At 60.9% G+C, this 56,022-nt stretch carries 53 protein-coding genes and 1 pseudogene (1 of these 54 only partly in view); 28 read left to right on the top strand and 26 right to left on the bottom strand.

Annotation, left to right across the window (positions count from 1 at the left end):
• The 4 genes in view from WF331_RS09290 to WF331_RS09275 are tightly spaced (at most 8 nt apart) and all read right to left on the bottom strand, a layout consistent with a single transcriptional unit that may run on beyond the window.
• Positions 1-2,181: the 5' portion of an ATP-binding protein gene (locus WF331_RS09290; RefSeq protein WP_340622834.1), read on the bottom strand. The gene continues 162 nt to the left of window position 1, outside the view; 2,181 of the gene's 2,343 nt are visible here — the first part of the coding sequence; its start codon is at positions 2,179-2,181; its stop codon lies beyond the left edge, outside the window.
• Complete coding sequence (locus WF331_RS09285) at positions 2,165-2,860, bottom strand: ABC-three component system middle component 1 (RefSeq protein ID WP_340622833.1); 696 nt, start codon at positions 2,858-2,860, stop codon at positions 2,165-2,167. The genes WF331_RS09290 and WF331_RS09285 overlap by 17 nt, the downstream gene beginning before the upstream one ends.
• Entirely contained in the window at positions 2,857-3,465 is a 609-nt protein-coding gene (locus WF331_RS09280; RefSeq protein WP_340622864.1) for an ABC-three component system protein, read from the bottom strand. Before WF331_RS09280 ends, WF331_RS09285 begins: the two co-directional genes overlap by 4 nt.
• Positions 3,466-3,473: 8 nt before the next feature.
• The gene (locus tag WF331_RS09275; RefSeq protein ID WP_340622832.1) at positions 3,474-4,139 is read right to left on the bottom strand and encodes an ABC-three component system protein; all 666 of its coding nucleotides are present in this window, start codon (positions 4,137-4,139) and stop codon (positions 3,474-3,476) included.
• 926 nt (positions 4,140-5,065) lie between these two features.
• Between WF331_RS09275 and WF331_RS09270 the strand changes: the two genes are divergently transcribed.
• Positions 5,066-5,389, top strand: a complete 324-nt coding sequence (locus WF331_RS09270) for a helix-turn-helix domain-containing protein (protein WP_241801377.1) — start codon at positions 5,066-5,068, stop codon at positions 5,387-5,389.
• Here the strand turns inward: WF331_RS09270 and WF331_RS09265 are convergent.
• Complete coding sequence (locus WF331_RS09265; RefSeq protein ID WP_284362186.1) at positions 5,386-5,736, bottom strand: type II toxin-antitoxin system RelE/ParE family toxin; 351 nt, start codon at positions 5,734-5,736, stop codon at positions 5,386-5,388. The genes WF331_RS09270 and WF331_RS09265 overlap by 4 nt on opposite strands.
• 191 nt (positions 5,737-5,927) lie before the next feature.
• Between WF331_RS09265 and WF331_RS09260 the strand changes: the two are divergent.
• Both WF331_RS09260 and WF331_RS09255 read left to right on the top strand, forming a co-directional pair.
• Positions 5,928-6,095: pseudogene (locus WF331_RS09260) on the top strand (tyrosine-type recombinase/integrase); the annotation flags it as partial.
• A gap of 92 nt (positions 6,096-6,187) precedes the next feature.
• Positions 6,188-6,394, top strand: coding sequence for a DUF3079 domain-containing protein (locus WF331_RS09255; RefSeq protein WP_080889198.1), 207 nt, complete (start codon positions 6,188-6,190; stop codon positions 6,392-6,394).
• A gap of 291 nt (positions 6,395-6,685) precedes the next feature.
• Here the strand turns inward: WF331_RS09255 and WF331_RS09250 are convergent, their stop codons facing one another.
• Positions 6,686-8,983, bottom strand: a complete 2,298-nt coding sequence (locus WF331_RS09250; protein ID WP_340622831.1) for a TonB-dependent siderophore receptor — start codon at positions 8,981-8,983, stop codon at positions 6,686-6,688.
• A gap of 140 nt (positions 8,984-9,123) precedes the next feature.
• On the opposite strand from WF331_RS09250, the gene WF331_RS09245 reads away from it, so the two are divergent.
• The 3 genes from WF331_RS09245 to WF331_RS09235 all read left to right on the top strand — a co-directional run bounded on the left by WF331_RS09245 (position 9,124) and on the right by WF331_RS09235 (position 13,017).
• Entirely contained in the window at positions 9,124-9,846 is a 723-nt protein-coding gene (locus WF331_RS09245) for a response regulator (RefSeq protein WP_284362042.1), read from the top strand.
• Position 9,847: 1 nt separating this feature from the next.
• Complete coding sequence (locus WF331_RS09240; RefSeq protein WP_340622830.1) at positions 9,848-11,215, top strand: ATP-binding protein; 1,368 nt, start codon at positions 9,848-9,850, stop codon at positions 11,213-11,215.
• A 131-nt stretch (positions 11,216-11,346) separates the two neighbouring features.
• Positions 11,347-13,017 (top strand): FMN-binding glutamate synthase family protein, encoded by a 1,671-nt coding sequence (locus WF331_RS09235; RefSeq protein WP_016497578.1) that lies wholly within the window; start codon positions 11,347-11,349, stop codon positions 13,015-13,017.
• Positions 13,018-13,170: 153 nt separating this feature from the next.
• Here WF331_RS09235 and WF331_RS09230 read toward each other — a convergent pair whose 3' ends face one another.
• A complete protein-coding gene (locus WF331_RS09230) occupies positions 13,171-14,490 on the bottom strand; it encodes an OprD family porin (RefSeq protein ID WP_340622829.1) in 1,320 nt (439 codons plus the stop codon).
• Positions 14,491-14,965: 475 nt separating this feature from the next.
• Here WF331_RS09230 and WF331_RS09225 point away from each other — a divergent pair, with 475 nt between their 5' ends.
• The gene (locus tag WF331_RS09225) at positions 14,966-17,041 is read left to right on the top strand and encodes a TonB-dependent receptor (protein WP_340622828.1); all 2,076 of its coding nucleotides are present in this window, start codon (positions 14,966-14,968) and stop codon (positions 17,039-17,041) included.
• A 133-nt stretch (positions 17,042-17,174) separates the two neighbouring features.
• On the opposite strand, the gene WF331_RS09220 is transcribed toward WF331_RS09225, so the two are convergent.
• Positions 17,175-17,372, bottom strand: coding sequence for a hypothetical protein (locus WF331_RS09220; protein WP_026034717.1), 198 nt, complete (start codon positions 17,370-17,372; stop codon positions 17,175-17,177).
• A gap of 184 nt (positions 17,373-17,556) precedes the next feature.
• Positions 17,557-18,663, bottom strand: a complete 1,107-nt coding sequence (aguA, locus tag WF331_RS09215; RefSeq protein WP_016497575.1) for an agmatine deiminase — start codon at positions 18,661-18,663, stop codon at positions 17,557-17,559.
• 278 nt (positions 18,664-18,941) lie between these two features.
• Here aguA and rfbC point away from each other — a divergent pair, with 278 nt between their 5' ends.
• Genes rfbC through WF331_RS09195 form a run of 4 tightly spaced genes read left to right on the top strand, consistent with a single transcriptional unit; the run spans position 18,942 to position 23,202 of the window.
• Positions 18,942-19,487: a dTDP-4-dehydrorhamnose 3,5-epimerase gene (gene rfbC, locus WF331_RS09210; protein WP_016497574.1), complete on the top strand. Its 546-nt coding sequence runs from the start codon at positions 18,942-18,944 to the stop codon at positions 19,485-19,487.
• Positions 19,488-19,529: 42 nt separating this feature from the next.
• A complete protein-coding gene (locus WF331_RS09205; protein WP_016497573.1) occupies positions 19,530-21,344 on the top strand; it encodes a sensor histidine kinase in 1,815 nt (604 codons plus the stop codon).
• Positions 21,341-22,747 carry a sigma-54-dependent transcriptional regulator gene (locus WF331_RS09200; protein ID WP_340622827.1) on the top strand — a complete coding sequence of 469 codons (1,407 nt, stop codon included), beginning with the start codon at positions 21,341-21,343 and terminating at the stop codon, positions 22,745-22,747. The genes WF331_RS09205 and WF331_RS09200 overlap by 4 nt, the downstream gene beginning before the upstream one ends.
• Positions 22,747-23,202, top strand: coding sequence for a thioesterase domain-containing protein (locus WF331_RS09195; RefSeq protein WP_340622826.1), 456 nt, complete (start codon positions 22,747-22,749; stop codon positions 23,200-23,202). Before WF331_RS09200 ends, WF331_RS09195 begins: the two co-directional genes overlap by 1 nt.
• A 159-nt stretch (positions 23,203-23,361) precedes the next feature.
• Here WF331_RS09195 and cysQ read toward each other — a convergent pair whose 3' ends face one another.
• On the bottom strand, positions 23,362-24,180 hold the full coding sequence (gene cysQ, locus WF331_RS09190; RefSeq protein ID WP_016497570.1) for a 3'(2'),5'-bisphosphate nucleotidase CysQ: 819 nt from the start codon (positions 24,178-24,180) through the stop codon (positions 23,362-23,364).
• The gene (nudE, locus tag WF331_RS09185; protein WP_043200325.1) at positions 24,177-24,743 is read right to left on the bottom strand and encodes an ADP compounds hydrolase NudE; all 567 of its coding nucleotides are present in this window, start codon (positions 24,741-24,743) and stop codon (positions 24,177-24,179) included. Before nudE ends, cysQ begins: the two co-directional genes overlap by 4 nt.
• Before the next feature lie 64 nt (positions 24,744-24,807).
• Here nudE and yrfG point away from each other — a divergent pair, with 64 nt between their 5' ends.
• Positions 24,808-25,470 carry a GMP/IMP nucleotidase gene (yrfG, locus tag WF331_RS09180; RefSeq protein ID WP_340622825.1) on the top strand — a complete coding sequence of 221 codons (663 nt, stop codon included), beginning with the start codon at positions 24,808-24,810 and terminating at the stop codon, positions 25,468-25,470.
• 111 nt (positions 25,471-25,581) lie between these two features.
• Here the strand turns inward: yrfG and lysM are convergent, their stop codons facing one another.
• Complete coding sequence (gene lysM, locus WF331_RS09175) at positions 25,582-26,022, bottom strand: peptidoglycan-binding protein LysM (protein ID WP_016497567.1); 441 nt, start codon at positions 26,020-26,022, stop codon at positions 25,582-25,584.
• Positions 26,023-26,244: 222 nt separating this feature from the next.
• Here lysM and fdhD point away from each other — a divergent pair, with 222 nt between their 5' ends.
• The 3 genes from fdhD (at position 26,245) to WF331_RS09160 (ending at position 30,056) form a co-directional block, all read left to right on the top strand.
• Entirely contained in the window at positions 26,245-27,030 is a 786-nt protein-coding gene (fdhD, locus tag WF331_RS09170) for a formate dehydrogenase accessory sulfurtransferase FdhD (protein WP_340622824.1), read from the top strand.
• A 5-nt stretch (positions 27,031-27,035) separates the two neighbouring features.
• Positions 27,036-29,381: an FdhF/YdeP family oxidoreductase gene (locus WF331_RS09165; protein ID WP_340622823.1), complete on the top strand. Its 2,346-nt coding sequence runs from the start codon at positions 27,036-27,038 to the stop codon at positions 29,379-29,381.
• 195 nt (positions 29,382-29,576) lie between these two features.
• Entirely contained in the window at positions 29,577-30,056 is a 480-nt protein-coding gene (locus WF331_RS09160; protein WP_016497564.1) for a glycine zipper domain-containing protein, read from the top strand.
• Between the two features lie 55 nt (positions 30,057-30,111).
• Here WF331_RS09160 and WF331_RS09155 read toward each other — a convergent pair whose 3' ends face one another.
• Positions 30,112-30,552 carry an acyl-CoA thioesterase gene (locus WF331_RS09155; RefSeq protein WP_016497563.1) on the bottom strand — a complete coding sequence of 147 codons (441 nt, stop codon included), beginning with the start codon at positions 30,550-30,552 and terminating at the stop codon, positions 30,112-30,114.
• A 125-nt stretch (positions 30,553-30,677) separates the two neighbouring features.
• On the opposite strand from WF331_RS09155, the gene WF331_RS09150 reads away from it, so the two are divergent.
• Together WF331_RS09150 and WF331_RS09145 are read left to right on the top strand one after the other, a co-directional pair.
• Entirely contained in the window at positions 30,678-31,121 is a 444-nt protein-coding gene (locus WF331_RS09150) for a hypothetical protein (protein WP_340622822.1), read from the top strand.
• Entirely contained in the window at positions 31,121-31,393 is a 273-nt protein-coding gene (locus tag WF331_RS09145) for a type II toxin-antitoxin system RelE/ParE family toxin (RefSeq protein WP_174371282.1), read from the top strand. Before WF331_RS09150 ends, WF331_RS09145 begins: the two co-directional genes overlap by 1 nt.
• Positions 31,394-31,451: 58 nt before the next feature.
• Here WF331_RS09145 and WF331_RS09140 read toward each other — a convergent pair whose 3' ends face one another.
• A complete protein-coding gene (locus WF331_RS09140) occupies positions 31,452-32,993 on the bottom strand; it encodes a phosphoenolpyruvate carboxykinase (protein ID WP_340622821.1) in 1,542 nt (513 codons plus the stop codon).
• A 179-nt stretch (positions 32,994-33,172) separates the two neighbouring features.
• Positions 33,173-34,072: an Hsp33 family molecular chaperone HslO gene (hslO, locus tag WF331_RS09135; protein WP_049276053.1), complete on the bottom strand. Its 900-nt coding sequence runs from the start codon at positions 34,070-34,072 to the stop codon at positions 33,173-33,175.
• A gap of 120 nt (positions 34,073-34,192) precedes the next feature.
• On the opposite strand from hslO, the gene WF331_RS09130 reads away from it, so the two are divergent.
• Positions 34,193-34,987, top strand: a complete 795-nt coding sequence (locus tag WF331_RS09130; RefSeq protein WP_041167487.1) for a phosphatase PAP2 family protein — start codon at positions 34,193-34,195, stop codon at positions 34,985-34,987.
• A gap of 106 nt (positions 34,988-35,093) precedes the next feature.
• Here WF331_RS09130 and WF331_RS09125 read toward each other — a convergent pair whose 3' ends face one another.
• Positions 35,094-35,495 carry an RNA-binding S4 domain-containing protein gene (locus WF331_RS09125; protein WP_016497557.1) on the bottom strand — a complete coding sequence of 134 codons (402 nt, stop codon included), beginning with the start codon at positions 35,493-35,495 and terminating at the stop codon, positions 35,094-35,096.
• A gap of 109 nt (positions 35,496-35,604) precedes the next feature.
• On the opposite strand from WF331_RS09125, the gene rimB reads away from it, so the two are divergent.
• Together rimB and rimK are read left to right on the top strand one after the other, a co-directional pair.
• Positions 35,605-36,087 carry a retropepsin-like aspartic endopeptidase RimB gene (rimB, locus tag WF331_RS09120; protein WP_016497556.1) on the top strand — a complete coding sequence of 161 codons (483 nt, stop codon included), beginning with the start codon at positions 35,605-35,607 and terminating at the stop codon, positions 36,085-36,087.
• Positions 36,084-36,989, top strand: coding sequence for a 30S ribosomal protein S6--L-glutamate ligase (rimK, locus tag WF331_RS09115; protein WP_012316721.1), 906 nt, complete (start codon positions 36,084-36,086; stop codon positions 36,987-36,989). Before rimB ends, rimK begins: the two co-directional genes overlap by 4 nt.
• A 125-nt stretch (positions 36,990-37,114) precedes the next feature.
• On the opposite strand, the gene WF331_RS09110 is transcribed toward rimK, so the two are convergent.
• Both WF331_RS09110 and ompR read right to left on the bottom strand, forming a co-directional pair.
• Positions 37,115-38,428, bottom strand: a complete 1,314-nt coding sequence (locus WF331_RS09110) for an ATP-binding protein (RefSeq protein ID WP_059394994.1) — start codon at positions 38,426-38,428, stop codon at positions 37,115-37,117.
• A gap of 13 nt (positions 38,429-38,441) precedes the next feature.
• Positions 38,442-39,182: an osmolarity response regulator transcription factor OmpR gene (gene ompR / locus WF331_RS09105; RefSeq protein ID WP_016484407.1), complete on the bottom strand. Its 741-nt coding sequence runs from the start codon at positions 39,180-39,182 to the stop codon at positions 38,442-38,444.
• 217 nt (positions 39,183-39,399) lie between these two features.
• Between ompR and WF331_RS09100 the strand changes: the two genes are divergently transcribed.
• The 4 genes from WF331_RS09100 (at position 39,400) to WF331_RS09085 (ending at position 44,470) form a co-directional block, all read left to right on the top strand.
• The gene (locus WF331_RS09100) at positions 39,400-41,724 is read left to right on the top strand and encodes a Tex family protein (RefSeq protein ID WP_340622820.1); all 2,325 of its coding nucleotides are present in this window, start codon (positions 39,400-39,402) and stop codon (positions 41,722-41,724) included.
• A complete protein-coding gene (locus tag WF331_RS09095) occupies positions 41,724-42,107 on the top strand; it encodes a PaaI family thioesterase (protein WP_012270050.1) in 384 nt (127 codons plus the stop codon). Before WF331_RS09100 ends, WF331_RS09095 begins: the two co-directional genes overlap by 1 nt.
• A gap of 153 nt (positions 42,108-42,260) precedes the next feature.
• Positions 42,261-43,838 carry a glutamate--cysteine ligase gene (gene gshA, locus WF331_RS09090; protein WP_016497552.1) on the top strand — a complete coding sequence of 526 codons (1,578 nt, stop codon included), beginning with the start codon at positions 42,261-42,263 and terminating at the stop codon, positions 43,836-43,838.
• Positions 43,838-44,470, top strand: a complete 633-nt coding sequence (locus tag WF331_RS09085) for a TetR/AcrR family transcriptional regulator (protein ID WP_340622819.1) — start codon at positions 43,838-43,840, stop codon at positions 44,468-44,470. The genes gshA and WF331_RS09085 overlap by 1 nt, the downstream gene beginning before the upstream one ends.
• A gap of 122 nt (positions 44,471-44,592) precedes the next feature.
• Here the strand turns inward: WF331_RS09085 and WF331_RS09080 are convergent, their stop codons facing one another.
• The 8 genes from WF331_RS09080 to WF331_RS09045 form a co-directional block, all read right to left on the bottom strand.
• The gene (locus WF331_RS09080; protein WP_008095172.1) at positions 44,593-44,808 is read right to left on the bottom strand and encodes a TOBE domain-containing protein; all 216 of its coding nucleotides are present in this window, start codon (positions 44,806-44,808) and stop codon (positions 44,593-44,595) included.
• A 44-nt stretch (positions 44,809-44,852) separates the two neighbouring features.
• Positions 44,853-45,665 carry an aliphatic sulfonates ABC transporter ATP-binding protein gene (gene ssuB, locus WF331_RS09075; RefSeq protein ID WP_049277447.1) on the bottom strand — a complete coding sequence of 271 codons (813 nt, stop codon included), beginning with the start codon at positions 45,663-45,665 and terminating at the stop codon, positions 44,853-44,855.
• Positions 45,662-46,459, bottom strand: coding sequence for an aliphatic sulfonate ABC transporter permease SsuC (gene ssuC, locus WF331_RS09070; RefSeq protein WP_016497549.1), 798 nt, complete (start codon positions 46,457-46,459; stop codon positions 45,662-45,664). The genes ssuB and ssuC overlap by 4 nt, the downstream gene beginning before the upstream one ends.
• 10 nt (positions 46,460-46,469) lie before the next feature.
• Positions 46,470-47,618 carry an FMNH2-dependent alkanesulfonate monooxygenase gene (gene ssuD / locus WF331_RS09065; protein WP_016484400.1) on the bottom strand — a complete coding sequence of 383 codons (1,149 nt, stop codon included), beginning with the start codon at positions 47,616-47,618 and terminating at the stop codon, positions 46,470-46,472.
• A 59-nt stretch (positions 47,619-47,677) separates the two neighbouring features.
• Positions 47,678-48,643, bottom strand: a complete 966-nt coding sequence (locus WF331_RS09060; protein ID WP_016497548.1) for a sulfonate ABC transporter substrate-binding protein — start codon at positions 48,641-48,643, stop codon at positions 47,678-47,680.
• An 85-nt stretch (positions 48,644-48,728) separates the two neighbouring features.
• Positions 48,729-49,322: an NADPH-dependent FMN reductase gene (gene ssuE / locus WF331_RS09055; protein ID WP_016497547.1), complete on the bottom strand. Its 594-nt coding sequence runs from the start codon at positions 49,320-49,322 to the stop codon at positions 48,729-48,731.
• 286 nt (positions 49,323-49,608) lie between these two features.
• On the bottom strand, positions 49,609-50,247 hold the full coding sequence (locus WF331_RS09050; protein WP_016497546.1) for a peroxiredoxin: 639 nt from the start codon (positions 50,245-50,247) through the stop codon (positions 49,609-49,611).
• A 165-nt stretch (positions 50,248-50,412) separates the two neighbouring features.
• The gene (locus WF331_RS09045) at positions 50,413-51,741 is read right to left on the bottom strand and encodes an OprD family porin (RefSeq protein ID WP_016497545.1); all 1,329 of its coding nucleotides are present in this window, start codon (positions 51,739-51,741) and stop codon (positions 50,413-50,415) included.
• A 652-nt stretch (positions 51,742-52,393) separates the two neighbouring features.
• Here WF331_RS09045 and tauA point away from each other — a divergent pair.
• Genes tauA through tauD form a run of 4 tightly spaced genes read left to right on the top strand, consistent with a single transcriptional unit; the run spans position 52,394 to position 55,885 of the window.
• Complete coding sequence (gene tauA / locus WF331_RS09040) at positions 52,394-53,365, top strand: taurine ABC transporter substrate-binding protein (protein WP_016497544.1); 972 nt, start codon at positions 52,394-52,396, stop codon at positions 53,363-53,365.
• Between the two features lie 13 nt (positions 53,366-53,378).
• A complete protein-coding gene (tauB, locus tag WF331_RS09035) occupies positions 53,379-54,167 on the top strand; it encodes a taurine ABC transporter ATP-binding subunit (protein ID WP_016497543.1) in 789 nt (262 codons plus the stop codon).
• Positions 54,164-55,003 carry a taurine ABC transporter permease TauC gene (gene tauC / locus WF331_RS09030; protein WP_340622818.1) on the top strand — a complete coding sequence of 280 codons (840 nt, stop codon included), beginning with the start codon at positions 54,164-54,166 and terminating at the stop codon, positions 55,001-55,003. The genes tauB and tauC overlap by 4 nt, the downstream gene beginning before the upstream one ends.
• A gap of 48 nt (positions 55,004-55,051) precedes the next feature.
• Complete coding sequence (gene tauD / locus WF331_RS09025; protein WP_016497541.1) at positions 55,052-55,885, top strand: taurine dioxygenase; 834 nt, start codon at positions 55,052-55,054, stop codon at positions 55,883-55,885.
• Positions 55,886-56,022: the final 137 nt, after the last annotated feature.

Raw genomic sequence — 56,022 nt, 5'->3', positions numbered from 1 at the left:
ATTTATATCGTCTAGCGTTTGAACAGGGTCATCAATTAATAAAATAGCGTTCCTTGCGTACCTCTTATTTAAAGCAAGCGTAAACGAAAGCACCAATGAAGAAAGCTGCCCTGAACTCATAGAGAATATTACATCATGCAATTTTTTCGGATTCTCTCGAAATGACAGATTTTTACCATCTGTTTCAATAAAAATCCCAAGCCCACTTTGAAAGTTCTGCAAAAGCCGCCCTGAATATATATGAAATAGCACCTCGATGCCTTTAGCAATTGACGCCACATAAGAATTTAAATTCTCATTATAAATATCCCTGAGCTTACTTAGAGCTTTATCCAGGTAAATGGCTTTCTTGTAAGTATCTTCGGCCACACTATAGGATCTTTCTTTGTCCTTAATGTCGCCGTAAATACTTCTAGTATAAGCAGCCTTTACATAGGAGATTTTTCTATCAATCGAATCCAACTCTAGGCTTAAAGCCGAGTTATCATCCTCCAAAAATACTTGCTCAAAAATCTCTTGGAAATCTTCATCAATAGCATCATGATCGACAACGCGATACAAAGCACTAACAGCCTCACCAAGTTTGTTAATACTCAAAGACTCTTGCAAGTCAAAGCTCGTACAGTAGAAAGGTCTTACATCAATACCATAAGATAAGTATGCACGTACCAGCTTACGCAAATACGAGACCTGCTCCTCGCGAAGCTCGGCGATTTTTTTCTTGTAATCTATAGACTCTTCCTGAGCAGCAGCGTGCTCTCCTATAACTTGACGAATAGGACCTAAGACTTTACTTTCAAATCGCTCTATATTTCGCTTAAGTGCTTCGCCATTAGAATCGACAAGGGTCTCTAGAACTAACTTTTGGGATTCCATGTGGCGCAGCAATTCATCGTACGACTCCCAGTCATAACCACATGCAGGACAGTTGCCATCGTCATGAATAATATGTTCAGATGAGTACTTGGATACAAATAGATCTCGAGCAGCCTTCAATTCATTGTAAGCAAGCTCGACGGAATTTGAGTTTTCAACAACCAACTTTATTTCAGCAACAGCCTGTGAAAAATCATTATAGCTCAACTCAAAACCAAAACCATCAAACACATCAGGTTCAAATCTCAAATCTTCTTTTAACGACGAGGGGATCCCGCTTTCAAATTTACTTAAAAAATCCACACCAAAGTCATAAAGAGCGACATCATTTTTATATACTGCAATCGAATCCAGGCGACCACCAAACCTCAGTAGACTCTCAAGCGCCTCCTGCTTCGGCTTCAGGGTTTTATCAATCCTAGAGTTATATTTGAAACTGATAAAATTATCTACTCTTTCTGTAAATTTCCTAAGCCTATTCAATGCCCCTTCATCACCTAACCATGTAGCTATGATTGAAGATTTGACTGCGATATCTTCATGGTCCCACGGTTGATGGGTAGTAAAGATTAATCTTTGATAAGGTTCAATTACATTTTCATCCCCAACATTAACAGAGCGATGCAATTGCTCAATCTCTGCTTTACGCGAAATTAAGTCCTCCTTTTTCGCAGCTGTCTTTAGGCTGGCGATCAACTCTTTCGCAGTGTCAATTTTCTTAATTTTTTCTCTGTAGTCTCCCACATCAAACAAATGGTCAATTTTCTGCTGCTTAGTCGACGCTTTACTTTTTAAAATTGCCGTATTATCTTCTTGCTCAACATAATGAAAAAGCTTGAAATCTCGAAGATAACCGGCCCCAAGTATTGCTCCTAAGAAGGACTCCTCGTCCTGAACCAACCGCTCCTCGCCATCGATACTAGTCAACTCAAATAGCTTAAACAGCTTTAATCCAAGCCCCTTCCCTCTATCCAGCTTATCTTTACTCGCGCTTCTTTTTAAATAGAACAGTCCATGACTGGTTTCAATCTCCGCCACAATTGAAATCTCAGCCCCTGCGACTGCTTGATCATGGACTATTGGGCTTCCTAAAGCTATCGAGCGTTTATCAACTACGGAGCTCTCCAAATTATTGTAGCGACTAATATCGCCGGTCAGAAGAAACTCTACAGCATCAAAAAAAGAGGTTTTCCCAAACCCATTAGGCCCATCCAAGACTGCCAGATTAGAACTACCAATCTCAAACTTATGACCCACAAATGCTTTGAAATTCTTTAGAATAAGTTTTTTAATATTTAACTTCATGGCCGGCCTCAGCTATCTTATCAACCAAATCTTTCAATAGAGACTCGGCGCTATCATACCCATCAACATTTGAAGTAAGTACGCTGGACTCAATAAACGATAAGAGTTCTGGCTGCTTTGTGATTCTAATTTTTTCGCGATGTCGAGTATAAAGCCCTTCTATATCAGCCGGTTCACCTTCTCCGATATCTATAAATCCAAGCTTTATAACTATTCTATAAATTAATTCCTCCCAGCTTTCACTGCCCAAAGATTTTTTATAACTGGAGAAAACATCAGGATTATTCACCGAATTCAAAATTAAATCTGCAACATTATCCTCTCCGAGCTTTTCATTGAGGCTAACTATTTCGGTAGCTGTATGGTAAAGCACATGTTTCTTGAAAAAAAATAAATCTTCTTCCGTAGCATGAACCTCAGAGATAATTTTATCGGTGATTTTTTCGACAGGCCAAATGCAAATTAGGCTCGTATTCTTCTCGACCGCAGGGTTTCGGTTTATCTCTTGGCATTTAGTCAACCAGGAATGCTGATTCTCAATTACAGCTCGCGGCGAGGACTCTACAACCAGCCAGTAGGCTTCCTTACTAACATCGTCAGGCACGAACAGGCTAAACTCTTCAGTCAACGTCTCTGAGTAACTATGTCTAGAGAATAATTCAGTTAAGAGTTGCTTCATTTCTTAATCCCACTTGGCAAATTAGCAATAGACACCAACGCCACATCTTTAAATTTATTAAATTTAGTATGATCGTGAAGGGCGCCACCTCGCGGCCCAACATTCGCGACCGAAAATATAGAGTCTGCATCTATATCTGTGGTAATCAATGTTCCACTTTCATAGAGAAATTCAACATCATGCTTTAGAGAGTTATCGACAATTTTTTTACAAATAGCACCGGCACTTTTCTTCCCCTGGTGAATCGCCGTCGGGTAATAACTGCACCCAGAAAACTCCCAGAAGAAACCTGCATTCCGCGTCCCATCATTAAAGTCAGGCTCAATTAAATCATCGAAAATTCTAAACAACCCATACTGAAGATCATCAGAGTTTACAGACTCATCCTTGTACTCCGCCAAGGAGTTAAACCGTCCTTTTTTACTAGGCAAAATTGAGCGCATGAAAACTTTTAGCTTTTCGACATCAAACTTATTAATCCTAGCAACACACTTTCCTAACTTGTCTAAGTCTTCACGCGCCAAGTCGTTTTCATCGCAAAAATCGGAATAGTAATTTCCAATATCTTTGATGATCACCGAAAAAAAATAACTTTCGCAAAGTATGGAAGAAGTTAACTCGACAGATAGAATATCGAAAAAAAATCCACAAAACTAATTTTCTCTCTACTAGCAACCTGACGCTGAACTGGCCCTTTGGAAAGTTGGATTTCAGCATGCATCGAGATTATCTTACTTACTATAATGTCTTCTAGAAGATTCCTAGACCATTGCAAATAGTCCGGCACAGTTTTATGCTTTGCACCCGATTCATACTTAATGTAAAACTCGCATATGAGATTTTCCAGCAGCGAGTCAATTTCTGATAGAGCACAATAACTTTCAATTAGCGCATCTTTTTTGTAACTATAAAAAATTGCAGGCGAGTAGACACTACTGAAATCAGCAGGGAGGACAACATCCTTGGAAACATGGAATAAAACCTTACACCCAGGATATGCCTTTGACTTTTTAACTTGTTCGCTTATCGCCCCAGAATAGGCTGAAAATTCATCGCTTTTATACGCTTTAACTTGATGCATGGACTGACATGCACCATCTAATAAAATGGCGAAATCATCGATACTATCAAGCTGCAGTACTAACTTTTTACTATCAACCAAATTCTCCAACATCAAACTAAGGCAGTGGTACAGCGCAATTTTTCCTTGATATATATACCCACCCCAGGTCGCAACCGCTGTATGAGGCAAGCTTGCTTCGACACTATTTTTCGCCATAGCTCTAAACCTTCAATTGCAGATTTAAATATCTGCGACTTCAAATTAGCATGTAATTATATTTCGGTCGGCGCAACTAAAACGAAATGACGTAGTAGTCATGTGATATTCCATAATTGCATTCTTGTATTTTTACCCAAGGCCTGACCTCAAAAACTGACCGTAGCACCGTCTGGCAACCCAATAACACTTATAGGACTGATCGAATATATCTTCGGAAAGGGCGATTTTACTTTGGCTATCCATGGCCAGGCTCCCACATGAATCGATGACGGCGCAATGCCACTACAGACACTACCGTTTAGTGCCTAAACCGTAAAGGACCGAAGAAGATAATGGGGACTGACGCGCTGAAAAAGGCTTATGAAGCGACTAAAGTCCCATTTGAAGCGATGCACAGGAGGCCTGGATCCAACCCTCTAGGCGAAAGAAGCCTCAGCGCGCAAATTCGCTGTGAACGGCCATGGGCGGGTTGATGTGTTATGGCGACACTAGAAGATGCAGAACGGAGAACAAATTTAGGGTATTCCAAGAGGTATAACTTAACGCAGCTACATAATAAATATAATTAAAACAATGCCTTACGAATCGATTCGACTCCTGGTGCCGCACCATACGCAGTATCAAAAAAGGCTCACCGAAAGGTGGGCCTTTTTTGTTTTCCCCCCTCGCAGTCCCGCCCTCCATTTCTGCCCCAGCCAGCGTCGAGTTCTTACAAATCCCCCGAAGCCACCACGATCAGTGTAGGAGCTGGCTTGCGTGCGATGGGCTGCGCAGCAGCCCCACCAACCCCAGGCAGATGCAATTCTCTGATCACCAACACAGCTCAAAAACAGACACACCCTCCCACAGAAACGCTTTGACTCACCAACCAATCACCGCTACGATTTATCGCAAATTTTAGATATTTCTGCCGAGGCAAGCCAATGGCGCTTCAATTCCACGAAAGCCCTTTCCACGCCACCCACGACGCAGAAACCGCCAGCAAAATGGCCTTGAAGATGGACTTGTCCATTTTCATCACTGACTGCATCAAAAAAATGGGCCTCAAGCAGCATGATGCCGCAGCCAAGCTCAACGTAACCCAATCCCGCATATCCGAGCTTGCAAATGGCAAGATCGAGAAATTCACCTTGGACGCCATGATGGACATGCTGGACAAGCTAGGCTTTCGCACAACCCTGACCCTGCCCTCGAACGATGCCGGTTCACCGCCCCAGATCGTGATCACCCAAACGCCTGGCAGCTAAACCCTGTACCCCATTTTTCTCAGTTCGTGCTTCAACTCCTTCATCCGCTCTTCAGCGACCTGCATCGCGTGCCGGTCGGACCTGTTGGTCGTTTTTACGAACGAATGCAACACGACGACCATGTCTGCAAATTTGGCCACATATACGCATCGGAATGCAGGGCTGCCGTTAATGATGAGCTCAATCGCACCCGCCCCTACCGACTCGGTCAACGACTTGATCGGCCGCTCCGGGTCCTGGCCATACTGGATGCGTCGCAGGTCTTTACCAAAATCGTCCTGAACGTCTTTGGGAAGGTCTTTGTATTCACGCTCAGCAGCTGCACTCACAAACGCAAACTTTTTCAACGGTCTACCCACGGCGAGATGCTGGATTGGTGGACGGCATGGATGCCAGGAGGGAGGGAATTTAGCGCAGTGGCTTGCAGTTGGCGGAATTAGAAATGTTTCGCGGTTTGACCCTGAAATATCGTGTTTCTCTCGCCCGCTGAAATCAGTTCGACCTCATTTGGGGCCGGCTTTATTCACGTTGCACCCAGCCTCCTGCACTGGCCTTGCTTGGGCAGATCCACACGATCACTGGCAAGTTCGACCTGGTGTTCGCGGGCGTTTCCGTACTCAGAATGATGGGCTACGACACCAATGTGGATATCTGCGGCCACGGGTTCCGAGCCATGGCGTGCAGTGCGCTGGTCGAGACCGGGCTGTAGTCGGGGACGGCTATCGAGCGGCAGATGAGCCACAAGGGGCTGGGCCAGGGGTTTACGTTCAGGCCAAGTAGCCCTGAGGGAGGATGAGCATGGCCAAGAGATTTCCCACAAACCCTCGCCACCCCGAGCGTATCTGCTGGGGTTGCGACCTGTACTGCCCGGCCAAGGCGCTAGCCTGTGGCAATGGCGCAGACCGGACCATGCATCCGGTGGAGCTGTTTGGCGAAGATTGGGATAGCTTCGAGGGCCATTTGGAGAAGCCAGCTGATGCAGGGCACGCGGCAGACCCCACCTGAGAAAGGGCCGCTTGGGAGCGGGCATACCCCGAAACCGACACCGTGGTGGATGGCACGGGCTTCGCCCGTGTTCGCGGGCGAGCCCGCTCCCACAGTGATCGCGCTCGCTTTCAGATGTTTTGCAATTCAGTTGCCCCGACAGATACTGCATAGACCTGAAGTCTGCGCGGTACCTGTGGGAGCGGGCGTGCCCGCGAAGAGTCCAACGCGGTGCATGGCACCGGCTTCGCCGGTGTTCGCGGCTAAAGCCGCTCCCACAGGGACCGCGCGCAGACCTGTGGGAACGGTTGGTCAGAACGCGGTACTTACCGTCAACGACAGGTTACGCGGGTCGCCGTAGATGGCCCCGGCATAGAACCCGTACTGGGTGTAGTAGTGCTTGTCGAACAGGTTGTTGGCGTTGAGGCTGACGCTGGTTTCATCGGTCAGCTGGTACTTGGCCATGGCATTCCAGATGGCATAACCGGACCAGTTAGCGTCAGTGGCACCATTGCTCACACCGTTTGTGGGCTGGCCAGCCGGGCTGGAGATGGCGCGGATGTTAGTTTGCGCGGTCACGCCGGCGCCCAGGGTCAGGCGGTCGAGCGGGCCGCTCAGGCGGTAGGTGGTGGAGGCCTTGAACAGGTGCGACGGGTCGCTGCGCCCGTCACTGTCGACGCGGCGGAAGTGCAGGTAGGTGTAGCCGGCGTAAACGTTCCAGTTGGGGGTCAGGGCGCCGGCAACTTCCAGGTCGATACCGTCGGTTTCCTGGCCGGAACCGGCCTTGTACGCGTTGCCGCCAGTCGGGGTGGTCAGGTCGCCGTCCAGCACGGCCTTGTTTTCTTGCTTGGTGCGAAAGTACGCCGCCGAGGCGTTCAGGCGGCCATCGAACCACTCACCCTTGATACCTGTTTCGTAGCTTTGCCCACGAATCGGCTCGACCTTGCTGCCGCTGCTGGTTTCAGAGGTTTGCGGGGTGAAGATATCGGTGTAGCTGGCATACAACGAGTAATTGTCGTTGAGGTCATACACCGCGCCCAGGTAGGGGGTGACAATGCCGTTTTCTTCCTGGCTGCTGCGCTCGCCGGCCACGCTGCGGGTCACCGAAGAATAGTTGCTGGTGCGCACGCCAACGATTACCGATAGCGGGTCGGTGATGCTCAGGCGGGTGGCGGCGTACATGCCCTGCAGGCGGGTGGTGGTCTTGCTGTGAAGGCCGGTGCGCGAGGCGATGAGGTCGTAGTCGTCATCCACGCCATTGTGCCAGTCCGTGACCGGGAAGCCGTTATTGGCGCGGAACTGGCAACCCAGTGCAGGCGCGCTGGCCATGCCGTCGCCGACCATGGTGCAGGTGTACTGGGGCGACCAGCCAACGGTGCGGCTGTCGTTGTAGCCGACCATGGCCTGGTGGGTGCGGCCAAACAGCTGGAAGGGGCCGGAGAGGTCGATCTGCGCCGACTGCTGGGTGGTGTCGCTGGAGCTGTGCAAACCGTTCAGCACCGCGCCGCTGCCGTCCTGGTCCCAATAGCCGCCGAAGCTGCCGCGCCCAGCCGAGTTCACCTTGGCAAGGCCCCGGTGGTTCAAGGCTTCGGTAGTCGCCTGGGCTGCTTTCAGGTCCAGTGTCCAGTCGTTGTCGAAGCGGTGCTTCAGAGAGCCGAACGCGGTACGGGTGGTGTACTCGCCAAAGCTCCAGCTGGGCACCACGTTGGTGCTGCGCGGCAAATCGGTCTTGCTACCGTCGCGGTACCAGATGGGGATGTTCGCGCCCCAGCCGCCGCCGACAACCTTGTTGTACTCATACTGGTAACCGGCGCCCAGGGTGGTGGCGTCGTCCAGATCGAACTCGAAATTGGCCAACGCGGCGCGGGAGCGATCGGACTGGTTGTCGCGGAAGGAGTTGGCGTCCTGCTGGGTCATCACGAAGCGCGAGCGCAGGCGGCCATCTTCGGACAGAGGCAGATTCAGGTCAGCACCCAGGCGACGTTTGTCCCAGCTGCCGTACGTGGCGTAGGCGCTGCCGCCGAATGTCTTGGTCGGTGCCTTGCGGATCAGGTTGACGGTGGCCGAGGGGTCGCCGGTGCCGCCCAGCAGGCCGTTGGCGCCGCGCACGATGTCGATGCGTTCGTACAGGTCCATATTCAGTGCGTTGCCACTGCCGCTGAAGTCCGAACCGCCCTGGGTCTGCAGGCCGTCGACCTTCCAGTTGCTGATCGAATAGCCCCGGGCACGGTAGTCGGTACGCCCACCTACCTCGGACTTGTTGGCCGTTACGCCTGGCGTGGTTTCCAGCGCCTGCTCGATGGTGTGGATGTCGCGGTCATCCATCTGCTGGCGGGTAATGGTGGTGACCGATTGCGGCGTCTGGCGTGGCGTCAGCGCCAGGCCCGTGGAGCTACGGGTGCTCTCGACCGTGTAGCCTAGCTGGCCAGCATCGTCGGCCGGCAGCAGAGCGCTGTCTTCGATCTGCGTGGCGTCCAGCTCCAGAGGTTTGCCATCGGCAGCCATGGCCCCGCCACTGATGGCGACGGCAACGAAGAACGCCAACGGCTTGAGGCGATTGCCACTTTGGCTGATGGGGGTGAACACTTTCGGGATGCGCTTGGGATTCATTTGGGAAGGCTTCGTATTTGCAGATGATTTTTTGTTAGGATTCTAGGGATCGGCCCTCCCGGCTCCAGACCCGACATGTACGGGGATGTAATTGAACGTAACGAGCGCCACCGGCCCTCACCGAACAGGTGTTTTTCCGCATGACCACGACCTTGCTGGTTGTCGACGATGACGACGAAATCCGCGAACTTCTTTGTGATTACCTGACCGATGCCGGCTACAACGTGCTAGCCGCAGCAGACGGTGAACAGATGCGCGAACAGCTGGCCCGGCACAAGGTGGACCTGGTGGTGCTCGACCTCATGCTGCCGGGTGAAGATGGCCTTAGCCTGTGCCGCCAGTTGCAAGCGACGCCGGGGTTGGCAGTAATCATGCTGTCGGCCAAGGGCAGCACGCTGGACCGCATCATCGGCCTGGAAGTGGGTGCCGACGACTACCTGGCCAAACCTTTCGAGCCGCGCGAGCTGATCGCCCGGATCAAGGCCGTGCTGCGTCGCCCGCAACGCCTGGACACTCCCGCCGATGAGCCCGCCGAGGCGGACGCCCAGCTGTTCGCAGGCTTTCGCCTTGAACACGTCAAGCGTCTGCTCACCCGCCCCGATGGCGAAACCCTGACCCTGCCACGCTCCGACTACCGCGTGCTGCGCGAACTGCTGGAAGCCAACAACCGCGTGGTCTCCCGCGACCAGCTGACCCGCAGCGCATTTGGCCGCGACCACCTGCCCGACGACCGTTCGGTGGACATGTGCGTCAGCCGCCTGCGCCAGCAACTACGCCGTGCGCCGGCGGGGGCTGCTCAAATTCTCACCATCCGCAACGAAGGCTACCTGCTGAGTATCGCCAACCTCGCGGCCGATGCCTGACATGCGCTGGCTTCGCCGGCTGTGGCCGCGCACCTTGTTTGGCCAACTGCTGCTGATCATGATCAGCGGCACGCTGGTGATCCAGTTGATGTCGAGCAGCATCTGGTTCGATGTGCGTTTCGCCCAGGTACTCGAGGCGCCCATTCGCCTGATCGCCGCGCGCAGTGCGCCCCTGATCGCCCAGGCCAGTTGCCACGCCGGCGCGCTGAAGGTGCCCGCCCACTATCAGTTGCGCTGCGCCGAAACGCTACCCACACCTGAACATGACGAGCGCCGAGGGCGCAGGCGCGTCGAGCTGTTGCTGCAGCAGGCCCTCAGGTACGAACTGGGGCATGCCCAGGACGTGCGCCTTCTGAAGGTGCGGCTGACCGATGAGCTGGGCCAGCCGATTGTCTGGCGTAGCCTGTTCGGCCTGCGCACGGCCCAGGCGCATGTGCAGTTCGCGGTGCCGTTGGCCGACGGCCACTGGCTGACCATCGAGGGCCAGGAACTGCAGGGCTGGAGTGGCGAATCGGCCTGGGTGCTGATCAGCGACTACCTGTTGCGGGTGTATGCGCTGCGGATTGTCGCGGTATTGCTGGTGTGCCTGATTGCCGTGCGCCTGTGCCTGCGCCCGTTGCGGCGCCTGGCCGACGCAGCGCGCGGCCTGGGCGGCAACCTCGAGCAGCCTCCCCTGGCGCTGGATGGCCCGGAAGAAGTGCGCCAGGCGGCCCAGGCGTTCAACGCCATGCAGCAGCGGCTGATTGCCATGGTCAATGACAAGGCCTACTTCCTGGCCGCCGTGTCCCACGACCTGCGCACCCCGCTGACCCGCATGCGCCTGCGCCTGGAGCGGCTACCGGACGACGAACATCGCCAGCGCCTGCGACAGAACATTACCCAGATGGACGACATGATCGGCCAGGTTCTGGACTACCTGCGTGCGGGGGAGCAGCAGAATTTGCAACAGGTGGACCTGGACCGACTGGTTGCACGCCAGTGTGCGGACCTGGCCACGGCCGAAGAACCACTGCCGCTGCACGGCCAGGCGGGCACCTTGCGGGCAGATGCCTTGCTGTTGCAGCGTTGCCTGCAGAACCTGCTGGTTAATGCACTGCGCTATGCCAGGGGCATCTCGGTGACACTGGAACGGTCCGTCACTGGGGTGTTCATCCATATCGACGACCGCGGGCCGGGGATCGCGCCGGAGCTGATGGCAACCATCACCGACCCGTTCGTGCGCGGGGAAGGCTCGCGCAACCAGGCCTCTGGCGGGTATGGGCTGGGGTTGAGCATTGCCCAGCGGATTGCCGCCAGCCATGGCGGTGAGCTGATGCTGTCGAACCGCGAAGGCGGTGGGTTGCGGGTCAGCATACTGCTGCCTGGCTAACGCTATTTTTCTGTGGGACTGCGCAAGGCTGGGACTGCGCAATCAGGTAACAGTCTTTTACCGATTACCCAGGTTTTCCCCTCCCCGCCTTTGCCTATCCTATGCCCGGTCATCCTGCCTGCGATGGACCCATGAATCACTCTCTGCCCAGCCGCTACGCCTGCCTCGTCATCTGCCTGTTGTTCACCTTTGCCAGCCTGCCGCTACTGCCCCAACATGCCTGGCTCTGGCCAATCACACTGATCACTGCCCTGCTCAGCCTCGTCGGGCTCAACGACCTGCGCCAGAGCCACCACGCCGTGCGCCGCAACTACCCGATCCTGGGCAATATCCGCTACCTGATCGAAACCATCCGCCCGGAAATCCGCCAGTACCTGATCGAGGGTGACGACGACAAGCTGCCGTTCTCCCGCTCGCAGCGCTCGCTCGTTTACGCACGCGCCAAGAACGAAAGCGCCGAGAAAGCCTTCGGTACCCTGAACGATGCCTACAAACCCGGTTTCGAATTCATCAGCCATTCGATGCTGCCAGTGGCCACGCCAGACCCGGCCTCGTTCCGCATCGCCATTGGCGGGCCGCAATGCCGCCTGCCCTACTCGGCCTCGATCTTCAACATCTCCGCCATGAGCTTTGGCGCCCTCAGCGCCAATGCCATCGCCGCGCTAAACCGCGGTGCGCGCATGGGCCGTTTTGCCCATGACACGGGTGAAGGCAGCATCAGCCCCTACCACCGCGAACATGGCGGTGACCTGATCTGGGAAATCGGCAGTGGCTACTTCGGCTGCCGTACCGAGGACGGTCGTTTCGACCCTCACCGCTTCGCCGAACAGGCCCGCTCGCCGCAGGTGAAGATGATCGAGATCAAGCTCAGCCAAGGCGCCAAGCCAGGCCACGGCGGTATCCTGCCAGGGCACAAGGTCAGCGCCGAAATTGCCGAGACCCGTGGCGTGCGCGCAGGTGAAGACTGCATCTCCCCGGCCGCGCACAGTGCCTTCCGCACGCCAGCCGGGTTGCTGCAATTCGTGGCCAGCCTGCGCGAGCTGTCGGGTGGCAAGCCCGTAGGCTTCAAGTTCTGCCTGGGCCACCCGTGGGAGTTCATGGGCATTGCCAAGGCCATGCTGGCCACCGGCATCACCCCGGACTTCATTGTTGTCGATGGCAAGGAAGGCGGTACCGGCGCGGCACCTCGCGAGTTCAGCGACAACATGGGTGTGCCCATGCGCGAAGGCCTGATGTTCGTGCACAACACCCTGGTCGGCCTGAACCTGCGCTCCAGCATTCGCATTGGCGCTGCGGGCAAGATCGTCAGTGCCTTCGACATCGCCAGCGTACTGGCCATCGGCGCTGACTGGGTCAACTCGGCACGCGGCTTCATGTTCGCCATTGGCTGCATCCAGTCGCAAAGCTGCCACACCAACAAATGCCCGACCGGCGTGGCCACGCAAGACCCACTGCGCCAGCGCGCCCTGGTGGTGCCAGACAAAGCCGAGCGGGTGGCCAGCTTCCACCGCAACACGCTGCACGCACTGGCCGAAATGCTGGCTGCTGCGGGCCTGGAGCACCCTTCGGAGCTTAAGCCCAAGCACCTGGCACGGCGTATCAGCCCCAGCGAAATCGGGCTGTTCTCGGACCTGCACACGTTCCTCAAGCCAGGCGAACTGCTCAGTGGCTCGATTGAAAGCGAGTTTTATGCGCGGATGTGGCGGATGGCGCGTAGCGACAGTTTTGCGCCGGAGACGGGGGACACTGCAACACGAGTTGTGGCATCAAGACTGCGCCACGAAGAGACTGAACCCGCGTGACAAACAAGACTGGGGCTGCGCTGCAGCCCTTCGCGGGCTTGCCCGCTCCCACAAGTGCAGCGCCAGACTCGAATACGGCGCGGTACCTGTGGGAGCGGGCAAGCCCGCGAAGGGCCGCAGCGCGGCCCCAGCTTTCAAGCAAACAACTGCGGATCAGAAGATGCTGATCGGGTACTCGACGAATACGCGGACTTCGTTGCCGTCGTCGTTGTAACCGTTCTGCTGCACGGCGTTGTTGGTACGCAGGAACGAGCTACGCAGCTTGATGGACAGGCCCTTGGCCGGGCCGTCCTGCACCACGTAACGGATCTGGTTGAAGATCTCGCGCTCTTTACCTTCGCCGAAGCCCTGCGGGTTGGCGACGTTGCGGGTGTTGATGTTGTCACCCACCACGTAGGCCAGCTTGTAGGTCAGGCCCGGAATGCCGTAGGCACCGAAGTCCAGGCCGTAGCCCAGCTGCCAGGAGCGCTCGTCTTCGGCGTTGAAGTCGGACCAGTACGAGTTGGCCAGGTAGATGGTCGAACCACCGTCACCCACGCCACCGGCGTTCTGGTAGAAGCCATAGTTGTAACCGGTGCTGCCGGTGCTGCGCTGATGCGCGAGGGTGAACGAGTGCGCACCGTACGCGTAAGTGGCTGCCAGGCTCCAGATGGTGTTGGAGTCGCCATTCAGGCCAGCGGCTTGTACGTACTTGTTGTCGATGTCCGACTTGTAGCCGTTGAAGTCCAGGGTCAGGGACTGGTCGCTGGCGATCGGGAAGACGTAGTTCAAGCCCAGGTAGTGCTTCTTCATCACGTCTTCGTTGTCTGCGGTGTACAGCGAAGCGGTGAAGTTGTCGGTGAACTTGTAGCTACCACCGAAGACGTTGATCGACTTCAGGCCGCCACCGTCACGGCGCTCGGCGCTTTTGCGCGCTTCCTGGGTGAAGCGGCCGGCGTTCAGTTCCAGGCCCTCGATCTCTTTCGAGGTGATCAGGGTACCGGTGAAACTTTCTGGCAGCAGACGCGCGTCGTCGTACTGCAGCACTGGCAGAGCTGGCATCTGGTCACCGTACTTCAGCACGGTGTTGGAAATGCGGAATTTTACTGCTGCGCCACCACGGGCCAGGTTGTGCGGCGAGCTGGCGTTGCCTTCGGCATTGGTGGTTTCGTGCGGCTTGAAGAAGTCGACGCCGCCGCCACCGTTGTGGCCTTTGCCGCCATCAAGGCGGACGGCGTACAGGCCGAATGCGTCGACGCCGACGCCCACGGTGCCCTGGGTGAAGCCGGAGGAGAAGTTGGCGATGAACGCCTGGCCCCATTCGATCTGGTCGTCGGTGCCGTGCTTCTTGTCACGGTTGATGTAGGCGTTGCGCAGAAGGACGTTGGCGTGGCTGTCCTCGATGAAGCCCTTGCTGTCGGCCTGGTCATTGGCCTGTGCCTGGGTCGCGGCGATCATCGCCAAGGCGACCAGGCTGATCCTGGTTTTCAACATGTTGTTTTCCTTATTTCTTAATCAAAAACGCTCTGCACTATGACGCCAGGAACCAACGCCCCTTCGTAGGTTCGACGCTATGCGGATCCCGCCTGGTGGGCCAGCCGGTAAGTCCACGGCAGCCCTCGGCAGCAGCATGGCCAAGATAATGGCCAGCAGGCGTTGGCCGAATCCTAGCCGTGTGCGATTACAAATGTCAAAAAGTCGTGAAATGCAGGTTGATATAACCAAAATTATCGGCAGAGCTGGTGCATTTCCATGCAGGTTTGCGCTATCAGCGGGCAATTTATCTCGTGTGGGAAATTACCTTTTGATCGAACGGACAATTTCCCGAGTGCAGGCAAACCGTGGCGGCAGAGGCTGTTACAAAGAGATACATATGTAAAGACAACCCTTTACAAATACCCAAGCAAGAGCAAATAGCAAGCATTACCATTCGCACCTTCTTTTTCACCTGCCCGGTCCGGATGTGTCCATGCTTGTACCTTGCCGCCTTTCCCCGTTGACGCTTGGCCTGTCGCTGCTGTTCAGCGCAGAGCTGGCCAGTGCCGCCACCACCACGCTGCCAGAGTCGTCGGTTACCGCCGACAGCGAGCGTGAGAAGGACAACCCGCGCGTCAAGGAGGTGAGCACCGCCACCCGCACCTCGACGCCGGTACGCTATGTGCCACAGGCCATCGACACGGTGAAAACCGCCAATGTGCTGGACTACGGCAACAACACCCTGGGCAAGGCGCTGGAGGGGATCCCCAACGTAAGCAGCGGCGCCGACACCCGCTTTGACAGCGTGCGCATCCGCGGCTTCGAGGCCAGCAACGACTTCTACCTGGACGGCATTCGCGACGACAGCCAGTACATCCGCGACCTGCACAACATCGAGCGGGTCGAGGTGCTGAAGGGGCCAGCGGCGGTGCTGTATGGCCGTGGCAGCCAGGGCGGCATCGTCAACCGGGTCAGCAAGGCTCCGGAGCAGGGGCGCCGCTCGAGCATCGAAGCACAGGCCGGCAGCGAAGACCTGCGCAGCCTGTATGCCGACCTCAGCGCCGACCCCAGCGACACTGTCAGCCTGCGCCTGAACATGGGCAACCAGGACAACAACAGCTTCCGCAAGGGTATCGACGGCAGCCGCCAGCTGTTCGCCCCGTCGGTCAGCTGGCAGATCACCCCCGACCTGAACTGGCTGGTGCAGTACGAATACAGCCGCTACAACCGCACGCCCGACCGGGGCATCCCCGGGGTGAATGGCCGCCCGGCCGACGTCAGCCGCGGCACCACCTACGGCGACCAGCGCGACTACATCGATGATCGCGCCCAGTCCCTGCGCTCACGCCTGAATTACCAGCTGAACGAAACCTGGCAGCTGCGCCATACCCTGGGCCTGTTCAAGCTCGACAGCGAGTTCGACAACACCTACGTCACGGGCTACAACGCCAGCACCAATGTCCTGACCCGCCAGCGCTGGCAGCAGGACCTGAACACCCGCAACCTGTTCAACAACCTGGAGGCCGAGGGCGACTTCGACACCCTGGGCCTGGAGCACAAGCTGCTGCTGGGCCTGGAGTTCGGCAACCAGAAGCGTGACCCTGTGCTGTATACCGCTGGTAGCCAGCCGCTCCCGGGCTTGGGCAAACCCGGTAGCAACCAGCAGCACAATGGCACACTGGCGCTGTCGAGTAACAACCACACTGTGGTCGATAGCCGCGGCCTTTACCTGCAAGACCAGATCCGCCTGAACGATCAATGGCAAATCCTGGCTGGCGTTCGCTTCGACCAGTTCGACGTGGAAACCACCAACAAGGATGGCGTGCGCGAACCGCAGGACAGTAACAGCACCAGCCCGCGCCTGGGCGTGGTCTACACGCCATGGCGGGATCATTCGTTCTACGCCTCGTGGAGCAAGACCTTCTCGCCGGTGGGCGGCGGCTTGATCGGCATCACCCCGGATGCACCGGGCAACGGCAACGACGCCAAGCCGGAAGAGACCCGGCAGAAAGAAATCGGGGTGAAAAGCGATTGGCTCGACCAGCGCCTGACCACCACCCTGGCCATCTACGAGCTGGAACTGTACAACCGCCGCACCCGTGATCCGGAAAACCCGAATAACATCTTGCTCAGCGGCTTGCAGCGTTCGCGCGGCATCGAGTTGACGGCCACCGGCAATATCGTCGGCAACTGGTATGTACGCGGCGGCATCGGCCTGCAGGATGCGATCATCGTCAAGGACAACAACGGCCAGGAAGGCAACCGCATCAACGATGTGGCCAAGCGCAACGCCAGCCTGTTCGTGACCTGGAAACCAGAGCTGGGCTGGTACGCCGAAACAGGCGTTACGCTGGTAGGTGAGCGTTATGCGGACAACCAGAACACCACGGTGTTGCCAGGGTATGGCCGTTGGGATGCGCTGGCGGGGTACCGCACCCATGACTGGGATGTGCGGGCGGCGTTGAGCAACATTGCCGACAAGACCTACTACAGCTCGGCGACCAGTGCGGCGCAGATTCAGGTGGGGGACCCGCGTAGCCTGGTGGTTACGGGTAGCTACAGCTTCTGATCGTTGTTGACTGTACTGGCCTCTTCGCGGGCGCGCCCGCTCCCACAGGTGTTTCACAGGTTTCGAGCCATGTGGTGACTCTGTGGGAGCGGGCATGCCCGCGAAGAGGCCGGTACAAGTAATACCGATCCGATCAGTGCCACACCGCCATCAGCGCCTGCATCTCTGCTTCGCTGATCAGCCCTTGAGGGTACCGCCCGGCAAGCAGACGTCGTGGGTCGGTCGTCCTGACCCTGATGCTTCCATGGTGTTTCAACCACTTCGCCACAACCTTGAGCGACTGGTGATTCACTGCCGATGGGCGCAAAGCCGACTCACTTGCTGCGTTCATGTCTACACGTACTCCCTGGCCCGTGAGCGGCTAATTTACGTAGGTAATGTTACAGATCCGAGAGCGCGGCCCGGCCGAGCTATCTGATTGAAAAACAATACAAAACCTATGCCAGCCTGGGCGCCGGGTGTCGCCAGAAAAAAAGCCCGTCAAATGACGGGCCTTTTTTTAATTCACGCTGGGCTCAACGCTTGACCGGCGCCGGCTGCTGCTGAGTCAGGCAGTGGATGTTGCCGCCACCCAGCAACAATTCGCGGCCAGGGATCATCACTACTTCGTGGTCAGGGAAGATCTTTGCCAGGATCGCTCTGGCTTCGGCATCTGCCGGGTCGTCGAAGCTTGGCGCAATGATGCCGCCGTTGACGATCAGGAAGTTCACGTACGAACCGGCAAGGCGCACCGACGGGTCTCGCTCCTGGCTGCCGGCCACCTGATCGACACCGGCACACTCTTCAGCGGTGGCAAACAGCGGGCCCGGGATCGGCATCTTGTGCACGATGAACTCGCGGCCCTTGGCATCGCGGGTGTTCTTCAACACCTCCATGGCCGCGTGGCAGCGCGCATAGTTGGGGTCGTTCGAATCATCGGTCCAGGCCAGTAACACTTCACCCGGGCGCACGTAACAGCAGAAGTTGTCGACGTGGCCGTCGGTTTCGTCGTTGTACAGGCCATCCGGCAGCCACACCACGGTGTCGACCGCCAGTTGGTCACGCAGCACGGCTTCGATCTGCTCGCGGTTCAGGTGCGGGTTGCGGTTACGGTTGAGCAGGCATTCCTCGGTGGTGATCACGGTGCCCTCACCGTCCACGTGGATCGAACCGCCTTCAAGTACGAAGCCTTCGGTTTGGTAGCGCTGGCAGCGCTCCATTTCCAGCACCTTGGCGGCCAATTCCTCGTCGCGGTTCCACGGCGCATACAGGCCGCCGTCGAAGCCGCCCCAGGCATTGAAGCCCCAGTCCACACCACGCACTTCACCTTGGTCGTTGATGACGAAGGTTGGGCCGGTATCACGCACCCAGGCGTCGTCGTTGCTGATTTCGACCACGCGAATGTTCGGCTGGTCGAGTTGGCGACGGGCATTTTCGTACTGGCCGGCGGAGGCCGCGACGGTGACAGGTTCGAAGCGGGCAATGGCCTTGGCCAGGGTCACATGCGCAGCCTGTGCCGGCTTGCCGCCCAGGCGCCAGTTGTCCGGGCGCTCCGGCCAGACCATCCACACCTGGGTTTGCGGGGCCCACTCGGCGGGCATGTGGAAACCATCGGCACGGGGCGTGGAGTTGAGGGTTTTCATGGGTGACCTCTATGATGGCCCTGAGCCGGAGTGTGCTGGGGCGTTTGTCAATTTATAACCGATATATATCGATATTTGAAGCCCGGCAGTCGGGAATGACTCGCGAATTATGCGCAATTAGATCGATAACAATCGAATCATGAAAACCCGTGCCTGGTGCCGCTACCGGTCTGACGTCTACCATAGCCACACCTTATGCATCCTGTTGCATCGGTATGCGGAAAATTCCAGCGGGGCCGACTAGGGTCAATACTTGGGCAACGGGCCAGCGAGCCACTATGAACATCATCCCTACCGCAATCCCTGAAGTACTGATCATCGAGCCGAAGGTCTTCGGTGACAGCCGTGGTTTTTTCTTCGAAGCATTCAACGCGCGTGAGTTCGCGCGGCAAACTGGCGTGCGCACCGAGTTCGTGCAGGACAACCACTCTCGCTCCATCAAGGGTGTACTGCGCGGGCTGCACTATCAGGTCGAGAACACCCAAGGCAAGCTGGTGCGGGTGGTACACGGGGAAATCCGCGATGTCGCCGTGGACGTGCGCAAAAGCTCGCCAACCTTTGGCCAATGGGTCGCCGTGCACCTGTCGGCCGACAACCACCGCCAGTTATGGGTACCTCCCGGTTTCGCCCACGGTTTTGCGGTGATGAGCGAATCGGCCGAGTTCCTCTACAAGACCACCGATTACTACAACCCCGGCGCCGACCGCTGCATCCGCTGGGACGACCCGCAACTGGCCATCGACTGGGGGTTGCAGCAACCACCGGTGCTGTCGGACAAGGACAAGCTCGGCCTGCCACTGGCAGAGGCGGAACTGCTGCCTTAACTAGCGCATAATTGCGCCAGACTTTTCTGGCGCATTTACGTGATGATTGCAAAACCCACGCCCCCACGCCGTCCCCGCTGGCGCAGCCTGGCCTTGTTGGCCCTGTGCCTGGCCCCGTTGTTGTGGCCCCTGCATCACCTGGCCGAACGCTACTACCAGGAAGAGCTGGCCTCGCAGAACCGCCAGACCCTCGACCTGTACGTCGCCAACCTGCTCGGCACCCTGCACCGCTACGAAACCTTGCCGCAGATCCTCGGTGACCTGCCGGCGCTGCGTGGCGTGCTGGCCGACCCGTTCCGCCTGGAAGCGGTGACCAACGCCAACCGCCTGCTCAAGGACATCGTGCAGCAGACCGGTGCCGAGGTGATGTACCTGATGGACGTCAGCGGCAACACCCTGGCCGCGTCCAACTGGGACAAGCGCGACAGCTTCGTCGGTCGCAACTTCGCCTTCCGCCCCTACTTCAACGAAGCCATGGCCGGCCACCTGGGCCGGTTCTTCGGCCAGGGCACTACCTCGGCCAAGCGCGGCTACTTCTTTGCCGCAGCTGTGCGGGACCGCGAGCGCATCGTCGGCGTGCTGGTGGTCAAGGTCGACCTCGACCACACCGAAACCCTCTGGGGCCGCACCCCCGAGCAGCTGCTGCTGACCGACCACAACGGCGTGGTCATCCTGACGTCGCGGCCCGACTGGCGCTTCCGCTCCACCCGCACGCTGACCGAGGCCGAGCGCCAGGCCATCATCGCCATCCAGCCCTACCCGACCCAGGCCCCGCAACCGCTGGTGCTCAACCCGGACGCATGGATCACCCAGACCCGCGACATCAAGGAAACCGGCTGGCAGGTCAGCATCCTCGCGCCGCGCATGCTGGTCGATCGCTCGGTGCAAACGGTGATGGCCATCGGTGCCGGTACGCTGCTGGTACTGATGCTGCTGGCCGGCCTGGTGATGCAACGGCGGCGCCACTACATCGACCGCATCGACTTCGAAGCCCGTGGCCGCCAGGAGCTGGAAAAGCGTGTGGCCCAACGTACCGCCGACCTTGAAGGCCTGAACACACGGTTGAAAAATGCCGTGCTGGAACGTGAAAACGCCCAGCAAGAAGCAGTGCGCGCCCAGGACGAACTGGTGCAGGCGGGCAAGCTGTCGGTACTCGGCACCATGTCGGCCAGCATCAGCCACGAGCTGAACCAGCCGCTGGCGGCCATCCGCAGCTACGCGGAAAACGCCGAAATCCTGCTGGACCACCAACGCACCGATGACGCCCGCGGCAACCTCAAGCTGATCGGCGAGCTGACCGGGCGCATGGCCTCGATCATCGCCCACCTGCGCGCCTTCGCGCGCCGCGACCGACATGCCCCGGAAAGCGTGGCCTTGCAGCCCGCCCTGGACGATGCCCTGGCACTGCTGGCCAAGCGCCGCCGGGCGATGGCCGTGGAGCTGATCCGCGACCTGCCGGAGGCGACCTTGTGGGTACAGGCCGGTGAAACCCGCCTGCGCCAGGTGCTCGGCAACCTGCTGGCCAATGCCCTCGACGCCCTGACCGAAAAGGCCAACCCGCGCCGCTTGTGGCTAAGTGCCGAGCAGCGCGATGACTGCGTCTACCTGTACATCCGCGACAACGGCCCCGGCTTCAGCCGACAGGCCCTGGAGCATGCCAAGGAGCCGTTCTTCACCACCAAGACCCGCACCCAGGGCCTGGGCCTGGGCCTGGCCATCTGCGAAAGCCTGATGCGCGCCCTGGGCGGTGAACTGCTGCTGGCCAACCACCCGGAAGGTGGCGCACTGCTGACCCTGCAGCTGCGCGTGGCCGCGCCTGGCGCTACTTTGCCCAATTCGGAGGACTCCTCGGCATGACCACCGAGACACTGATCGACAGCCAAGCCCAGGTCATCCTGGTGGACGATGACCCGCACCTGCGCCAGGCGCTGAGCCAGACCCTGGACCTGGCCGGGCTCAAGGTAGTCGCCCTGGCCGATGCCCAAGGCCTGGCCGAGCGTATCGAGGCCGATTGGCCCGGTGTGGTGGTCAGCGACATCCGCATGCCCGGTATCGATGGCCTGCAACTGCTGGAGCAACTGCACGGCCGCGACAGCGAGCTGCCGGTGCTGCTGATTACCGGCCACGGCGATGTGCCGCTGGCGGTGCAGGCGATGCGCGCCGGGGCTTATGACTTCCTGGAAAAACCCTTTGCCACAGACGCCCTGCTCGACAGCGTGCGCCGCGCCCTGGCCCTGCGCCGCCTGGTGCTGGACAACCGCAGCCTGCGCCTGGCACTGAGCGACCGCCAGCAACTGGCCACCCGCCTGGTCGGCCACTCGCCGTCCATGCTGCGCCTGCGCGAGCAGATCGGTGCCCTGGCCGGCACCCGCGCCGATGTGCTGATACTGGGTGAAACCGGCGCGGGCAAAGAGGTGGTGGCCCGCGCCCTGCACGACCTGTCCAGCCGACGCGACGGCCCGTTCGTGGCGATCAACGCCGGCGCGCTGGCCGAGTCAGTGGTGGAAAGCGAGTTGTTCGGCCATGAGCCAGGCGCCTTCACCGGCGCGCAAAAACGCCGTATCGGCAAGTTCGAGTTCGCCAACGGCGGCACGCTGTTCCTCGACGAAATCGAGAGCATGAGCCTGGATGTACAGGTAAAACTGCTGCGCATGTTGCAGGAACGGGTGGTCGAGCGACTTGGCGGCAACCAGCTGATCCCGCTGGATATCCGCATCATTGCCGCGACCAAGGAAGACCTGCGCCAGTCCGCCGACCAAGGGCGCTTCCGTGCCGACCTGTATTACCGCCTGAACGTGGCGCCGCTGCGTATTCCACCGCTGCGCGAGCGCGGCGATGACATCCTGGTGCTGTTCCAGCACTTCGCCGACGCCGCCAGCCAGCGCCATGGCCTGTCCCCGCACACCTTGCAACCGGCGCAGCGTGCCGTGCTGTTGCGCCACCCCTGGCCAGGCAATGTGCGCGAGCTGCAAAACGCCGCCGAGCGTTTCGCCCTTGGCCTGGAGCTGGCCCTGGACGGCCAGGCGCCGCCGGCGACAGCAGCTGCTGCGCCTGTGCTGAGCGGCAACCTCAGCGAGCAGGTCGAGCAGTTCGAACGCTCGCTGATCGCGGCCGAACTGGCCCAGCCACACAGCTCCATGCGCAGCCTGGCCGAGGCGCTGGGCATCCCCCGCAAGACCCTGCACGACAAGCTGCGCAAGCACAGCTTGAGCTTCGACGGCGGCAGCGGCGGGCATGACGACCAAGAGGACCACCGTTAATGAACACCGATAGCCAGTACCTGCAGTCCGTACTGCACAGCGACATCCCCCTGACCCGCGAAATGGGCCTGGGGGTGATCGATTGGCAGCAGCACACCCTGCGCCTGCAACTGCCGCTGGCGGCGAACGTCAACCACAAGAGCACCATGTTTGGCGGCAGCCTGTACTGCGCCGCCGTGCTGGCGGGCTGGGGCTGGCTGCACCTGCGTCTGCGGGCGCTGGGGATCGATGACGGGCATATCGTCATCCAGGAAGGGCAGATCAGTTATCCGTTGCCGGTTACCGGTGCGGCGGTGGCGCGTTGTGCACCGCCCGACGAAAAGACCTGGGAGCGATTCCTGGCCATGTACCAGCGCCGTGGGCGGGCGCGGTTGACGTTGGAAACCACCGTGAGCAATGCCGGAAGTGACGAGCCTGCAGTGAAATTCAGCGGCCAGTACGTGCTGCACCGCTAGCCCAACAGCCGCTTGAAGCAACCTCTTGGCACACAACCCAAAGACTGGCGCAATTCCTGTGGGAGCGGGCAAGCCCGCGAACACCGGCGAAGCCGGTGCCGAGCACCGCGGTGCCTGCTTCGCGGGCTCGCCCGCTCCCACAGGGTACGGTTAAATCCGTCAGATCAGCTTCAGGAAGGCCTGGCGCCATGCAGCATTGGCAGGCAACGCCAGGAAATACGGATTGAGCAGCGACTCGCGTGGCGGATACCGAAACGGCAAGCCATCCAGCCCGATCACTTCGCCACCGGCCCCCTCCACCACACCCTGGGCCGCAGCGGTGTCCCACTGCGAAGTCGGCGCCAGGCGCGGATAGCAGTCTGCGCTGCCCTCAGCCAGCAGGCAGAACTTCAACGAACTGCCGATATTGGCCAGCTCCAGCTCACCCACCGCAGCCCCAAGGCCGGCCAACAGCGCTTCCTGCTCCGGGCTGGAATGCCGACGGCTGGCCACCACGGTAAAACGCTCGCCCTGCGCGGGTGCGTTGCGTACCTGGATCGGCTGGGCTGCCTCACCGGCATCTGCACGCCAGGCCCCCATGCCGCGCCCACCAAAATAACAGCGCCCATTGGTGGGCATCGACACCACGCCAAACACCACCTCGCCGTTTTCGACCAGGGCGATGTTGACCGTGAACTCTTCGCTGCCGGCAATGAACTCCTTGGTGCCGTCCAGCGGGTCGACCAGCCACCAGCGGCTCCAGCCCTGACGCTCGGCCAGCGGAATGTTGCAGTCTTCCTCGGACAGCACCGGAATGTGCGGCGCCAGCGCCAGCAGGCCATCGGCAATCACCCGGTGCGCTGCCAGGTCGGCGGCGGTCACCGGCGAATCGTCGGCCTTGTTGGTCACGGCCACGTCGGCACGCCAGAACGGCAGGATCGCCTCGCCTGCGGTCAGTGCCAGCTTGACCACTTCGTGCATCAGTTGCAGGTCGTTCATAGCTCCAGCAGCCCCCGCTGGATCATCAGGTCACGGGCCAGGTACAGCGCCGCCAGGGCGCGGCCCTCGGTGAACTGTGGGTGCATGGCCAATGCCGACAACTCGCGCAGGTTGACCTTGTCGACCCGCATCGGCTCTGGCTCATCGCCTTCCAGGCGCTCTTCGTACAGGTCGGTGGCCAGCACTACCTGGATCTTCTGGCTCATGTAGCCCGGCGACAGCGACAGCTCTGTCAGGTGCTCCAGCTGGCGTGCGCCAAAACCGGCTTCTTCCTTGAGCTCCCGGTCGGCTGCCGCCAGCACATCCTCGCCCGGCTCGATCAGGCCCTTGGGCAAAGACAACTCGTATTCATCGGTGCCGCCGCAGTACTCCTCCACCAGCACGGCATGCTCGGCGTCGAGCATGGCAACGATCATCACCGCCCCGTAGCCGTTACCCCGGCCCACCAAACGCTCGTAGGTACGCTCATTGCCATTGCTGAAGCGCAATTGCACGGCTTCGACGCGGAACAGGCGGCTGCTGGCGACGATTTCGCGGCTGAGGACGGTGGGTTTCTGGCGCATGGGGCGGCTCCTTGGCGTGAACGGGTTACTATACCGTGGCTAGCCGACTGATCGAGAGTTTCCCATGCCTGTTATTCCCTGGTCTGCCATCGATACCGTCCTGCTGGACATGGACGGCACCCTGCTCGACCTGCATTACGACAACCGCTTCTGGCTGGAGCACCTGCCCCAGCGCTATGCCGAGCTGCACGGGGTGAGCCGGACCATGGCGGAAATGGAGCTGCAGCCACTGTTCGAGCGCAATGCCGGCACGCTGAACTGGTATTGCCTGGATTTCTGGAGCCGCGAGCTGCGCCTGCCAATCCGTGAGCTGAAGCAGGAAATCGCCGACCTGATCGCCCTGCGCCCAGACGCCGATACCTTCCTGGCGGCGATCCGCAAGGCGGGAAAACGCGTGGTGATGATCACCAATGCTCACCGCGACTCGCTGTCGCTGAAGCTGGAACGGGTGGAACTGGCGCCGTATTTCGAACGGCTGATCAGCTCGCACGATTATGGCTACCCGAAGGAAAGCCCGCAGTTCTGGGATGCCTTGCAGGCGGATATTGGCTTTGAGCCGGGGCGCAGCCTGTTTATCGATGACACGCTGGCGATTCTGCGCAGTGCTCGGCGGTTTGGTGTGGGGCACCTGCTGGCGGTGCGCCAGCCGGATAGCAAGGCAGGGCCGCGGGATACCGAAGAGTTTGCGGCGGTCGAGGATTACCGGGAATTATTGATAGGCCTATGAGGCCCTCTTCGCGGGTGAACCCGCTCCCACAGGTACTGCGCCAGCCGTGAGAGGGCGCTCAACCTGTGGGAGCGGGTTCACCCGCGAAGAGGCCGGTACAGGTTTCAGAGATCAGTCAGGAATACGCAGCACCTGCCCCGGATAGATCTTGTCCGGGTGCGACAGCATCGGCTTGTTGGCCTCGAAAATCTTGTTGTACTGGTTGGCGTTGCCATAAACCACGACTGAAATGGCCGATAGCGTGTCGCCCTTTTTCACCGTAACGAACCGTGCCGCCTTCACAACCGGCCCGGTCACGGTGATCTGGTCATCCACGCTGGCTACACCATTGATGTTGCCGGCTGCGAGGATGATCTTCTCCTTCTCTTCCTGGCTGGCCACTTCACCCTTGAGGGTGATCGTGTCTCCCTCTACAGTGGCGGTGATGTTCGGGTTGCCCAGTCCAACGTCTTGCACGTGTTTTTTCAGCTGCTCCTCGGCATTGGCATTGCCAGGGGTCAGCAGGTCGATCAACTTCTCGCCGGCTTCCTTCACGAAACTGAACAGGCTCATTGCGCTCTCCTTGTTGACGAAACCTCGGACTCACGAGTCTAGGCCAGCTTTTCCACTCCCGCCCCCTGTGCGACCAATCGACACGGTCTATCAAGGCATAGACCCTAGCGATTAGACGCCGCCGGCCCGCAAGCCTAGGCTTGTGCAATCAGAAAGCCGCCGGTATTCAACGCCCCGATGAACAGCAAACCTCCGGTCTGCGCGGCATCATCGCCCTTGTCCATGCCCGCCGCCAGCAACACCTACGATTACGTCCAGCTCAGCGACGCCCAACGCGAAAGCACCCCGCTGGCCGAAGAAGTGGCCCTGGCCATTGTCTACAACGGCCTCAACCAGGCGGTGATGCTGGTCAGCCCCACCGACCTCGAAGACTTCGCCGTCGGTTTCAGCGTTGGCAGCGGCATTGTCGAAGGCACCACAGAAATCTACGACCTGAAGCTTTCCGGCAGCGGCTCGGCAATGTATGCCGACCTGGAAATTTCCAGCCGGGCGTTCTGGAACCTCAAAAACCAGCGCCGCCAGCTGGCCGGCACCAGTGGTTGCGGCCTGTGCGGGGTCGAAGCGCTTGAACAGGCGCTACCGGACCTGCCCGAACTGCCAGGCGCGCCCCTGCCCCCGCCCCAGTGGCTGGTTGGCCTGCGTGAACGCATCGATGCCTTCCAGCCGCTGGGCCAGCATTGCGGGGCTGTGCATGCCGCACTGTTCATGGACCGCCATGGCGAGCTGCTGCTCGGCCGTGAAGACATCGGCCGGCACAACGCCCTCGACAAGCTGATCGGCGCCCTGCTGCGCCAAGGCATAGACAGCCAGGGCGGCCTGGCCATCGTCACCAGCCGCTGCAGCCTGGAGCTGATCCAGAAAGTACTGCGTGCCGGCATCCAGACCCTGGTCAGCCTGTCGGCGCCCACCGGCCTTGCCCTGCAATGGGCACGCAAGCACAACCTCAACCTCATCCATCTGCCCAAGCACAGCGCACCGCGGGTCTACAGCCCGGCGGCGGAGTCGTAACAGCCGTGACCTCTTACCAGCACCTCCCGGACAACGCCCCAGCCTCCCCCCCTCGCTACAAGCCCTACCACGGCCCCGCCGGTGGCTGGGGCGCGTTGCGCAGCGTGGCCAAGGCCTGGGTCGGCAGCGACAACGCGCTGAAGAACATTCGCGCGCTGCTCAAGACCAACCAGAACGGCGGCTTCGACTGCCCGGGCTGCGCCTGGGGTGATTCGCCGGAAAGCGGCATGGTCAAGTTCTGCGAGAATGGCGCCAAGGCGGTGAACTGGGAGGCGACCAAGCGCCGCGTCGATGCCGCCTTCTTCGCCCGTTACAGCGTCACCTCGCTGCTGCAGCAGAGCGACTACTGGCTGGAGTACCAAGGGCGCCTGACCGAACCGATGGTCTACGACGCGCCCAGCGACCGGTACCTGCCAATCAGCTGGGATGCCGCGTTCGCCCTGATCGCCCGCGAGCTGAACAAGCTGGCCAACCCTGACCAGGCCGAGTTCTATACCTCGGGGCGCGCCAGCAACGAAGCGGCGTACCTGTACCAGTTATTCGTGCGCGCCTACGGCACCAACAACTTCCCCGACTGTTCGAACATGTGCCACGAGGCCAGTGGCGTGGCCCTCGGGCAAAGCGTCGGGGTTGGCAAGGGCACCGTCACCTTCGACGATTTCGAGCATGCCGACACGATTTTCGTCTGGGGCCAGAACCCCGGCACCAACCACCCGCGCATGCTCGACCCGCTGCGCGATGCGGTGAAACGTGGCGCCCAGGTGGTGTGCGTAAACCCGCTGAAGGAACGTGGCCTGGAGCGTTTCCAGCACCCGCAGAACCCGCTGGAGATGCTGACCAACAGTGACCGGCCGACCAACACCGCGTTCTTCCGCCCGGCATTGGGCGGCGACATGGCGATGCTGCGCGGCATGGCCAAGTTCGCCCTGCAATGGGAACGCGAAGCCCAGGCCAAAGGCGAACCGGCCGTGTTCGACCATGCTTTCATTGCCGAACATGGCCATGGCGTCGACGAGTACCTGGCAGTGGTAGATGCCACGCCGTGGGAGCACATCCAGGCGCAGTCCGGCCTGGCCCTAGCCGACATCGAGCTGGCCGCCCGCATGTACTGCCGCGGCAAGCGGGTGATCATGTGCTGGGCGATGGGCATCACCCAGCACCGCCATTCGGTGCCGACCATCCAGGAAATCGTCAACCTGCAGATGCTGCGCGGCAACATCGGCGCACCCGGCGCTGGCCTGTGCCCGGTGCGTGGCCACAGCAACGTGCAGGGCGACCGCACCATGGGCATCAACGAGCGCCCGCCGGTGGCCCTGCTTGACGCCATCGAAAAGCGTTTTGGCTTCCCCGTGCCCCGGCACAACGGCCACAACACCGTCGAAGCGATTCACGCCATGCTCGATGGCCGAGCCAAGGTATTCATCGGCCTGGGGGGTAATTTTGCACAGGCCACGCCGGACACCGAGCGTACCGCACAGGCACTGCGCAATTGCGAGCTGACCGTACATATCAGCACCAAGCTCAACCGCAGCCACCTGGTGCACGGCAAGCAGGCGCTGATCCTGCCGTGCCTGGGCCGCACCGACATCGACCTGCAGGCCGACGGGCCACAAGCGGTGACGGTGGAAGACTCGTTCAGCATGGTGCACGCCTCCAACGGCCAGCTGAAGCCACTGTCGACGCAAATGCGCTCGGAACCGGCAGTGGTTGCCGGCATCGCCGCCGCGACCCTGGGCAAGCAACCGGTGGACTGGCACTGGCTGGTGGCCGACTACGACCGCATCCGCGACCTGATCGGCGATACCATCGCCGGCTTCAGCGGTTTCAACCAGCGCCTGCAACACCCAGGCGGCTTCTACCTGGGTAACAGCGCCGCCAGTCGCGAATGGAAGACCAGCACTGGCCGCGCTAACTTCAAGGCCAACCTGCTGCCGGATTCGTTGCTCGATGAGCGCGTGCGCGCCAGTGGCCAGCTGCCGGACCTGATCATGCAGTCGATGCGCTCGCACGATCAGTACAACACCACCATCTACGGCCTGGACGACCGCTACCGCGGCGTGCGCGGCCAGCGCGAGGTGCTGTTCGCCAACGAAGCCGACATCATCCGCCTGGGCTTCCAGCCGGGGCAGAAGGTCGACATCGTGTCGCTGTGGGGGGATGAGCATGTGCGCCGGGTGCAGGGCTTCACCCTGCTGGCCTTCGACATCCCGGCCGGGCAGGCAGCGGCGTACTACCCCGAAGTGAACCCGCTGGTGCCGCTGGAGAGCATTGGCGATGGCAGCCATACGCCGACATCGAAGTTCATTGCCATCAAACTGGAGCGGGCACAGGACGACGGGCGTATCCTGTAGAAACGAAAAAGCCCTGTTCCATGGCGGTTCAGGGCTTTGTCATAAAGGTCTCAGACAGCCGAAAATCGATAAAGTTTCACAGCAAATACAGTAACTTAGCGAATTGTGTACAACTCGTGTTACTCGTCGGATTTCCGTTGCCAGCCGCGCCGCTTAGCCTCAAATTCGCCTCGTCATCCCTATGAGGCTCTCTTGATGAAGAAGTACTCCTCGATTTTGTTGTTGTCTTTCAGCTTGCTCAGCGGCGTTGCCATGGCAGGCGGCAATACCGAGGCCGGCATTGGCGGCGCATTGGGTGGGGTACTGGGCTCCGTCGTGGGCAACTCCATCGGTGGTAGCACGGGCGGTGCCATTGGTGCCGGTCTGGGCGGCGCAGCCGGCGGTGCCCTGGGCGCCGACAAGCGCCAGCGTGGCGAGGCCGCTATCGGCGGCGCGCTGGGCGCTGCAGGCGGTAACGTGGTCGGTCGCTCGGTGGGCGGCACCACCGGTAGCTACATTGGTGCAGCAGCCGGCGGTGGTGCCGGTGGCGCCCTGGGTAACTACATGGGCAACAAGGCCGACGAAGACGAGCGCCATGATGATCGCCGCTACCGTCGCGACTACGACGACCGTCGCCACTACGACCGTGGTCGCCACTACGGCCACCGCAAGCACAAGCGCCACTGGCGCGACTGATGCCTGAGGGCCTCGCCCCGGCAGCAAAAGCCCCGCCCCTTTCGGCAGGGCTTTTTTATGCCTGCTGCTCCAGTACCAGGCCAGACAGGATCATTTGCAGCGGCTCAGGCAACACCACAGGACGACCACTGGCCCGTTCGATGAACACCTGAACCACCGTACCTGCCGCACACGCCTCCGGCTCACCCGGGCGGAACAGCGCCAGGCGGTACTCCACCGTACTACCCGCCAGGCGCGTCACCCCCAAGCCCACTTCGAGAACGTCGGGGAAGCCGGGCAGCGCGAAGAAATCCGCCGCCGAACTGACCACGAATGCCGCCAGCTCGCCGTCACGCAGGTCCACCTCGGCCTGTTCGACAAGGAAGGCCTGGATAGCCGTTTCGAAAAAGCCATGCACGGTAGCACCGGCGATATGGCCGTTGACGTCGTTGTCCGATGGGCGGGTGAGGATGGGGTGGAAGTGGGAGAAGGCAGTGCGCTGAGGGGATTCGGTCATGAGTTATCCACAGTTGGTTGCAATCGATCAGGAAGCTTCCCACAACAAGTTCGGAAGGCCTATAGTCGCAATCAACTATAGATTGCATAGCATGGTCAGTCCCGATGAAGCCGAGAAATACACCCATGCCAACTCATCATCTAGACCATGCCAACCTGAGCCGCATGGCGGAATCAGGCCGTATCAACGCTACGCATATCGTAGGTCACCCAGGGGGCTGGGCGGTTCAGGTAGACATCAACCATCAGGAACATGTGCTTACCGCCCAGCGCAGCGGCAACGTCAGGCTTTTCAAGAAACTTGAGACTCTGGTGACTTACCTGCTGGATCTGGGAATCGACTATTTCGTGGTCGACGCATCCACTTTCGATCCTGGGCAGGTGACTACTTATCAACGGCCTGACCGCGCCCAGGCGTTGAAGCGGGCCCATGAAGCAGCTGCCTATGAGACTTGGTTTCACGAGCAGGTAACAGCAAGCCTGGAAGACACAGTGCCAGTGATGGACGATGAGGAGGCCGAACGACTGTTTGCTGCTCGTCGTGCCACCCTGGCTACCAAGATACGTTGATGCGGCTGACGTGGCGCCAAATGGCGCTCAAAGACCGCGTGCGCATCATGGACCATATCGCTCAGGACAATCCTGCAGCGGCAATCGAGCTGGACGAAACCTTCGGGGACAAAGCCAGGCGCGCAGCACTGAATCCGGTTCTCTACAAGGTGGGCAGATACCCAGGAACCAGGGAAATCGTAGTCAGGCCCAATTATGTGATGATCTACCGCGTCGTAGATAACCGTGTCGAGATCATCCGCATTCTGCACGCCCGACAGCAATGGCCTTGAACACCAGCAACAAAAAAGCCGCCCCTGAGGGCGGCTTTCTAGTTACGGCAGGCTCAGCTTACAGCTGCGGGCCAGCGGCCTTGATGGCGTCGGAAACTTCGAACTTCTTGAAGTTTTCGATGAACAGCTTGGCCAGGCCTTTGGCGGCCTCGTCGTAGGCAGCTTTGTCAGCCCAGTTGGTGCGCGGGTTGAGCAGCTCGGTTTCAACGCCCGGGACAACTTTCGGCACGTCCAGGTTGATGATGTCCAGGTGCTCGGTTTCGGCACCGACCAGCGCGCCGCTCTGGATCGCAGCGATCACCGCACGGGTGGTCGGGATGCTGAAGCGCTTGCCAACGCCGTAGCCACCGCCGGTCCAGCCGGTGTTGACCAGGTAGACTTTGGAGTTGAAGCCATTGATACGCTTGATCAGCAGCTCGGCGTACTCGCCAGCCGGGCGCGGGAAGAACGGTGCGCCGAAGCAGGTGGAGAAGGTCGACTTGATGCCGCCGCCCGAACCCATTTCGGTAGAACCAACCAGCGCGGTGTAACCGGACAGGAAGTGGTAGGCCGCCTGTTCGTTGTTCAGGATCGAAACCGGAGGCAGAACACCGGTCAGGTCGCAGGTCAGGAAGATGACCGCGTTAGGCTCGCCGCCCAGGTTCGCTTCGGAACGCTTGGCAACGTGCTCCAGCGGGTACGCTGCACGGCTGTTCTGGGTCAGGCTGACGTCGGTGTAGTCGGCGTGCTGGTTGGCGTCGAGAACGACGTTTTCCAGCACAGCGCCGTGCTTGATGGCTTTCCAGATGACCGGCTCGTTCTTCTCGGACAGGTCGATGCACTTGGCGTAGCAGCCGCCTTCCATGTTGAAGACAACGCCTTCGCCCCAACCGTGCTCGTCGTCACCGATCAGGTAACGGCTTTCGTCGGCCGACAGGGTGGTCTTGCCGGTGCCGGACAGGCCGAAGAACAGGGTCACATCGCCTTCTTCGCCGATGTTGGCCGCGCAGTGCATTGGCAGTACGTCGGCCGCCGGCAGCAGGAAGTTCTGCACCGAGAACATGGCTTTCTTCATTTCGCCGGCGTAACGCATGCCAGCGATCAGTACCTTCTTGGCGGCGAAGTTGATGATCACGCAACCGTCGGAATTGGTGCCGTCACGCTCAGGCTCGCACACGAAGTTGGCAACGTTGAGCACCTGCCACTGGTCGCGGCCAGCCGGGTTGAACTGCTCCGGGTTGATGAACAGGCAACGGCCGAACAGGTTCTGCCAGGCAGTCTGGGTGGTCATCTTCACCGGCAGGTAGTGCTCGGCGGCTGCCCCTACGTGAACGTAGGAAACGAAGTGATCCTGGGCGTTGTTGAACGCCTCGACGCGGTCCCACAGGGCATCGAACTTGTCGGCCGGGAACTTGCGGTTGATCGGGCCCCAGGAAATGGCGTCCTGGGTGGAAGGTTCTTCGACGATGAAACGGTCAGCCGGCGAACGGCCAGTACGGTGACCAGTCTCTACGACCAGTGCGCCAGTATCGGCTAGTACGCCTTCACCGCGTTGCAGCGCTTCTTTTACCAGCTCATCGACGCTCAGGTCGGTGTACACGGTGTTGTTGGCTTGCGTCATGAGATACCCCATCCGGCCCGAGGCCGAGTGCTCCAAACGTTTTGTAGTTGTCTTGAAAAAACTACTACAGCGAAAAAAGTGGCCGGATTATGCCAGAAACGCCCAAAAAAAGTAGGCCCCTCCTGTCGTAACCGCGCTTTTGCGCAATTCGACAGGAGATTCCCCTGCAATTAAACGTTTCAGTGGCGAGTTTCTGAGGCGGTGTCTGTACCGCCACCGGCAAACAGTTGCGCCACATCGCTTGCATCGAAGAAATAGCGCTCGTTGCAGAACTGGCAATCGATCTCCACCTGGCCGCCGCACTCTTGCACCAGTGCCTTGGCGTCATGCTCGCCCAGGCTCACCAGCGCGTTACCGGAGCGTTCGCGCGAGCAGCTGCAATTGAAGCGCAACGGCTGAATGTCGAACAGGCGCACGGCATCTTCGTGGTACAGGCGGTGCAGCAGGGTTTCGTTACCTTCGGCCCATTCTTCAGGCTTGAGGGTCTTGGCCAAGGCGATCACGTGCTGCCAGCTGTCTTCACGCTCTTCGTCGTCAGGCTGGCGATCACGCGGCAGTTGCTGCAGCAGCAGGCCACGGGCCTTGCCGTTTTCGGCGTTGAGCCAGAAGCGGGTATTGAGCTGTTGCGACTGGACGAAGTAGTTGGTGAAGCACTCCGACAGGTTGGCACCGTCGAGGTCCACTGTACCCTGGTAGCGCTGGCCCTTGACCGGGTCGATGGTCAGGGTCAGGTGGCCCTCGGGCATCAACTGCGCCAGCGTGGCGTCAGCGGCGATCTGATCGGCCTCGTAGCGCGCCACGCCACGGATGTCGCGATCGCCCGAGCATTCCACCATCAACAGCGGGATCGGCCCTTCGGAGCGCGCCTGCAGAATCAGCAGGCCATCGAACTTCAGCGCCCCCACCAGCAAGGCGGTGGCAGCCATCAGTTCGCCGAGCAGCGCCTGCACCGGCTGTGGGTATTCATGACGCGCCAGCACCGCGGCATAGCTGTCATCGAGAGACACCCACTCGCCGCGCACATCGCGCTCGTCGAAGATGAAACGTTGAGTGAAATCGGTATCAGGCAAATCGCTCATAGGTTTTGGCTATCTAAAAAATGATGACAAAATGGTTACAGCGGTTGTCGAAAACCTTCGAAAACCCGTGACAGAGCGCTCACAAGGCGCTCCGAATCCTGTTTGCAATAGAGGTATCTTATGGACAATCGACCACTGTTCCAAGCAAGGTGGTCCTTGGGGCCATTGGCAGCCTGCACGCTGCTTCCCATCGCTCTACTGTGTTTCTGGTTATGGCCTTTTGGCCAGATCCTGTGCCTGACTTTCGACGAGTGGCTGTTCCACAGCCTGAATGCGCCGCTGGCCGACAACACCACCTGGCGCTACATCTGGACCGTCGGCAGCCTGCGCCCGTTCGACATCGTCGTTGGCCTGATCCTTCTGGCAGTGCTTATCCGTGGTGACTGGGTGTTCAAGGCAGCTCAGGTTCGCCAGGCCTTTTTCGGCTTTCTGGTCACGCTACTCCTCTTAGTGGTGATTCGCGCGCTGTTTTCCAAGTGGGTGGATGCAGCCGGCTGGCAGCACAAGAGCCCGTCGATGATCTTCGACGACGTGGTGCACCTCAGCGACTACTACCCGAACCTGGAGGCGGCCTGGGAGCTCAAGGACCGATCCAGCAAGAGTTTCCCGGGGGATCACGCTTCGGTGCTGCTGATCTGGGCGCTGTTCATGAGCGTATTCAGCCGCCGCCTGGTGCAGTTCCTGGTGATCTGGGGGCTGGCGGTGCTGTTCATGCTGCCGCGCCTGGTGGCCGGCGCCCATTGGGGGCAGGATGACTACATTGGCGGGTTGCTGATGGCAGTGCTGGCGTTGGGCTGGAGCTACTACACGCCGCTGGCGGCCAAAGGCAGTGAGGCGTTGATGCGCTGGACGGCGCCGTTGTTCAACCTGCTGGCCAGATTACCGCTTGTCGGGCGAATGGCCGTGCTCCGCTAGATGCTTGGGGCTGCTACGCAGCCCTTTCCGACCGGGCCGGCAAGGCCGCTCCCACAAGGCTCTGTGGGAGCTGGCTTGCCGGCGATGGGCCGCAAAGCGGCCCCGGCTATTCAAAGCTCCCATGCAGCTGGTGAATCTGTCGGCGCTGCTTCTTGGTCGGCCGGCCATCGGTGGTCACGCCCATGGCCCCGGCCTTACGCATTTCGGCCGCCTGCTCCCGGCGGCGCACGCTTTCTTCGGTTTCCTCGTACAGCGTCTGCGCTTCTGGCGCCCCACGCCGCACCACCGACAACGCCTTCACCACCACGGTGCGTTCATCGAACCCGGTGCGCAGCAAAAATTCGTCGCCCACCCGTGGCTCCTTGCCCGGCTTGCAACGCTCGCCCCGGCAATGCACCTTGCCGCTCTCGATCGCCGCCTTGGCCAGCGCCCGCGTCTTGTAGAAACGCGCCGCCCACAGCCACTTGTCCAGGCGAACCTTGTCGTCGTCTTCGGCTTTTTGTGCCATCCCGTTACCTCGGATTCTGTCTTTCATCGAACTGTACTACCTTCACATACGGATGCAAAAAGTCCCCGCCATGCTTACAGTTCACCACCTTACTCGCAGGGTGCGCTTCGTGAAGACATTTGACCATTTGACTGTGATCGGCCTGCGTGAGTGGATAGCCCTGCCCGACCTTGGTGTCGCCGGGCTGCGCGCCAAGATCGACACCGGCGCCAGCACCTCAAGCCTGCACGCTACCGAGGTGGAACCGTTCGAGCGCGACGGCCAGCCGTGGGTCCGTTTCACCGCGCACCTGGGCTCGGTGGTGCAGTTGCGTCACCGGCGTTGCGAGGCGCCGCTGGTCACCATGAAAACCATCAAGAGCTCCAACGGCCACGCCCAGACCCGCTATGTCATCCGCACGTCACTGGCGCTGGGCGATGGTGTGTGGGAGGTGGAGTTCACCCTGGCCTGTCGCAAGAACATGCGCTACCGCCTGCTGCTCGGTTCCAAGGCCTTGATCCAGGGCCAGCTGGTCGTGAACCCCGGCTTGAAGTACGTCCAAGATAAACCGGCCTTTCCGGCCACCCTTTCCCCTGTCACAGGTGCTGCATGAAGATCGCTGTGCTGTCGCGCAATCCGCGTCTGTATTCCACCCGCCGCCTGGTCGAAGCCGGTACCCAGCGTGGCCACGAAATGGTGGTGATCGACACCCTGCGGGCCTATATGAACATTGCCAGCCACAAGCCGCAGATCCACTACCGCGGCAAGCCGCTGGAGGGCTTCGATGCTGTGATCCCGCGCATCGGGGCTTCGGTCACCTTTTACGGCTGCGCGGTGCTGCGCCAGTTCGAAATGATGGGCGTGTACCCGCTCAACGAATCGGTGGCCATTGCCCGCTCGCGCGACAAACTGCGCTCGCTGCAATTGCTGTCGCGGCGCGGTATCGGCTTGCCCATTACCGGCTTCGCCCACTCACCGGACGACATCCCCGACCTGATCCAGATGGTCAATGGCGCCCCGCTGGTGATCAAGGTGCTGGAGGGTACCCAGGGCATCGGCGTAGTGCTGTGCGAAACCACCCAGGCGGCCGAGTCGGTGATCGAGGCGTTCATGGGCCTGAAGCAGAACATCATGGTTCAGGAGTACATCAAGGAGGCCGGCGGCGCCGACATTCGCTGCTTCGTGGTGGGAGACAAGGTCATTGCCTCGATGAAGCGCCAGGCCAAGCCGGGCGAGTTCCGCTCCAACCTGCACCGGGGGGGCGTCGCCAGCCTGATCAAGATCACCCCGGAAGAGCGGATTACCGCCATTCGTGCGGCCAAGGTGATGGGGTTGAGCGTGGCGGGTGTTGATATCCTGCGGTCCAACCATGGGCCGTTGGTGATGGAGGTGAACTCATCGCCGGGGCTGGAGGGGATCGAGGTTACCACTGGCAAGAACGTGGCCGGCATGATCATCGAGCATCTTGAGAAGAACGGCGGGCCTAATCAGACCCGGACCAAGGGCAAGGGCTGATTCAAGCCTGTACCGGCCCTATCGCCGGCAAGCCAGCTCCCACAGGATTACCACAACCTCCAGGCTTGTAGATTACCTGTGGGAGCTGGCTTGCCGGCGATAGGGCCGGTGCGGTCAACCAGATTTCATACAGCATTACGCGGCAGCAAAAGCCCCAACGGCAACCGCACCCGCGCCTCGATCCCGCCACCGGACCGGTTACGCAGCTCCACATTCCCGCCATGCTGGGCCGCGATGCGCTTGACGATCGCCAACCCCAGACCGGTGCCCTTGCCGCCCCGTGCACGGTCCCCACGAATGAACGGGTTGAAGATGGTCTCCAGCTCCGATTCGTCGATCCCGGTGCCACGGTCCAGCACGCTCAGCACCACGTATGGCGCACTCTCGTCACCCGACACATAGGCAGCCACTTCCACGCCCTTGCCGGCATGGTGCAAGGCGTTGCCGATCAGGTTGCCCAGCATGCGCTTGAGCGAAACACGGCGCAGCGGGAACGGCGGGATTGGCTCCAGGCACAGGCGCACACGTTCTTTCGGCTGGTTGTACGGGGCCACCACTTCACGCACCAGTTCAGCCAGGTCGACCTCTTCCACCGGCTCGTCGCGGCCATCGCGGATGAACGCCAGGAACTGATCGAGGATCGCATCCATGTCCTCGATATCGCGGACCATGTCGTCACTCAGGTCGCTGTCGCTGTCCAGCAATGACAACGACAGGCGCAGGCGCGTCAACGGTGTGCGCAGGTCGTGGGAAACCCCGGCCAGCATCAGCTCGCGCTCGCGCCCGGCCTGTTCGACATCTTCGGCCATCTGGTTGAAGGCCTTGTACACCTCGGTCATCTCGCTGGGTGTATCGCTGATCGGCAGGCGCACGCTGCGCCCCTGGCCCAGCTGACGAGCGGCGAATACCAGGCGCTTGAGCGGCTGGTTCAACTGGCGCACAAAGATCCAGGCAGAGGCTGTGGACAACAGGCCGATGGCCAGGAACCAACCCAGCACGTTCCAGATCTTCTGCCCACGCAGCGGGTGCGGGTACAGCGGCACTTTCAGCCAGCCCGGGCCCAGGCTTGGCGCATTGACCCACAACGCCGGTGGCGCATGAATACGCAGCCGCACCTCGGTGTCTTCGCCCAGCTCCGCCTGCATCTGCCGTTGGTAGATTTCGCTGTAGGGCCAATGCTGCTCGCCCTCGGGCACACCCGAGCCGGTCACGCGGATAAGGCCCGCCGCCTCGGCAATCTTGTCTCGGTTTTCTTCGTCGGCAGCCCAATAGGCGCGCAAGGTCAGCGCCACACCGTGGCTGTATTGACGGTCGACCAGTACGTCCTCGTTCATCAGCAGGTAGACCAGGGTCAAGGCCTTGCTGAACAGGACGACGATCAACACCAGCCACAGGGTGCGGGCGAAGAAACTCTGCGGAAACCAGAGCGGCGTTTTCATGGACGACGCGGCATCATTTACCTGCGTTTCCGTCTGGCACGAACACGTAGCCCACGCCCCAGACGGTCTGGATGTAACGCGGCTTGGACGGGTCCGGCTCGATCATGCGGCGCAGGCGCGAGATCTGCACGTCGATGGAGCGTTCCAGTGCATCCCACTCACGGCCACGGGCCAGGTTCATCAGCTTGTCGCGGGTCAGCGGCTCGCGGGCGTGCATCACCAGGGCCTTGAGCACGGCGAACTCGCCGGTGGTGAGCATGTGCACTTCATCGCCACGCTTGAGTTCGCGGGTGGCCAGCGACAGCTCGTAGTCGCCGAAGGTGACCGATTCGTCCTCACTGCCCGGCGCACCCGGCACGGCGGGGGCCTGACGGCGCAACACAGCCTTGACGCGGGCCATCAGCTCGTCCGGGTTGAACGGCTTGCCCAGGTAGTCGTCAGCGCCCAGTTCCAGGCCCTTGATACGGCTCAGCTCGTCGCCCTTGGCGGTGAGCATGATGATCGGGATCTGGTTGTTCTGCTGGCGCAGGCGCTTGCACGCGGACAGGCCATCCTCGCCCGGCAGCATCAGGTCGAGCACCACCAGGTTGAACACCTCGCGCTGCAGCAGGCGGTCCATCTGCTCGGTGTTGGGCACCGCACGGGCACGGTAGCCCTTGCTGGTGAAGAACCGTTCCAGCAGGCTGCTAAGCCCCGGATCGTCGTCGACGATGAGAATCTTGTCACCTTCAGCGGTGTTTGCGGTGCCGGTCATGAATAACTCCTCTGATTTCGCCGCGCATTATGGCGTAGCCATTGCTGCACGTTGCGTGAGCATTGTTAGCAGATTTTTCCCCCGGCGCCAGTTCCAGCTGGCTGGGCGCCATCACCGCAAGCCGATTGCGATGGGTATAATGCGCGGCTTTCATCCAGCGCCGCCGGGCGAAAAGCCCACAGGCGACCCCCGTATTCACAAATGTCAGGTGGTTTACATGGACAGCATCAACAGCCGTATCGCCGAGGAACTGGGCGTACGCCCCCAGCAGGTCGAGGCGGCCGTGGGCCTGTTGGACGAAGGCTCGACCGTGCCCTTCATCGCCCGTTACCGCAAGGAAGTGACCGGTAGCCTGGACGACACCCAGCTGCGCCATCTGGAAGAGCGCCTGCGCTACCTGCGCGAACTCGACGACCGTCGCGCCAGCATCCTGGCCAGCATCGAGGAACAGGGCAAGCTGACCCCGGAACTGGCCCGCGAAATCAAGCTGGCCGAGACCAAGACCCGCCTCGAAGACCTGTACCTGCCGTACAAGCAGAAGCGCCGCACCAAGGGCCAGATCGCCCTGGAAGCCGGCCTGGGCGACCTGGCCGACGGCCTGTTCAACGACCCCAACCTGGCCCCGGAAAGCGAAGCCGCACGCTTCGTAAACGCCGAAAAAGGCGTAGCCGACGTCAAGGCCGCGCTGGAAGGTGCCAAATACATCCTCATGGAGCGCTTCGCCGAAGACGCCGCCCTGCTCGACAAGCTGCGCAGCTTCCTCAAGCAGGAAGCCGTGCTCAGTGCCCGTGTGGTGGCCGGCAAGGAAGAAGAAGGCGCCAAGTTCCGCGACTACTTTGCGCACGACGAACTGCTGCGTAACGCCCCGTCGCACCGTGCCCTGGCGATCTTCCGCGGGCGCAACGAAGGCGTGCTGAGCGCCTCGCTGAAAGTGGGCGAAGAACTGCCTGGCACCCTGCACCCGTGCGAAGTGATGATCGGCAACCACGTCGGCATTGAAAACCGCAGCCGCCCGGCCGACAAATGGCTGGGCGAGGTGGTGCGCTGGACCTGGAAGGTCAAGCTGTACACCCACCTGGAAACCGACCTGTTCGGCGAACTGCGCGACAACGCCGAAGGCGAGGCGATCAACGTGTTCGCCCACAACCTGCACGACCTGCTGCTGGCCGCCCCGGCCGGCCCGCGCGCCACCCTGGGCTTCGACCCGGGCCTGCGCACCGGTTGCAAGATCGCCGTGGTCGATGCCACCGGCAAGCTGCTGGACTACACCACGGTGTACCCGCACGCGCCAAAGAATGACTGGGACCGCACCATTTCCATCATGGCCGCACTGTGCGCCAAGCACTCGGTGGAACTGATCGCCATCGGCAACGGCACCGCCAGCCGCGAGAGCGACAAGCTGGTGGCCGAACTGGTCAAAAAATACCCAGCGCTGAAAATTACCAAGATCATGGTCTCCGAGGCCGGTGCGTCGGTGTACTCGGCATCGGAACTGGCCGCCCGCGAGTTCCCGGACCTGGACGTGTCGATCCGTGGCGCCGTGTCGATTGCCCGCCGCCTGCAGGACCCGCTGGCCGAGCTGGTGAAGATCGACCCGAAATCCATCGGCGTCGGCCAGTACCAGCACGACGTTTCCCAGCTGAAACTGGCGCGTGGCCTGGACGCCGTGGTCGAGGACTGCGTGAACGCCGTGGGCGTGGACGTCAACACCGCCTCGGTGGCGCTGCTGACCCGTATCTCCGGCCTCAACGCCACACTGGCACAGAACATCGTCGCCCACCGCGATGCCAACGGCCCGTTTGCCACCCGTGCAGCGCTGAAAAAAGTCAGCCGCCTGGGTGAAAAAACCTTTGAACAAGCCGCCGGCTTCCTGCGTGTGATGAACGGCGACAACCCGCTGGACGCCTCCGCAGTGCACCCGGAGGCCTATCCGCTGGTGCAGCGCATCGCCGCCGACACCGACCGCGATATCCGCTCGCTGATCGGCGACAGCAGCTTCCTCAAGCGCCTGGACCCCAAGAAGTTCACCGACGAGTCCTTCGGCCTGCCGACCGTCACCGACATCCTGCAAGAGCTGGACAAGCCTGGCCGCGACCCACGCCCAGAGTTCAAGACCGCCACCTTCCAGGACGGCGTCGAAGACCTCAAGGACCTGGAGCCCGGCATGATCCTGGAGGGCGTGGTGACCAACGTCACCAACTTCGGTGCCTTCGTCGACATCGGCGTGCACCAGGACGGCCTGGTGCACATCTCGGCGCTGTCGGAGAAGTTCATCAAAGACCCGCGTGAAGCGGTGAAGGCCGGCGACGTGGTCAAGGTCAAGGTCATGGAAGTGGACATCCCGCGCAAGCGCGTCGGCCTGTCCATGCGCATGGGCGACACCCCGGGCGAGAAGGTCGAAGGCAACCGCGGTGGCAACCGTGGCAATGGCGGCAACCGCCAGCAGCAGGCCCAACGCCCGCGTGAAACCGCCACTGCCGCACCGGCCAACAATGCCATGGCCTCGCTGTTCGCCAACGCCAAGCAGTTGAAGAAGAAGTGATGGACGTACCCCGCGAATACGTCGAAAGCGCCTTCAGCCAGCTGCTGGGCTGCCGCCTGCAACGCCTGGACACGGGTGTTGCCGAGGTGGCCCTGGCCCTCGAGCCGCACTTGCGCAACCGTGGCCAGAAGCTGCACGGCGGGGCGATCTTCAGCCTGGTGGACATCGCCATGGGCCTGGCCTGCTCGGCCAGCCATGGCTTTGACCAGCAAAGTGTCACCATCGAGTGCAAGATCAACTACATGCGCGCCGTCAGCGACGGCGAAGTGCTGTGCACCGCCCGTGTGCTGCACGCCGGGCGGCGTACCCTGGTGGTCGACGCCGACGTAGTCCAGGGCGACAAGCTGGTGGCTAAAGCGCAAGGAACCTTCGCGGTTCTCTAGCTCACCAAGCAGTATCTGCGGTATTTTCAGCAGTGCGCTGGCACTGCTGGAACCGCGTAAACCAGGCGACAACGCCAGTTCCTTTCTTCCTACCCTTGTAGACCGTTATCTCTACCCCCATATTGGGGCGACTGACGCGTGAAGGAATACATCTTGAGCGAACTCCTCAACCGCCGCCTGAGCCTGCTCGGCGCCAATCTTCCCCTGCTCAAGCAGTGCCTGCACGGTATTGAGCGCGAATGCCTGCGCGTGACCGACGAAGGTCGCCTGGCCCAGACCCCGCACCCGGAAGCTCTGGGGTCGGCGCTGACCAACGAGCAGATCACCACTGATTATTCCGAGTCGCTGCTGGAGTTCATCACCCCAGCGCTGCCCGACCCGGCCAAAGTGCTCGAAAGCCTCGAACAGACCCACCGTTTCGTCTACAGCAAGCTGGGCGACGAATACCTGTGGAGCCCGTCGATGCCGTGCACGCTGCCGGCCGAGGAGGACATCCCGATCGCCGAGTACGGCAGCTCGAACATCGGCAAGCTCAAGCACGTCTACCGCAAGGGCCTGGCCCTGCGCTACGGCCGCACCATGCAGTGCATCGCCGGTATCCATTACAACTTCTCGCTGCCCGAAGCCCTGTGGCCTCTGCTGCGCGAAGCCGAAGGCAGCACGCAAGACAACCGCGACTACCAGTCGTCAGCCTACATCGCCCTGATCCGCAACTTCCGCCGCTACAGCTGGCTGCTGATGTACCTGTTCGGCGCCTCGCCAGCGCTGGACAAAGGCTTCCTGCGTGGCCGCCCGCACCAGCTCGAAGAGCTGGACGCCGAAACCCTGTTCCTGCCCTACGCCACCAGCCTGCGCATGAGCGACCTGGGCTACCAGAGCAACGCCCAGGCCGGCCTCACGCCTTGCTACAACAACCTGGCCAGCTACACCGACAGCCTGCGCAAGGCCGTGGGCACGCCCTACCCGCCTTATGTCGAGGTCGGTACGCACGTGGACGGCGAGTGGGTGCAGCTGAACACCAACATTCTGCAGATCGAGAACGAGTACTACTCGAACATCCGCCCCAAGCGCGTCACCTACACCGGCGAGCGGCCGATCCAGGCCCTGACCTCGCGGGGCGTGCAGTATGTGGAAGTACGTTGCCTGGACATCAACCCGTTCCTGCCGGTAGGTATCGACTTGACCGAGGCGCGCTTCCTCGACGCGTTCCTGCTGTTCTGCGCCCTGGAAGACAGCCCGCAGCTGGACAACGGCGAATGCCGCCAGTGCACCGACAACTTCCTGACCGTGGTGAAGGAAGGCCGTCGCCCGGGCCTGGAGCTGCATCGTGATGGCCAGCCGATCACCCTGAAGGATTGGGCCAGCGAGCTGATTGAGCGTATCCGGCCACTGGCCGACCTGCTCGACCAGGCGCAAGGCGGCGATGCCCACGGCAAAGCCCTGGATGCCCAGCAGGCCAAGGTGGATGATGCCGCGCTGACCCCGTCAGCCCAAGTGCTGGCACGCATGACCGAGCACGACGAAACCTTCATCCAGTTCTCCCTGCGCCAAAGCCGTGTCCACGCCGAGACATTCCGCGAACAGCCACTGAGCAACGAACAGCAACAGGCGTTCGAAACACTGGCCCGCGAATCGCTCACCAAGCAGTCCGAGCTGGAGCAGGAAGAGGTCGGTGACTTCGACCTGTTCGTCGGCGCCTATCAGGCCAGCATCCTGGCGATCAGCAACTGATGAGCCGCGCCGTCGCCTCGCGCAAGCCGCGCGCCAGCAGCCAGGCCAGGATCGAGGCGATCCTGGCGGCTGCGCGTGAGCTGCTGGCCGAACAAGGGGTGGCGGCACTTTCCATCTACAGCGTGGCCGAGCGGGCGCAGATTCCACCGTCGTCGGTGTATCACTTCTTCGCCAGCGTGCCGGCCCTGCTGGAAGCGCTGACGACCGATGTACACCGGGCGTTTCGTGAAGCCCTGAGCGCACCGTTCGACAGCAGCGCGTTCAGCACCTGGCACCAGCTGTCACGGCTGATCGAGCAGCGCATGCTGGATATCTATAACGAAGATGCTGCGGCGCGGCAGCTGATTCTGGCCCAGCACGGCCTGAGCGAAGTGGTGCAGGCCGACCGGCAGCACGACATGGAACTGGGCGACTTGATGCACAAGTTGTTCGACCAGCATTTTCACCTGCCGGTGATGCCGCTGGATGTGGATGTGTTCGCCCTGGCCATGGAACTGAGCGACCGGGTATATGCGCGGTCGGTGCAGTTGCACGAGGCGATCACCCCGCGCATGGCCGAAGAAGGCAAGCGGGTGTTCGAGGCGTATCTGGGGTTATACCTGCCGCCGTTTCTGGCCAAGCGTCAGCCTTGAAGGCCTCATCGCCGGCAAGCCAGCTCCCACAGGTACAACACAAGGCTTGAAACCTGCGCAGTACCTGTGGGAGCTGGCTTGCCGGCGATTGGGCTGCAAAGCAGCCCCATGGGCCACGTTCATCACAGCTTGGCGATAGACACTTCAGTCGACTTCACGAAGGCAATCACTTCGCTGCCAACCTGCAGCTCCAGCTCTTTTACCGAGCGGGTGGTGATGACCGAAGTGACGATACCCGAGGCAGTCTGCACGTCGATTTCCGACAGTACCGGGCCTTCGAGGATTTCTTTCACGGTGCCTTTGAACTGGTTGCGGACGTTGATGGCTTTGATGGTCATGATGTCATTCCTTCTCTATGGCTTCAGTCAGGTAAGTGAGTGGTTCAGTGCGCCCAACGCAGTTGCGTGGGCAGCGGGGCTACAGGGTCCGGCTCGGGCGCAGTGCCCGGGGCCGACAGAACACGGTTGAGCACTTCGCTTTCCAGCGCGGCCAGGCGGTGCGAACCACGTGCCCTGGGCCGTGCCAGGTCGACCGTAAGGTCAAGCCCGACTTCGCCGTCCTCGATCAGGATCACCCGGTCAGCCACGGCAACTGCCTCGCTGACATCGTGGGTGACCAGCAGCACAGTGAAGCCGTGCTGACGCCACAGGCGTTCGATCAGTTGCTGCATTTCGATACGGGTCAATGCATCCAGCGCACCCAGCGGCTCATCCAGCAGCAGCAGGCGTGGCTGGTGAATCAAGGCGCGGGCCAAGGCCACACGCTGCTTCTGGCCACCGGAGAGGGCTGCCGGCCATTCATTGGCGCGGTCGGCCAGGCCAACCGCATCCAGCGCTTCCAGCGCACGTGGGCGCCAATCACCCGACAGGCCCAGGCCAACGTTGTCGATCACCTTCTTCCACGGCAGCAGGCGCGCGTCCTGGAACATCAGGCGGGTTTCTTCACGGGCCTCTTCCAGCGGCGCAGCACCGGCCAGCAACTGCCCGCCAGTGGGCTGGTCGAGCCCGGCCAGCAGCCGCAGCAGGGTGCTTTTGCCGCAGCCGCTGCGGCCAACGATGGCAACGAACTGGCCGGCCGGAATGTGCAGGTCGATGCCCTTCAACACTTCGCGCTGGCCAAAGGTCTTGCGCAGGCCATTGGAGGCCAGCGGGATGCCACGCAGCAGGCGTGGCGGCTGTTCCTTGAGCACAGTCATGCACCCTCCTTCTTGGCCACTTGATAGGCCGGGTGCCAGCGCAGCCAAACACGTTCCAGGCCACGGGCAGCGAGGTCGGCGAGTTTGCCAAGCACGGCATACAGGACGATGGCCAGTACCACCACGTCGGTCTGCAGGAACTCACGGGCGTTCATCGCCAGGTAACCGATGCCGGCATTCGCCGAAATGGTTTCGGCCACGATCAGGGTCAGCCACATGAAGCCCAGGGCGAAGCGCACCCCCACCAGGATCGATGGCAGCGCGCCCGGCAGGATCACCTGGCGGAACAGGCTGAAGCCGGACAAGCCGTAGCTGCGCGCCATCTCTACCAGCGCCGGGTCAACGTTGCGAATACCGTGATAGGTGTTCAGGTAGATCGGGAACAGCGTGCCCAGCGCGACCAGAAAGATCTTTGCCGACTCGTCGATACCGAACCACAGGATCACCAGCGGGATCAGCGCCAGGTGCGGCACGTTGCGGATCATCTGCACCGAGCTGTCGAGCAGGCGTTCGCCCCAGTTCGACAGGCCGGTGATGAAGCCCAGTACCAGGCCGATGCTGCCGCCGATGGCGAAGCCCAGGCCGGCACGCCAGCCACTGATGGCCAGGTGGGTCCAGATGTCGCCGCTGCGCACCAGCTCGACACCGGCGCTGACCACTGCGCTAGGTGCCGGCAGGATGCGCGTCGACAGCCAGCCAGCGCTGACCGCCAGTTGCCAGACCGCCAGCAGCAGCACCGGCAGCGCCCACGGCGCCAGGCGCTGGGTCAGGGTGGAGGAAGTTGCACGACTCATGGCCCGGCCCTCAGCTCTGCGACACGGATTTGGGCAGGATGTCGTTGGCCACCATCTCGCCGAACGGGCTCACGTAGCCACCGGTTTTCGGTTGCTCCGGGCGCTGAACATCAAGGTGCGGGAACAGCAGCTCGGCAACGCGGTAAGACTCTTCGAGGTGTGGATAACCCGAGAAGATGAAGGTATCGATCCCCAGGTCGGCATATTCCTTCACCCGCGCGGCGACAGTCGGGCCGTCGCCTACCAGCGCGGTACCGGCGCCGCCACGTACCAGGCCAACGCCTGCCCACAGGTTGGGGCTGACTTCCAGGTTGTCGCGGTTGCCGCCGTGCAGGGCAGCCATGCGCTGCTGGCCCACCGAGTCGAAGCGCGCCAGCGAGGCCTGGGCACGGGCGATGGTGTCATCGTCCAGGTGCGAGATCAGGCGGTCGGCGGCGGCCCAGGCTTCTTCGTTGGTTTCCCGCACAATCACGTGCAGGCGGATACCGAAGCGTACTTCACGGCCTTGAGCGGCCGCTTTTTCGCGCACCTGGGCGATTTTCTCGGCAACGGCTGACGGCGGCTCGCCCCAGGTCAGGTACAACTCGACCTGCTCGGCGGCCAGGTCCTGAGCGGCCTCGGAGGAACCGCCGAAATACAGCGGCGGGCGTGGTTGCTGAATCGGCGGGTAGAGCAGCTTGGCGCCCTTCACCTGGATGTGCTTGCCGTCGTAGTCGACGTTTTCGCCTTCCAGCACCTTGCGCCAGATACGGGTGAACTCGACCGACGCTTCGTAGCGTTCCTGGTGGTTCAGGTGCAGGCCATCACCGGCCAGTTCATCCGGGTCGCCACCGGTTACCAGGTTGAACAGGGCACGGCCATTGGACAGGCGATCCAGGGTCGCAGCCTGGCGTGCTGCCACGGTCGGCGAAATGATGCCCGGACGCAGGGCAACCAGGAATTTCAGGTGCTGGGTCACAGGGATCAGCGACGCGGCCACCAGCCAGGAATCCTCGCAGGAACGGCCGGTCGGGATCAGTACCCCACCAAAGCCCAGACGGTCGGCGGCCTGCGCGATCTGCTGCAGGTAACCGTGGTCGACCGCACGCGCGCCGTCGGAAGTGCCCAGGTACTTGCCGTCACCGTGGGTCGGGAGGAACCAGAAAATATTAAGGCTCATTGGAGTTGTCTCCTCAAGGGTGGCTCAGCCAGGGCGGCGCCCCGGCACAGGCGAATCAATCAAGGCGCGCTAGCGACCTTGGCCGGGGGTGTCCAGATCACGTCCTTGATGCTCAGCGGCTTGGGTATCAGCTTGAGCGCCTGGAAGGTGTCGGCGATTTTCTGTTGTGCGGCCACTACCTCGGGAGTCAGCGGTGCTGCACCGTAGCCTTGGCGCTTGACCGAGGTCAGGGTGATGTCGGCAGGCAGGCCGAGCAGCGGTGCCACCTGGTCGGTCACTTCCTGCGGGTTGGCCTGCGACCATTCGCCCACGGCGCGCACTTCCTCGATGAGGGTGTTGATCACCGCCGGGTGCTGGGTCGCGTAGTTGCGGGTGGCCAGGTAGAACTGGTGGTTGTCGACCAGGCCCTTGCCGTCACGCAGGGTACGGGCCTGCAATTGTTTTTCCGCAGCGGCCTGGTACGGGTCCCAGATCACCCAGGCATCGACGCTGCCACGCTCGAATGCGGCGCGGGCATCGGCAGGGGGCAGGTACACCGGCTGGATATCGCTGTACTTGAGGCCGGCGTCTTCCAGGGCGCGGACCAGCAGGTAGTGGACGTTGGAGCCTTTGTTGAGGGCGACTTTCTTGCCTTTGAGTTCCTTGATCGACTGGATCGACGAACCCTTCGGCACCAGGATCGCTTCGCTGTGCGGCGCTGGCGGCTCGTAGGCCACGTAGAGCAGATCGGCGCCGGCGGCCTGGGCAAATACGGGCGGGGTTTCGCCGGTAACGCCAAAGTCGATGGAGCCGACGTTCAGCCCTTCAAGCAGCTGCGGGCCGCCGGGAAATTCGGTCCACTGCACCTGTACGCCCTGCTCGGCCAGGCGCTTTTCCAGCGTGCCCTTGGCCTTGAGCAGCACCAGGGTGCCGTATTTCTGGTAACCGATACGCAGGCTTTCGGCCTGGGCTTGGGTAATGGCGCCGAAGGACACAGCCGCCGCAAACAGGGCGACCAGACCGCGACGCAAGAAGACTGTGCGCATGGCGCTCTCCTGTGCGAATGAGGTTCGGGTTGCACCTGCTTGCCTCGTTATCGGGCGAGTAAGGTGGTGAAGCGGGTTGTGCCGGTCAGATGCTCCAGCGGGCGCTGATCAGGCGTTCGTTCAGTACGCCGGGGGCCACGGGGCGTGGCCGACGGGCCAGGGCAACGTGGAAGGTTTCCAGCGAGTCCAGCAGGCGTTCTTCCAGTGCCGGCACCAACTGCGCGGGCTTCGTGCCGTCTGCATAAGACACCTGGCTGTCGTCGGCGAAGATCCCTTGCAGGGTCTCTTGAGCCTTGAGTGCCGACAGCACGGGTTTCAATGCGTAATCCACCGCCAGCATGTGGGCGATGCTGCCGCCGGTGGCGATCGGCAACACGATCTTGTGGGCCAGGGCGCGTTCGGGCAGCAGGTCCAGCAAAGTCTTCAGTGCACCGGCAAACGAAGCCTTGTACACCGGGGTGGAAACGATCAGGCCATCGGCCTGGGCTACCAGTTGCTGGAAGTGCTGCACATGCGGGCTGTCGAAACGGGCATGCAGCAGGTCTTCGGCGGGGAAGTCACGTACCTGGAACGTCACCACTTCAACGCCACGGCCCTGCAGCCACTGGCGCGAACGCTCAAGCAGCACGCCGGAGCGTGAACGAAGACTTGGGCTACCACCGATTGAGACGACCAGCATTGCTGCGCTTCCTTGTGTTCTGTTGGAGGTGACATTAACAGCTGCTATATATATCTAGAAATCATATTTTTTCATTTGGTTATTCCATTATTGTCTTTATTCGGGAGGGCCTATTCGCGGGCGCGCCCGCTCCCACCGGATTATGTGGAAAGCCGGGTCTGCACTGTTTCTGTGGGAGCGGGCGTGCCCGCGAAGAAGCCCACACATTCTGCGCAGGCATAAAAAAGGGCCGTCGAAACGGCCCGAAAATCCCTGCTTGGCTAAGAGCAATGCAACGAGGAATCCTTTAACGATTTGGCTGTGGGGTCAGACGCAGATAGGGTTTGACCGCCCGGTAACCTTTGGGGAAGCGCTGCTTGATTTCTTCCTCATCTTTCAGCGAAGGCACGATCACCACCTCGTCGCCGTCCTGCCAGTTACCTGGCGTGGCGACCTTGTGGTTGTCGGTCAACTGCAGCGAGTCGATCACCCGCAGGATTTCATTGAAGTTGCGCCCGGTACTGGCCGGATAGGTAATGGTCAGGCGCACCTTCTTGTTCGGGTCGATGACGAACAGCGAGCGCACGGTCAGGGTGTCGCTGGCGTTCGGGTGAATCAGGTCGTACAGGTCGGACACCTTGCGGTCGGCATCGGCGATGATCGGGAAGTTGACCACGGTGTTCTGGGTCTCGTTGATGTCCTCGATCCATTTATGGTGCGAGTCGACCGGGTCCACCGACAGGGCGATGGCCTTGACCCCGCGCTTGGCGAAATCGTCCTTGAGCTTGGCGGTCAGGCCCAGCTCGGTGGTGCACACCGGAGTGAAGTCGGCCGGGTGGGAAAACAACACCCCCCAGCTGTTGCCCAGCCACTCGTGGAAGCGGATTTTGCCTTCGCTGGAATCCTGTTCGAAATCGGGGGCGATATCGCCGAGTTTGAGGCTCATGGGCTGCGGCTCCTTGGCTGGGTTCTGTACCGTATGGGTTCAATGTGCCTGCATTCGGTTAAAAACAAAAAGAATAAATAACGATTTATTTATAACCATAATTCATACCAATTTACGGGCACAAAAAAGCCTCGCACTAGGCGAGGCTTCTTTTTCAGCTACGGCTTACAGGAAGTTGTAAGTGTAGTTGAAGATCAGACGGGTCTGATCCTGGTCAGCCAGTGAGCTGGTGCCGGTGCCACGGTATACGCCGTGACGCAGGCTGGCGCCCAGGCCCTTGAAGGTGCCTTCCTGGATGACGTAGTCGATACGGGCATCACGCTCCCACTCGCTGAAGTGGCCGTTGCCGTTGGCGTTCTTGCCATCTTCACCTTTCAGGTAGGCAACCGAGGCTTTCAGGCCTGGCACACCCAGGCGTGCGAAGTCGTAGGCGTACTGGCCGAAGGTGGTGTTTTCACCAGCCTTGGCGAACTGGTTGATCATGCTGTCGGTGAACAGGTAGAAGCTGGAGCCACCGGCGCCTTCGTTACGGCCGTTGCCGTCAACCACGTTGCCTTGGTTCAGCCAGACGAAACCACCATCGTCATTGACGCGCTGGTGGCCGAGCATCAGCGAGTGGCCACCCAGGGTGTAGGTGAACATCGCGGACCAGGTCTTGTTGTCGACCTCGCCAGTGTTCTTGGCATAACCGCCGTTGTTGCTGAAGCGGTAGCCGGCCTCACCGTTCTTGCCGTCGCTGCTGCTGTCGAAGTAGCGCAGGTCGGTCTTGAACGACTGGTCGTCAGCAATCTTGAACACGTGGGTCGCGCCCAGGAAGTGCTGCTTGTAGAAGTCTTCCAGGTTCGAGTAGTAGTACTGCAGGGTCAGGTCTGGAGTGAGCTTGTAGTCCAGGCCGCCGTAGCGGAACTTGTTGCTGTCCTGGGTAGCACCGGCTACCGACAGGCCGGTACGGTTGCTCGAAGCACGGCCCATGGCGTGGGTCAGCTGACCGGCGTTGATGGTCAGGTTGTCGATTTCCTTCGACTGGATGGTGCCACCCTCGAAGGTTTGCGGCAGCAGACGGCCATCGTTGGAGACCAGGATCGGCAGGTTCGGCGCCAGGGCGCTACCGTAGTGAACTTCGGTCTTCGAGAAGCGCGCCTTGGCGTTGGCGCCAACGCGAGCCCACTGGCTTTCAGCAGAGCCGTCGCTGTCGCTCGGGAAGAAGCTGCTGTTGTCTGGGTGCTTGCCACGGCCACCATCCAGGTGGATACCCCACAGGGCCTGTGCATCGACACCGAAACCAACGGTGCCTTCAGTGAAGCCGGAGATGTAGTCGAGCTTGAAGCCCTGACCCGACTCGCGGTTGTCAGCACCGCCATCACGGTTGTCGTTGTTGAAGTACATGGTGCGCGAGCTGAGCGACAGTTTGCTGTCTTCAACGAAACCGGCAGCGCCTGCTTGTTGGGCGAGAACCCCCAGTGCCACGGCCAGGGCCAGGCTGGACTTGTACATGTTTTGCTCCTCTACGTTCTAATTTTTGTGTATCTCTGGCGGAGGGATCTGCTGCCCCTTCTCACCGTGGATTGGCGATTTAGTCCCAAAGCGTGACCACTAAGTCAATCGTTTCTAAACGTTTCGCGACTTTGGTCTAAGACGCCAGCTGCGCTACAGGATAATGACAATCCTATAAATCCAAAATGACCGTTTTATGAATTGGTAAGATTTTTACGGAATATGGTTGGAACCTTTACAGCAAAACGTTGTAGCAACCCTGCCATTAATAACCATTTGTTATTTGCAAACGTTTGCTCATAACCTAATTCCGGATCGTTCTATAGGGTCGAAAAAGCCTAGCAGCCCGCTTTGATTTCGCCACTAGGCAGGATCGCCACTAAAGTAGCGGGGCCTTTTACGGTCAATGTGGGAGCGGCCTTGTGTCGCGATGGGGCGCGAGGCGGCCCCAGGACTTCAGCTTCGTCGCGTAAATTGCCGGGGCCGCAGTGCGGCCCATCGCGACACAAGGCCGCTCCCACAAAAACCGCACTCACCTGGGCTTAAAGCATTTGGCTCCTAAGCTAATGCAAAAAAGTTATTTATTTTTAAATTCTTAGATCATTTAGTCTCTCGCCATCCATCGCCCTGATTGCCTGACGAGAGGTTCACCATGATCCCGCACGCTCCGCTGCGCCTGTTCGCCGCCCTGACCCTCGCCAGCACCAGCTGGGTTGCCCAGGCCGCCGACCTGACCGTGGCCTACCAGACCACCGTCGACCCGGCTAAAGTGGCTCAGGTCGATGGCGACTACGAAAAAGCCAGCAAGGCCAGCATCGACTGGCGCAAGTTCGATAACGGCGCCGACGTGATCACTGCGGTGGCCAGCGGCGACGTGCAAATCGGCTACCTGGGTTCCAGCCCGCTGGCTGCTGCCGCCACCCGCAAGCTGCCGGTCGAGACCTTCCTCATCGCCACCCAGATTGGCGCTGGTGAAGCGCTGGTCGCCCGCGACAGCATCAAGACTCCACAAGACCTGATCGGCAAGAAGGTCGCCGTGCCGTTCGTTTCCACCGGCCACTACAGCCTGCTGGCCGCCCTGAAAAGCTGGAATATCGACCCGTCCAAGGTACAGATCCTCAACCTGGCGCCACCGGCCATCATTGCCGCCTGGAAGCGCGGCGACATCGATGCCACCTACGTCTGGGACCCAGCCTTGGGCGTGGCCAAGGAAAACGGCAAGGTGCTGATCACCTCGGGCGAACTGGCCCAGAAAGGCGCACCCACTTTCGATGCCTGGATTGTGCGCAAAGACTTCGCCGACAAGCACCCTGAGGTGGTCAAAGCCTTTGCCAAAGTCACCCTCGACGCCTACGCCGACTACCGCAAGGACCCGAAAGCCTGGCTAGCCGACAAGGGCAACGTAGACAAGCTGGTGAAGCTGTCCGGCGCCAAGGCCAGCGACATCCCGGTGCTGCTGGAGGGCAACGTGTACCCACTGGCCGCAGACCAGGCCAACGCCCTGGGCGCGCCGACCACCCAGGCACTGACCGACACGGCCAACTTCCTCAAGCAGCAAGGCAAGGTCGACGCCGTACTGCCGGACTACTCGCCGTACGTCAGCGCCAAGTTCCTTCCAAACTGATCCGGAGCCCGTCATGGCCTTGCTCGAGCTGGAGCGCATCAGCGCACAGTACCCTGGCGCCAGCACCCCGGTGCTGGCCGACATCAACCTGAGCCTGGGGCCTCGCCAGCTGCTGGTGGCCTTGGGGCCTTCCGGCAGCGGCAAGACTTCGCTGCTCAACCTGATCGCCGGCTTCGTCGCCCCCAGCGGCGGGCGCATCACCCTCGACGGCGTACCGGTGCAGGGCCCTGGTGCCGAGCGCGGTGTGGTGTTCCAGGACGATGCCCTGCTGCCATGGCAGAACGTGCTGGGCAATGTCGCCTTCGGCCTCGAACTGGCCGGCGTGCCCCGCGCCCAGCGTGAGGCCAAGGCCCGCGAAATGCTCGCCCTCGTCGACCTCGATGGCTTTGGCGAACGGCGCATCTGGCAGTTGTCCGGTGGCCAGAAGCAGCGCGTAGGCCTGGCCCGCGCGCTGGCGGCCGACCCACGGGTATTGCTGATGGACGAACCGTTCGGTGCCCTCGACGCGTTTACCCGCGAGCAGATGCAGGAACTGCTGCTGCAGGTGTGGCAGCGCACCGCCAAGCCGGTGTTCCTGATTACCCACGACATCGAAGAAGCGGTGTTCCTTGCCAGCGAACTGGTACTGCTGGCGCCCAACCCGGGGCGCGTAGTGGAGCGCCTGCAACTGGACTTCGGCCAGCGCTATGCCGCTGGCGAATCAGCCCGGGCCATCAAGTCCGATCCCGCCTTCATCGAAACCCGCGAGCATGTGCTGGCGCGGGTGTTCTCCCAACGCCAAAGCCTGCAGGAGCGCGCATGAGCAGCCTGGACCTGCCGGTCGCCGGCAAGCACAACGCCCAAACCCGGCCAGCCGCCAAGCAGCGCCGGCCATTGTCCACCCGGTGGATCAGTGCTCTGACCATGGTCAGCCTGCTGCTGGTCTGGTGGCTGGTGACGGCCGCCGGCTGGATCGAACCCCTGTTCCTGCCTTCGCCCGGTGACATCCTGGCCAGGGCCTGGACCCTGCTGACCCAAGGTTACATGGACGCCAGCCTGTGGCAGCACCTGGGCGCGAGCCTGGGCCGCATCGGCCTGGCGCTGGTGGCCGCGACCCTGACCGCGATCCCGGTCGGCATCGCCATCGGCTACAACCGCGTGGCCCGCGGCATCCTCGACCCGCTGATCGAGTTCTACCGGCCCATCCCGCCGCTGGCCTACCTGCCGTTGATCGTCATCTGGTGCGGTATCGGCGAGCTGTCGAAGGTGCTGCTGATCTACCTGGCGATCTTCGCCCCGATCGCCATTGCCACCGCCACCGGTGTGCGCACGGTCGACCCGGCCAAGCTGCGGGCGGCACAGTCGCTGGGCGCGACCAAGAAGCAGCTGATACGCCATGTGATCCTGCCCAGTGCGCTGCCCGACATCCTCACCGGCATCCGCATCGGCCTGGGGGTGGGCTGGTCGACACTGGTCGCCGCCGAGCTGATTGCCGCCACCAGCGGCCTGGGCTTCATGGTCCAGTCGGCGGCGCAGTTCCTGGTCACTGATGTGGTGGTGCTGGGTATTTTGCTGATCGCCCTGATCGCCTTCGCCCTGGAAATGAGCCTGCGTGCCCTGCAACGCAAACTGGTGCCCTGGCACGGGCAGAGCCACTGATTGCCGACTGACCACGCCGGCAACCCGGCGCCTAGAACGAGAAAAGACATGAGCCTGACCGTTACCCCTCTCAGCCCGGCCCTCGGTGCCCAGATCAGCGGCGTGGACATCAGCCGCGATATCACTGCAGAAGAACGCGACGCCATCGAACAGGCGCTGCTCAAGCATCAGGTGCTGTTCTTCCGCGACCAGCCGATCAACCCCGAGCAGCAGGCGCGCTTTGCCGCCCGCTTCGGCGACCTGCACATTCACCCGATCTACCCCAACGTGCCGGAAACCCCGCAGGTGCTGGTGCTCGACACGGCAGTCACCGATGTACGCGATAACGCCGTGTGGCACACCGACGTGACCTTTTTGCCGACCCCGGCACTGGGCGCGGTGCTCAGCGCCAAGCAGTTGCCCGCCTACGGTGGCGATACCCTGTGGGCCAGCGGTATCGCGGCCTTCGAAGCCTTATCGGCGCCGCTGCGCGAGATGCTCGACGGGCTGACCGCCACCCACGACTTTACCAAGTCGTTCCCGCTGGAGCGTTTTGGCACCACGCCGGAAGACCTGGCGCGCTGGGAGGCCACGCGGCGCAACAACCCGCCGCTGTCGCACCCGGTGGTGCGCACGCATCCGGTGAGCGGGCGCAAGGCGTTGTTCGTCAATGAAGGGTTTACTACGCGCATCAATGAGCTGAGCGAGCTGGAAAGCGATGCGCTGTTGAGGCTGCTGTTCGCCCATGCGACGCGACCGGAGTTCAGCATTCGCTGGCGTTGGCAGGAGAATGACGTGGCGTTCTGGGACAACCGCGTGACCCAGCATTTTGCGGTGGATGATTACCGGCCGAACCGGCGGGTGATGCACCGGGCAACCATCCTTGGGGATGCACCTTTCTAGCAGTTGCCTGTCTGGCCTCTTCGCGGGCTTGCCCGCTCCCACAGGTACACACAGGTTTCGAAACCGGTGCCGTGCCTGTGGGAGATTCTATGGTTTTCAGCAAGGCGCTTTCCCACCCTTGGTGACATATTCGTCCT

The sequence above is a fragment of the Pseudomonas sp. YNh genome (assembly GCF_037993085.1).
Taxonomy (GTDB): domain Bacteria; phylum Pseudomonadota; class Gammaproteobacteria; order Pseudomonadales; family Pseudomonadaceae; genus Aquipseudomonas; species Aquipseudomonas putida.
Note: the sequence above shows the minus strand (reverse complement) of the source record. Positions and strands in the feature narration are given on the sequence as shown.

Excerpts from the sequence above, each read along its gene's own strand:
- WF331_RS09285 (WP_340622833.1), bottom strand. The coding sequence starts at position 2,860 with ATGAAGCAACTCTTAACTGAATTATTCTCTAGACATAGTTACTCAGAG.
- WF331_RS09275 (WP_340622832.1), bottom strand. The coding sequence starts at position 4,139 with ATGGCGAAAAATAGTGTCGAAGCAAGCTTGCCTCATACAGCGGTTGCG.
- WF331_RS09270 (WP_241801377.1), top strand. The coding sequence starts at position 5,066 with ATGGCGCTTCAATTCCACGAAAGCCCTTTCCACGCCACCCACGACGCA.
- WF331_RS09255 (WP_080889198.1), top strand. The coding sequence starts at position 6,188 with ATGGCCAAGAGATTTCCCACAAACCCTCGCCACCCCGAGCGTATCTGC.
- WF331_RS09250 (WP_340622831.1), bottom strand. The coding sequence starts at position 8,983 with ATGAATCCCAAGCGCATCCCGAAAGTGTTCACCCCCATCAGCCAAAGT.
- WF331_RS09245 (WP_284362042.1), top strand. The coding sequence starts at position 9,124 with ATGACCACGACCTTGCTGGTTGTCGACGATGACGACGAAATCCGCGAA.
- WF331_RS09240 (WP_340622830.1), top strand. The coding sequence starts at position 9,848 with ATGCGCTGGCTTCGCCGGCTGTGGCCGCGCACCTTGTTTGGCCAACTG.
- WF331_RS09235 (WP_016497578.1), top strand. The coding sequence starts at position 11,347 with ATGAATCACTCTCTGCCCAGCCGCTACGCCTGCCTCGTCATCTGCCTG.
- WF331_RS09230 (WP_340622829.1), bottom strand. The coding sequence starts at position 14,490 with ATGTTGAAAACCAGGATCAGCCTGGTCGCCTTGGCGATGATCGCCGCG.
- WF331_RS09225 (WP_340622828.1), top strand. The coding sequence starts at position 14,966 with ATGCTTGTACCTTGCCGCCTTTCCCCGTTGACGCTTGGCCTGTCGCTG.
- WF331_RS09220 (WP_026034717.1), bottom strand. The coding sequence starts at position 17,372 with ATGAACGCAGCAAGTGAGTCGGCTTTGCGCCCATCGGCAGTGAATCAC.
- aguA (WP_016497575.1), bottom strand. The coding sequence starts at position 18,663 with ATGAAAACCCTCAACTCCACGCCCCGTGCCGATGGTTTCCACATGCCC.
- rfbC (WP_016497574.1), top strand. The coding sequence starts at position 18,942 with ATGAACATCATCCCTACCGCAATCCCTGAAGTACTGATCATCGAGCCG.
- WF331_RS09205 (WP_016497573.1), top strand. The coding sequence starts at position 19,530 with ATGATTGCAAAACCCACGCCCCCACGCCGTCCCCGCTGGCGCAGCCTG.
- WF331_RS09200 (WP_340622827.1), top strand. The coding sequence starts at position 21,341 with ATGACCACCGAGACACTGATCGACAGCCAAGCCCAGGTCATCCTGGTG.
- WF331_RS09195 (WP_340622826.1), top strand. The coding sequence starts at position 22,747 with ATGAACACCGATAGCCAGTACCTGCAGTCCGTACTGCACAGCGACATC.
- cysQ (WP_016497570.1), bottom strand. The coding sequence starts at position 24,180 with ATGAACGACCTGCAACTGATGCACGAAGTGGTCAAGCTGGCACTGACC.
- nudE (WP_043200325.1), bottom strand. The coding sequence starts at position 24,743 with ATGCGCCAGAAACCCACCGTCCTCAGCCGCGAAATCGTCGCCAGCAGC.
- yrfG (WP_340622825.1), top strand. The coding sequence starts at position 24,808 with ATGCCTGTTATTCCCTGGTCTGCCATCGATACCGTCCTGCTGGACATG.
- lysM (WP_016497567.1), bottom strand. The coding sequence starts at position 26,022 with ATGAGCCTGTTCAGTTTCGTGAAGGAAGCCGGCGAGAAGTTGATCGAC.
- fdhD (WP_340622824.1), top strand. The coding sequence starts at position 26,245 with ATGCCCGCCGCCAGCAACACCTACGATTACGTCCAGCTCAGCGACGCC.
- WF331_RS09160 (WP_016497564.1), top strand. The coding sequence starts at position 29,577 with ATGAAGAAGTACTCCTCGATTTTGTTGTTGTCTTTCAGCTTGCTCAGC.
- WF331_RS09155 (WP_016497563.1), bottom strand. The coding sequence starts at position 30,552 with ATGACCGAATCCCCTCAGCGCACTGCCTTCTCCCACTTCCACCCCATC.
- WF331_RS09150 (WP_340622822.1), top strand. The coding sequence starts at position 30,678 with ATGCCAACTCATCATCTAGACCATGCCAACCTGAGCCGCATGGCGGAA.
- WF331_RS09145 (WP_174371282.1), top strand. The coding sequence starts at position 31,121 with ATGCGGCTGACGTGGCGCCAAATGGCGCTCAAAGACCGCGTGCGCATC.
- WF331_RS09140 (WP_340622821.1), bottom strand. The coding sequence starts at position 32,993 with ATGACGCAAGCCAACAACACCGTGTACACCGACCTGAGCGTCGATGAG.
- hslO (WP_049276053.1), bottom strand. The coding sequence starts at position 34,072 with ATGAGCGATTTGCCTGATACCGATTTCACTCAACGTTTCATCTTCGAC.
- WF331_RS09130 (WP_041167487.1), top strand. The coding sequence starts at position 34,193 with ATGGACAATCGACCACTGTTCCAAGCAAGGTGGTCCTTGGGGCCATTG.
- WF331_RS09125 (WP_016497557.1), bottom strand. The coding sequence starts at position 35,495 with ATGGCACAAAAAGCCGAAGACGACGACAAGGTTCGCCTGGACAAGTGG.
- rimK (WP_012316721.1), top strand. The coding sequence starts at position 36,084 with ATGAAGATCGCTGTGCTGTCGCGCAATCCGCGTCTGTATTCCACCCGC.
- WF331_RS09110 (WP_059394994.1), bottom strand. The coding sequence starts at position 38,428 with ATGAAAACGCCGCTCTGGTTTCCGCAGAGTTTCTTCGCCCGCACCCTG.
- ompR (WP_016484407.1), bottom strand. The coding sequence starts at position 39,182 with ATGACCGGCACCGCAAACACCGCTGAAGGTGACAAGATTCTCATCGTC.
- WF331_RS09100 (WP_340622820.1), top strand. The coding sequence starts at position 39,400 with ATGGACAGCATCAACAGCCGTATCGCCGAGGAACTGGGCGTACGCCCC.
- WF331_RS09095 (WP_012270050.1), top strand. The coding sequence starts at position 41,724 with ATGGACGTACCCCGCGAATACGTCGAAAGCGCCTTCAGCCAGCTGCTG.
- WF331_RS09085 (WP_340622819.1), top strand. The coding sequence starts at position 43,838 with ATGAGCCGCGCCGTCGCCTCGCGCAAGCCGCGCGCCAGCAGCCAGGCC.
- WF331_RS09080 (WP_008095172.1), bottom strand. The coding sequence starts at position 44,808 with ATGACCATCAAAGCCATCAACGTCCGCAACCAGTTCAAAGGCACCGTG.
- ssuB (WP_049277447.1), bottom strand. The coding sequence starts at position 45,665 with ATGACTGTGCTCAAGGAACAGCCGCCACGCCTGCTGCGTGGCATCCCG.
- ssuC (WP_016497549.1), bottom strand. The coding sequence starts at position 46,459 with ATGAGTCGTGCAACTTCCTCCACCCTGACCCAGCGCCTGGCGCCGTGG.
- ssuD (WP_016484400.1), bottom strand. The coding sequence starts at position 47,618 with ATGAGCCTTAATATTTTCTGGTTCCTCCCGACCCACGGTGACGGCAAG.
- WF331_RS09060 (WP_016497548.1), bottom strand. The coding sequence starts at position 48,643 with ATGCGCACAGTCTTCTTGCGTCGCGGTCTGGTCGCCCTGTTTGCGGCG.
- ssuE (WP_016497547.1), bottom strand. The coding sequence starts at position 49,322 with ATGCTGGTCGTCTCAATCGGTGGTAGCCCAAGTCTTCGTTCACGCTCC.
- WF331_RS09050 (WP_016497546.1), bottom strand. The coding sequence starts at position 50,247 with ATGAGCCTCAAACTCGGCGATATCGCCCCCGATTTCGAACAGGATTCC.
- WF331_RS09045 (WP_016497545.1), bottom strand. The coding sequence starts at position 51,741 with ATGTACAAGTCCAGCCTGGCCCTGGCCGTGGCACTGGGGGTTCTCGCC.
- tauA (WP_016497544.1), top strand. The coding sequence starts at position 52,394 with ATGATCCCGCACGCTCCGCTGCGCCTGTTCGCCGCCCTGACCCTCGCC.
- tauB (WP_016497543.1), top strand. The coding sequence starts at position 53,379 with ATGGCCTTGCTCGAGCTGGAGCGCATCAGCGCACAGTACCCTGGCGCC.
- tauC (WP_340622818.1), top strand. The coding sequence starts at position 54,164 with ATGAGCAGCCTGGACCTGCCGGTCGCCGGCAAGCACAACGCCCAAACC.
- tauD (WP_016497541.1), top strand. The coding sequence starts at position 55,052 with ATGAGCCTGACCGTTACCCCTCTCAGCCCGGCCCTCGGTGCCCAGATC.